Raw genomic sequence first — 50,248 nt, 5'->3', positions numbered from 1 at the left:
CTCACGCGTTACTCACCCGTCCGCCACTAAATCCCTAAAGATTCCGTTCGACTTGCATGTGTTAAGCATACCGCCAGCGTTCATCCTGAGCCAGGATCAAACTCTCCGTTTTGTTGTTTTTTGAGTTTGTTATCTGAAAAAACTTGCTTTTCAGATTCCTTGCTATAATTTTTTAAGTTTCTGGGTTAGCCCCAAAACCAATTTGTTTGACGAGGATTGGTTTAAATTTAAGCTTTCAAAGTATTGTTTTTTCTCGGTTCAGTCGTCTTGGCTCTTGCCTTGACACTTATCTAGATTAACAACTGGTTATAGGAACGTCAAGGGGTTAGCAAAATTTTTTTTGAATTTAATTGAAAAGAAAGTAAAAACCAATATACAGTAGGTAAATAAGCATAATATTGAGTAATAATCTATTTTTGGCTATATAAGGCTAATTTCAGCTTAAATATAATAGAAGCAATTGGCAATGAACTTGTCCGAGTTTGTGAAAAAATCAAAAAATTCCTGAAAATTATTTACGGAGTGTTCTTGAGAAGTTGCTTCAAAAATATGGACGATCGCACTACACAACACCATTCCGGCAAAAAATACATTAATCTGGTGCATCTTTGTGTTTTCTGCTCGGTGGATTATTCTGAATCTGTAGCAATCTTCGCAATTACAGACAATGAAAAAGCTGATTAATCAGCCAGAAGACTTCGTAAGAGAAAGTCTAGCTGGGATGGCGGTGGCTCATTCAGATTTAATCAAAGTCAACTATGATCCCATTTTTGTCTATCGAGCTAATGCACCCAAACCAGGAAAAGTGGCAATTATTTCTGGTGGAGGTAGTGGACACGAACCGATGCACGCAGGGTTTGTGGGTGCAGGAATGCTAGATGCAGCTTGTCCGGGAGAGGTGTTTACATCACCTACACCTGACCAGATGCTGGCTGCTGCTCAAAAAGTTGATGGTGGAGCAGGTATTCTTTATATTGTCAAAAATTATAGTGGCGATGTGATGAACTTTGAGATGGCAACGGAATTAGCTAGAAGTGAAGGTATCCGTGCGCTCAATATTTTGATTGATGACGATGTGGCCGTGAAGGATAGTTTATATACCCAAGGTCGTCGCGGTGTGGGAACAACAGTGTTAGCAGAGAAAATTTGTGGTGCGGCGGCTGAACAAGGTTATAACTTGCAACAAGTAGCAGATTTGTGTCGTCGAGTAAATCTGAATGGGCGGAGTATGGGAATTGCTTTAACATCTTGTACTGTACCCGCTAGGGGTACTCCAACATTTAGATTAAGCGATCGCGAAATGGAAATTGGCATTGGGATTCACGGCGAACCGGGAAGGGAAAGAATTGATGTAAAATCAGCAGATGAGATTGCAGAGATATTAACCCAAACAATTATTGATGATGTTGGCTACAGTCGGGTTGTGCGAGAGTGGGATGAGAATCAAGGCGAATGGGTTGATGTGGAACTAATTGATCCACCTTTGCAAAGAGGCGATCGCTTGTTAGCCTTTGTTAATAGTATGGGTGGTACACCTATCTCTGAACTTTATCTGATTTATCGTAAGTTAGCAGAAATCTGCGAAAAACAGGGAATGATCATTGTCCGCAACTTCATCGGCCCTTACGTCACATCTTTAGAAATGCAAGGTTGCTCAATCACGTTGCTAAAGTTAGACGATGAACTCTTGCAGTTGTGGGATGCACCAGTACACACAGCAAGTCTGCGGTGGGGTATTTAATATGGTCACTCAAGCTCAAATTCTCAAGTGGTTACAAATATTTGGAACTGAGATTGATCAGAATAAAGAATATTTAACTGAATTAGACGCAGCAATTGGTGATGCTGACCACGGTATTAATATGGATCGTGGTTTTAGAAAGGTGATCAGTCAGTTACCAACTGTCACTCAGCAAGATATTGGCAGTATCTTGAAAACTGTGAGTATGACTTTAATTTCTAGTGTTGGGGGTGCTAGTGGCCCTTTATACGGGACATTTTTTTTAAAAGCCAGCACTATCGCAGCTGGTAAACAAGAACTAACTACTCAAGAACTATTGGCATTGTTGCAAGCTGGTTTAGATGGAGTTTTGCAACGTGCTAAAGCCCAACTAGAAGACAAAACAATGGTTGATGTGCTGTCTCCGGCTGTAGTGGCTTTTAGACAAGCAGTTGAGGAAGGTAAAAATACTGTGGCTGCGCTGCAAAAATCTGTAGCTGTTGCAGAACAGGCGCTACAAAACACCAAACCGATGTTAGCGAAAAAAGGACGCGCTAGTTATTTAGGAGAGCGGAGTATTGGACACCAAGATCCTGGTGCAACTTCATCTTATTTAATGTTGAGGAGTTTAATGGTAAGTCTTGAGGATGGTGAGTAAAGTCTGAAGCAGACAATTTCACACTTCAGACTTCACACTGGATACTTTAGCCAAACACTCGGTGTTGTAAAGAGGGCATTTGGCGACGCACTTGTTCTAAACGTGAGGGATTGATTTCTGCGATCGCAATTCCGGGTTTTTCCCCAGCATCAGCTAGAATGACTCCCCAAGGATCAATAATTACAGCATGGCCGTGGGTTTGGCGACGAGCGTAGTTTGTCCCAGTTTGGGCTGGTGCAATCACATAACAAGTATTTTCAATTGCCCTTGCTTGTAATAGTACTTGCCAGTGGTCTTTGCCAGTAAAAGCAGTAAACGCCGCAGGAATAAACATTACATCGGCTCCCTTACTGGATAGATGGCGATACAATTCTGGAAAGCGCACATCATAACACACAGAAAGACCAATACCGCCCAGTTCTGGGGAAAAATATACTGAGGGTAGTTGTGTACCAGCTACTACAGTGCTAGATTCACGATAAGTATTACCATCAGGAACATTCACATCAAATAAATGTACCTTTTGGTAACGGACAACTTCTAAACCACTTTGGTCAATTAGGGTGGAAGTATTATAAACTTTGCCTGTCTCTTCTACCAAAACAGGAAAGCTGCCGCCTAAAATTGTGACTTGGAAGCGTTGAGCCATTTTTTTGAGAAACTGTTCTGTTTCGCGGGTGATGTTTGCGGCTTGGGCGAGTTTATCTTTTTCTTCTCCCATAAAAGAAAAGTTTTCTGGTAGCCCAACTAGTTCAGCACCTCGACGCACAGCAAGCTCAATCAATTCTTCTGCCTGTGCCAAATTTTTGTATAAATCAGGCACACTTGTCATTTGAATAGCGGCGGCTAAATAAGACTTCATAGATTTAACAACAAAAAGTAGATGTGTGCGGGACAGATACTCAAATATATCGTTACTTCAAGAACTTCGGAACTTGAGCAGCTATGAGGAAATATTGCTTTTCTTTAAGGAGCTTGCTATCCCTAATGTTTAGCTCTGTTAATTGTCACCGGATTTTAACACTTTGAGGAATTACGCAGTCAGAGGCACAATCAGAGGTTTGGACAACGGAAGAAAGAACCACAGAGGAGCCAGTGCGTTGCTTTGGTTCCCGAAGTTGTAGCAACTGGCGTAGCGCAGAGTTCACGGAGACATGGGAGTTTGAGAGGTGTTTTGCTTAAGTCCTAGATTTATGTGGCGGACTACTACTTTTGTGTCGCTAAAATTTTGTGATTGTTAGGTTTGGTTCTAAAATTTTAAGTTTGTGTTAGGCAGCGTTAAACACGGTTGGCTGTGGCAGTGGATCTCCCGCAGCTTCATAAGCAATAATCAAAGACTCCAATGCTTCAATGCCATTGGCAACAGCTGACTCGTAAGTATCCCCATGAGTGCGCCAACGTTGTCCAGGGAAATCAGGAAATCCTACCAAGAAGCAATCATCTTCTTCTGACCACTGAATCACCATTTGGTACTTGAGTTTACTCATCTTGTTTACTACTCTCTACTGCCTCAATTGCCTGTTTAACTTCCTTTTCTTGGTAACGTTTAGCATCTGCTCCATCTTTACCCGAAACTGTAATTTTTCCAGCATACAAAGGATGTATCCAGTTAGTGTGACTACCTTTGCCGGGTAATTCTGTAAAACCAACTTGGCGAAGCATTTGCTTAAGCTCTCGAATTTTCTTAGGCATTTCTTTAAATTTAAATTAACTTACTAAATGCCAATCTATCTAAATCTGGAAAAATTCAAAAACTACCAAGTTGGGTCGCTAAATAAATGTATTCTCAACTCATCATCGGTTGGCGGGACTGCGGAAAGACAAGCGCGAATGACATCGCCATCTTCAAGTTCTACTGTACAAGCATGACATGAACCCATGAGACAGCCTGTGGGAATGAACACTCCAGCGCGTTGTGCTACATCTAAGAGTGCTTCTCCCACTTCGGCATTGATGGCGACATCATCTGGTAAAAATCGAACGCTGACACTCATGCAATTTTGGGCTAACTACGACAAAAATGGTGTTAAGTCTAAATGGCGTTCTACTTCTGTAGCCAGCGAGTCTAAGATTTGTTCTCGCTGTTCGCGGTAGTTGGCGACACCTGTGGGTAAGGATTTTAAGCCGCGCTGTTGACGCAGGCGATTTAACCAAGCACGTCGCCAAGGGCCATTGTCAAACAGTCCGTGTAAGTATGTACCCCAAACTGATTGACAGCTATCCACCAAACCTAGATTAACATCATCAAATAGGGGTTGATACGCTTGACTATCGGGTGGTTGTTCAATACGCGATCGCCCTTGATGAATTTCAAAGCCATTGACTGGCAATCCCATCTGCGGGAAATTAGAGCTAACTTGCCGTTGACGAGCAATTTTTTGTCCGGTAATGACGGTTCTAATTGGTAATAAATTCAAGCCTTGGAATCTACCTGCTTGACCTTCTATACCTTCGGGATCAGCAATAATTTGTCCTAGCATTTGGTAGCCGCCACAAATCCCCAAAACTGTGCCACCAGAAGCGGCATAATTTTGGATGGCTTCTGCCATACCGCTTTTCTGCAATAAGATTAAGTCGGCAATGGTGGTTTTTGTGCCAGGGATGATTACCGCGTCTGGATGTCCTAAATCTTGTTTTGGACTGAGATATCTCACGGAAACAGATGGTTCTGATTCTAAGGGGTCAAAATCGGTAAAGTTAGCAATTCTGGGTAAGCGAATCACTACGATATTCAAGTCAGCTTGAGCTTTGTGAGCTTTTCGCTCTAGTAAGTCGAGGGAATCTTCGGCGGGGAATAGTTCTTGGAAATAAGGCAGTACACCAATTACAGGTTTTTTGGTGCGTTCTTCTAGCCATTGGATACCTGAATCTAAGAGCGATCGCTGTCCACGGAACTTGTTAATTACAATACCTTTAATTAAGTCCCGTTCATCGGGGTCAAGTAACTCTAAAGTCCCGACAACATGGGCAAAAGCACCACCACGGTCAATATCAACTACCAGGATTGTCGGTGCATTTAAATACTTTGCTATCCGCATATTGGTCAAATCGCGGTGCTTGAGGTTAATTTCTGCGGGGCTACCTGCACCTTCGCAAACCAACATATCAAATTCTGTGGATAAATGTTGTAGAGATTCTTCTATGGCTCGCCAACCAAGGTCGAAAAATTGCTCGTAGTAATCTGCTGCTTTGACTCTCCCGACTGGTCTACCCTTAACAATTACCTGGGAAGTCATATCACCTTGGGGTTTGAGTAAAATGGGATTCATTTCTACCCAAGGAACCACCCCAGAAGCCCAAGCTTGTACCGCCTGTGCATAACCGATTTCACCCCCATTGGCAGTGACATAAGCATTTAAAGCCATATTTTGACCTTTAAAGGGAGCCACTCGCCAACCACGCCGCGATAGCAAACGGCAAATAGCCGTAGTTAAAAGTGATTTCCCTGCGTGGGATGTAGTTCCCACTACCATAATTGCTTTCATACTTAATGTGTAATTTTCAATAAGAGGGTGAAATACTTAGTTATGAACGGGTAATGATATCACATCCGTTCATCAACAGTTATAGCAGCAGGCAGAAGAATTGGAGATTTTAGATTGAGATTAATCAAAAATTGTGAGATTCCAGCTTGCACAAAATTTTCATCTACCTAGCTACTGCTATCAATCCAGAAGCAAACAAAACTTGAGGGCAGATAAATATCCATACCCAAATTCTTGAACCCTGTGATTTATACAACTTTCATCAAAATCTGAGCAAAGTTGTCAGGTGTTGATGAAGAATTTATCTTGGGCTTGATGCTTCCGTAAGTATATTGTTCCCTTTTGTAACCTAATCTTAACTTTAAGATTTTTAATTCTACAGAACTTACGCACAAAGATTGTTGGAGGAGACTGGGTGTGAGGGTGAAAGGGTTTTGAATAAGTACACCCCTACACCCTTACACCCTTTCCACAACCGTGAATTTTTCGGATCGCTGCGTAAGTCATATTCTAGAAAGGCAGTCTCAACCAACGAATGGAGGCGTTGTAGAGGGAATCTCGCCAGGAAGGTGCAGGAAAATTTTGTCCCTGATATTTTTCGATTAATTGATGACCTAAAGGTGTGAGGCGAAAACTATCGGTAATTCCCTGGCCATCAACTTCGCGCCGCAGTACACCAACTTGAATTAACCAGTCTAAAGCGTTGTAACAAGCCAATTCTGATAAGGGATGCTGGGTATAGCCATTTTTGATGCCATTTTCTTGGGCGATCGCATTTAATGGTACACTCTGGCTACGCATAGCTGTGAATAAACCAACTCTGAAAGGAGAACAAATGAGCGATCGCTCGGCTCTTTCTACTGTGCTAACAGTGTAAGAGAAAGATTTTGGGGTTAGGGAATCAAGTCTATTCATGGAAATATTTATTTATCTCAACACAAATTAATTTACAACTCATAAACAGAAGTCAGGAGTCAGAATTCAGAATTCAGAACTGGTGAATACTCCACCCAATAAAGTCTGGAGTTTAAATGAAGAAAAAAGTTTTATTTTGATTTCGCCCAGGTTCGTGGTAGCGTCCCGCAGGGAGAGAAGAGGTTTTCAACCAATATTCATCACCCAGCGATGCACTCTCGCTTGCCAAAGTGTCATACAGAATAAAGGATTAATTTTGAATCCTTTATTCTGACTTCTGAATTCTTCTTTAATCATTGTAAATTATTGTAAAATTTCAGAGTCATCAACAAACACCAAACAGGAAAGGTTCATTATGCCTCTAGCAGTTGGTACAAATGCACCTGCATTTACCGTCAAAGATACTAATGGCAACACTGTCTCATTGTCTGATTTTGCTGGTAAGACAGTTGTTTTGTATTTTTATCCCAAAGATGACACTCCCGGCTGCACTAAACAAGCGTGTAGCTTCCGCGATGCTCAAGAACAATATCAAGGTAAAGATATAGTTGTTTTGGGTGTAAGTGCCGATGATGAAGTGTCGCATCAAGCCTTTACCCAAAAATTTAATTTGAACTTTCCCCTACTGGCGGATACCAAAAAAACTCTGATTACAGCTTACGATGTTGATGGTGGTGGTTATGCCAAGCGCGTTACCTACGTCATCGACCCCAATGGCAAAATTGTTCATGTTGATGCCAACGTGAATACATCCAACCACGCCAGCGATATTTTATCGGCACTAGGGCTGTAATTTTTGTGAATTGAATTTTAGCTTTGAGCTTGATTGCCTGTTTGGGACTTCCAGATAAAAATATCCTGTTCTTATGGGATGAATATCCAAGGAAGATGTTCACCCCACAAGATGGATAATTGATGATTTCTGGAAATCCCATCAGGTTTACAGACACGATGCGGTTTTTGAATTAGATTCAGTTTTGGGGTGGAACAATCTGCACGGGAGAAACCACACTAGGAGATGTGATGGCGGGTAAACCAGGAACTGCTTGTCCAGCAGTGTTATTTACGGGTTGATTGGCATTTTGTTTGAGTACAGCCCGCTTTCTGTTTAATTCAGCTACTGCTGAGTTTAATTCATCGTTTTTTTGTTCAGCGTTCCAGTTCAAACTACCAAATTGAGCGCGGTGAATTAAATCAAGGGGATTTAAATTACCGGAATTAGGCGAAAAGGGGTTGGTATTATCTTGAGAATTATCGCCAGGATAGGCATCGATTGTGTTTAGCTGCGCCAAACTCGGTTGGGCGGCGAGGAAAGAGGCAAAGCCAATTCCTGCTAATGTAGCAACACAGAAGCTTTTAACTGATAAAAATGATTTTTGCATGAGATTCTCCAATACGCTCCAACGACACCATGCTTTTATCTTAAGCAAGAGTTTTGCGTAGTTGGGGTTGAATGCTGAGTAAAGCCACAACAGCAAAGCCCAACAAAATTAACAAAGCACTGCCAAAGGTAATATCACCCCAAGGTGCTTGCATCACAACGCTACTCAATCCCCAGTGTTGATGCAAATAAAGATAACGGATAGGTTCAATAGCGTAGCTGAGAGGGTTGAGAGTGGCGACAACTTGTAACCACTGGGGCATGAAAGATAAGGGTGCTAAAGCGGTGCTGGCAAATAATAAAGGCAGGTTAGTAACGAATATTACAGCAATTAATTCAATATGTCCGGGTAGGGCAAAAGCCAAACCAAGGGAAATTGCAGTTACGCCCAAAGCTAAGAGGAAGACGATGAGAGCGATCGCACCCAAGCCTGCGGCATCTGGTATCCCCGCACCTAAAAAGGCTGCTGCACCGACAATTACGGCTGCTTGCAGTAAGCTTTGGCTAATAATAAAGATGGCGGAAGCAAAGACAATGGAAAAGCGTGATGCTAGAGGCGCGACTAATAAACGATTCAAAAAGCCAAATTCGCGGTCAAACATCACAGGTAATCCGGCATTCAAAGCCCCGGCAAAAGCTGTAAAAACAATTACACCTGCTGCCAAAAATTGACCGTAATTTGTCGTACTACCAAATAAACCCTTCGGTGCATTTTGGAATAAAGCGCCAAATAACACCAACCACATCACAGGCTGAATAATTCCCGCCAATAAAGTGGAGGGACGGCGTTGTAATTGAATAAACAAGCGACGAGTTAAAGCCAGCGTCTCTTGGACTAATTCACCAAAAAAATTAGGTGCAGCATCCGCCGGTGAAGCTAGTTGCTGCCAATTTACATCAGATTTAGGAGTTACACTCATAACAATTAGGGAGTAGGGAGTAGTGAGTGGGGAGTAGGTTAAGGGTGTAGGGGTGTAAGGGTGAAGGAAAGGAAAATTCTGGCGTTGATTTTACAGTCATTACTCATTCCTTTATGAAAAACCTACACTATACCTAGTAGGGAGTAGGGAATAAGGAGTATGTTTTTCCCACTCCCTACTCCCTATTCCCCATTCCCTCTATCTCATATTTTGCTTCTTTTCGGCTTTCGGATCACGGTTAGCGACGGCGGCTAGTTCTGCGTCCATTAAGGTGCGTCCGGTGGCGGCGAGATAGACATCATCTAAGCTGGGGCGTGATTGAGCGATGCCGAAAATTGGTAAGCTGGCATGATTTAGGGTTTGTTGGATGGTAATTAAGGCATCACTTTGGGGTGTGACTACCAAGTTAAGGGAATTACCTTGGGCGCTGTTGATGATGATTTCTTGGACAAAAGACAAAGCTTGTAAGAGGTTTTTGGCTTTTTCGGCTTCTTCCAGGGGTGAAAATTCCCGGATGCGTAGGGTAATGCGATCGCCTCCTACCCTATCCTTTAATTGTGAGGGTGTACCTGTGGCAATAACAATCCCACGGTCAATAATAGCGACGCGATCGGCTAATGCGTCAATCTCTTCTAAATAATGGCTGGTAATTAAAACTGTAGTGCCTGATGCTCGTAACTTCCGTAAAAACTCCCAGACAACAAATCGGCTTTCGATGTCCAATCCAACTGTAGGTTCGTCTAAAACCAAGACATCCGGCGCATGAAGCAGCCCAGCAGCTAAATCTAGCCGTTTACGTAAACCACCAGAATAAGTCCCTGTCTTTTTATCGGCGTATTCTTGCAAACTCAGTAAATCTAAAACTGTTTGAATTCGCTGTTTTGCTACCACGCCAGGGAGGTGATAAAGCGCCGCTTGCAATTGCAGCAGTTCTTTTCCAGTTAGAACTTTATCAATAGCGACTTCCTGCGCTACATAACCGAGTTTTTGTCTAGCTACTCTGGGGTTATCCAGCACAGACACACCCGATACTTCGATTTTGCCTGCATCAGGAGTTGTGAGGGTACACAAAGCACGCAGAGTTGTAGTTTTACCTGCACCGTTGGGGCCAAGCAAACCAAAGATTTCTCCTGGTTCTACCTCAAAAGAAACGTCTTTGACGGCTTCAACGGTACCGTAACGCTTTTGCAGATTTTGAATTAAAACGGCGGGAGCCATGACAGCCAATCCCTAACTATACAATTCGCAACAAAGTCTATATATATTGTAGTTGAGTAAGGGGAGGTGAAGCGATCGCTGGGATACGTCTCCTAATATATTTAGGGCAAAGTGGTATGAATGTACTTAGTCCCCTTAAGACTCTATCTGTGGTCTTTCTATCAGGATGATAAAATAAAAATACTCACACACCCAACCCTGGAGTTCTGGCAGTGGGCTTATTTGATGATTTGAGTCGGTTTTTAGAAAACCGTTTAGAAGAATTCTTGCGTAATAATCCACATTTGGAGTTAGATGCCCTGTTAGAGCAACTACGTCAGCAAGAAGATGATACTTTAAAGCTAATAGCAGATTTACAAGTCCAAGAAAAGCGATCGCAAGACGACATTCTTTCCACCGCCCAAGAAATTCAGCGTTGGCACATCCGCGTACAAAAAGCCAAAGATGCGGGTAGACAAGATTTAGCCGCCGCCGCCCAAGAACGAGAAGCCGCCTTACTGCGAGAAGGAAACCAAAAATGGGGACACATGCAAGGGCTGAAAGAACGCCTGAATCAATCTCAAGAATTATTACGCAAAATTCAAGTCCGAAGACAGGAAGTACAAGCAAAAGCCGCAGAAGCCCAAACAGCACGCGCTAAATCCCAAGCCCAACAACAACGTATAGACACTAACGGTTGGTGGAATTCTTCTACAAATACTTCCAGAACTGTTGATGACTTAGAAGAAAAATTCCGCCGTTGGGAAACAGAAGACGAATTAGAAGAAATGAAGCGGAATTTAGGCAAGAAGTGAAAATATCAGGGGTGTAAGGGTGTATGGGCTGTGGGAATTTGGAGATGTCTATTATGTCAGCTTAAGGTGTAGGCGAGTTGTAGGTTGGGTGGAGGAACGGAACCCAACATTCACGCATACTTTGTTGGGTTACGCTATCGCTACACCCAACCTAATATTCTCTTAACTTGTGTTTGTATCAAGATTTGGCATTGCATAAATGCGGTATGAATTAAGATGTCGAAGCAAAATGAAAGACAGATTTTTCGCGCCTTTGCGCGAAACAAAATTCATCCCCTTAATCAGCAAAGCTAAGATTTTACTGAATTAATCTCCAGAAAGGGAAATTTTTTCCCAAATCCCAACTACCCATATCTGATTGTCAAAAATGTCTGCTAAACCTCAAGATAAAAGCCGAAGTTTCTTTCAATCTGGTGACTGGCCGATTGAACAATTACCGGGATTAAGTCAAGAAGAGCGATCGCAACTACAAGTTTGCGGTATTAAAACTACACGCAGCTTATTTAACCAAGGTAAAACTCTAGAAGCTAAATTAGCGTTAGCTAGTAAATTACAAGTTCATCTTCAGTATGTCAATAAATGGGTAGCACTAGCTGATTTATCGCGCATTCCCAGTGTTGGCACACAATATTGTGGCTTATTGCTTCATGCAGGAATCGGTTCTGTCGCCCAATTAGCCCAAACACCCAGCCATAGATTACACAGACAAATTATGCGTTTGCAAGTAGCCACCTTGCAACGACGAGACTTGTGTCCATCAGTTGAGTTAGTTCAGCAATGGAGTCAACAAGCTAAGGGAGTGCTGAGTGCTGAGTGCTGAGTGCTGAGTGCTGAGTGCTGAATAAATATGTCTCCCTTGTCTCCCTTGTCTCCCCTGCTCCCCTGCTCCCTTGTCTCCCTGCTCCCTGCCTCTTACTCCTTCACCAGTACGCCATTGAGAAAAATATCCGCGAGTCCTTCAGCCATCTGCTGCATTTCTTGGGGAGAAGCGTCGGGTTCCATGAGGGTGTTATTAGAAAAACCTGCGATCGCAAACATGCCTAAAAATACTTTAGCAACAAGTTTGGCATCGATTTGACGATAAATGCCTTTATCCATTGCCGTTTGAAAAAAGGCTTCAGCCACATCTGTCATTTTATTGATAACTTCGATTTGAATGCGATCGCGTAAATCAGGGTGAAACTGCACTTCCATAAAACACACCCGCATCAAATCAGCATTTTTCTGGAAATTCCACATCCTCCGGCGCATCACCTGGGCTACAGCCTTATAACTGCCCATTTCACTCAATTCTGTTAGCAAATCCGTTAATATCTCCACCCAGCCACCCGTCGCCACTTCCACCAAAATGGCTTTTTTATTCGGAAAATGCCGAAATAACGTACCCTCAGCCACACCCGCAGCTTGGGCTAAATCGCGGGTAGTTGTACCATCAAATCCTTGCGAGGCAAATAGTCGCCGCGCCGCTTGTAAAATGCGGTTGCGTGTTTGTGCTTCTGAAGGTGGGGGAGAATTAAAAACTCGCATAACAGTTACGGTGTGATTTCCGGGACGAGATAGGTAGCATTATTGTCTAACATCGATTACAAAAATCACGGAAAGCTTAATACAAGATTAACGCCCTGCCCAAATATTGACCTGTTTCTCAGGTAGTGAAACTTTACAAAAGAAGTTGGATTCTCCAAATTGAGCAATCTAAAAATTCTGAGTTATTGGCAAAGCAGCTAACTGGCTCTTCACCATACACTAATGTTGGATGCTACTAATAAAATGATTATCTTACTCGTAAAGTTCATGGTTGCTTATGAATCAGATTAGTAGCCGACAAGTAGTTGTAAATGGTGTAAATCAAGTGTTGAGCAGATTATCTCGTCTGTTAATTGCTTTTTTGGCATTAACGATATTCTCGTGGGGAACAATCCCAGAAATGGCGGTGGCGCAAACTCAAACTGCACCACCGCCACCACGCACCGTCCAACCCAGCAAACCACCAGAGAAAAGCTCGATTCAGCCTTATTTAGATCGGGTAGTCAAGCAATTGACGAAGTTTCAACTGGACAATGGGATGAAGTTCATTGTTTTAGAACGCCATCAAGCGCCTGTGGTTTCTTTTTTAACCTACGCTGATGTTGGTGGTGTGGATGAGCCGGATGGGAAAACAGGCGTGGCGCACTTTCTAGAACATTTAGCTTTTAAGGGTACGCAACGGATTGGTACTACAGATTACAAAGCTGAAAAGCCGCTTTTAGAACGCCTAGAACAGTTAGATAGCCAAATTAGAACAGCTAAGGCAGAGAATAAAAAAGCCGATTTGGCGCGGTTACAAGCAGAATTTAAGCAAGTAGAAGCCCAAGCCGTCAAGCTAGTCAAGCAAAACGAGATGGGGCAAATTGTGGAACAAGCGGGAGGTGTAGGCTTAAATGCGAATACTTCCACCGAAGCCACTCGTTATTTTTACAGCTTTCCATCTAATAAATTAGAACTTTGGATGTCCCTGGAGTCGGAGCGATTTTTAGAACCTGTACTCAGTCGGGAGTTTTATAAAGAAAAAGATGTAATTTTGGAAGAACGGCGCTTACGGGTGGAAAACTCACCTATCGGGCTGATGGTGGAGAAATTCATCGATGCGGCGTATAAAGTTCATCCATACAGACGGCCTGTAATTGGTTATGACGAAGATATCCGCAACCTCACACCCACAGATGTAAAGCAGTTTTTTGATACTTACTATGCACCAAATAATCTAGCGATCGCAATTGTTGGTGATGTTAACCCCAACGAAGTCAAACGACTCGCACAAATTTACTTTGGGCGTTTTCCTAGCAAACCCAAACCCAAATCAGAAATTCCGGTAGAACCCAAGCAAACCGAAACACGTCAAGTCACTTTAGAACTACCTTCCCAACCTTGGTATTTAGAAGGTTATCACCGTCCGGCAGTTACCCATCCCGATAACGCTGTGTATGAAATTATCAGCCGACTGTTGAGTGAAGGGCGCACTTCCAGATTGTATAAATCTTTGGTGGAAAAACAACAACTCGCCCTGACAGCCCAAGGTTATAGCGGTTTTCCTGGCGATAAATATCCCAATTTGCTGTTATTTTATGCCCTGACGGCTCCCGGTCACACTGTGGATGAGTTAGCCACGGGTTTACGTCAAGAAATTGATAACTTAAAAACTCAACCAGTCACAGCCACCGAATTACAGCGTGTGAAAACTCAAGCCAGAGCCGATTTACTCCGCAGCCTTGATTCTAATACAGGGATGGCGCAGTTGTTGTTGGAATATGAAGTAAAAACCGGTGATTGGCAAAACTTGTTCAAGCAATTGGATGAAATTGCGGCGGTAACTCCGGCGGATATTCAACGAGTCGCCAAAGCAGCGTTTACCCCCGAAAATCGCACTATTGGTAAGTTGTTGTCGAAACAAGGATGAAAACGAACCGCAAAGAACGCATAGACACGAAGTGGCTTCCCGAAGGGTAGGGCGCGAAGGGAGAGAAGAAATATGCACAGATATAAACATCAGGTGAAGGGTAAGAGGTCGATGAAATTCAAACTATTGCATGGTAAAAGGTTGATTTATGTTGTCATGTTTGCCTTTGCCTTTTTACTTTTGACTTTTGACTTTTCTTTAGCAGCGACAACAACAGCCAAACATTACACAGAGTTAAAATTACCAGCTTTACCTGCGGTCAAATTACCCAAATATGAACGCTTTGCTTTACAAAATGGCTTAGTTGTGTATTTAGTAGAAGATCATGAACTGCCGTTAGTGAGTGGTTCGGCTTTGGTGCGGACTGGTAGCCGTTGGGAACCAGGTGATAAAGTTGGGTTAGCTGGTTTAACAGGTGCAGTCATGCGGACTGGGGGAACTAAGCAGCATTCACCCGATGAACTCAATGAAATCTTAGAACAACGGGCTGCATCGGTAGAAACAAGTATTGGTGAGGGTTCGGGGAGTGCAAGTTTTGAGGCGCTAACTGAAGATGTGGACACTGTGTTTGGTTTATTTGCGGAAGTACTGCGGGAACCAGTATTTGCCCAAGATAAACTGGATTTAGCCAAGAACCAAACTAAAGGGGGAATTGCCCGCCGCAATGATGATCCTAATAGTATTGCCAGCCGAGAATTTAGAAAATTGGTTTATGGCAAAGAAAGTCCATATTCGCGGACTGTGGAATATGCCACATTGGATAAAATTCGCCGGGAAGATTTAGTTCAGTTTTACCAGCAATACTTTCACCCCAATAATATAATTTTGGGGATTGTGGGCGATTTTGATAGTAAAAAAATGCGATCGCTCATTCAAGCTAAATTAGGTGATTGGCAACGTAACCCCAAAATCACTAAACCCCAGTTACCAGAAGTTTCCCCAGCCAACAAAGGCGGAGTATTTTTTGTCAATCAGCCCCAGTTAACTCAAAGTAGTGTACTGTTAGGGCATTTAGGTGGACAATTCGACAGCCCCGACTATGCCGCACTGGATGTATTAAATGGGGTGTTAAATGGTTTTGGTGGACGCTTATTTAATGAAGTGCGATCGCGCCAAGGTTTAGCTTACTCTGTATATGGTTACTGGAGTCCCCGGTTTGATTATCCCGGTATTTTCTTGGCTGGTGGACAAACCCGTTCTGAGGCTACTGTCCAGTTTGTGAAATCCTTACAAACCGAAATTAAACGTATTCAAGCACAACCAGTAACAGCCCAAGAACTGGCTTTTGCTAAAGAATCAACTCTCAATTCTTTCGTGTTTAACTTTCAAGACCCCGGTCAAACCTTATCACGGCTGATGCGGTATGAATATTATGGCTATCCATCAGACTTTTTATTCCGTTATCAAAAAGCCGTCGCCGCCACCACCGCCGCCGATGTGCAACGGGTAGCCAAGCAATATCTCAAACCAGAAAACCTGATAACCTTAGTTGTGGGAAATCAAACCGCAATTAAACCACCATTAACAGGTTTAGCCAAACAAGTCACAACCATCGATGTGACAATTCCTGGTTCACCATCACAAGCTAAGAATTAATCATCTAGAAGTTATGCACAAAGATTGGCTGTGAAAATGGGTGTAAGGGTGTAAAAGGGTTTTGAACATCTACACCCTCACAAAGAAGTCAAAATTCAAAAGTCCGAGAATTTTTGACTTTTGACTTGATTTTTCCCCTTCACCCATTCTCAACAAATAACCTTTGTGCATAAGCTACAACCAAACAAAATTCTTCTCGATGCGCGGATGGGTAGGTGTACAAAATCTCGCTTTTGACAAAATAGCTAGATTCCTTGAAGTGCAAGCTTTTGCAGAAAAAATTCCTAAAAATCATCCGCGCACCTTACCCAGTCTAGGTTTCAGCCATTTTAGTTAACTCAACTGATATTTCCCCATGTTAAAATCAACCCATCCGCGAAACCGCACCTTGAAAACTAAATACAGACTGCCTTTCCAGTCCCCGCAGTTTAAACTTCAACTAATCCCTATTAGGGATTGAAACCAGAGTTAGCAGAGAAGTATAAATGTAATTTAAAGTTTAAACTTCAACTAATCCCTATTAGGGATTGAAACTCAAGTACTAAAAGTACTTTATTCATTGCATACAATTGTTTAAACTTCAACTAATCCCTATTAGGGATTGAAACTGTAAATAACCCATATACATTAATTGAACAAGAATCTGTTTAAACTTCAACTAATCCCTATTAGGGATTGAAACTTTCTTTAAATTCTTCCGACCGTTTAATTCCTCTACGTTTAAACTTCAACTAATCCCTATTAGGGATTGAAACAAAACTTAAATCTATTTCGGAAGCTGGATCAAAACTGTTTAAACTTCAACTAATCCCTATTAGGGATTGAAACCTTTGCCTATAAATATCAATGAAGTACCAGAACGTTTAAACTTCAACTAATCCCTATTAGGGATTGAAACCTGCCTGGAATAAATCTAGTTGATACATAGCTTGCCAGTAATGTTTAAACTTCAACTAATCCCTATTAGGGATTGAAACAGATTCTACGGTGCTAATTACGACAAATGTGACCCTGGTTTAAACTTCAACTAATCCCTATTAGGGATTGAAACTTAGGCCCCAAGCTTCAAAAATTAATACAGGGTCATGAGTTTAAACTTCAACTAATCCCTATTAGGGATTGAAACGAGTATTAAAAACTGATTTCTCAAATTTTAAAAAAGAAGTTTAAACTTCAACTAATCCCTATTAGGGATTGAAACTCAGCCATTGCATCTTTTTGCAAGGATTGAGCGTTTCGTTTAAACTTCAACTAATCCCTATTAGGGATTGAAACTGCTGAGGTGTTTGAGTAATGAATAACTACTTTGGTTTAAACTTCAACTAATCCCTATTAGGGATTGAAACTACGGTAACCGCCCAAGGACAATCTACTGATTCGAGTTTAAACTTCAACTAATCCCTATTAGGGATTGAAACGGTGCTGTTGTGTGTTGTGTTGCGGCGCTTTAGGTTTAAACTTCAACTAATCCCTATTAGGGATTGAAACTGGTCATTGTTGTTGATTCCATATTATGGTTTACATTTCCTTGTGTTTAAACTTCAACTAATCCCTATTAGGGATTGAAACTCGCAGACTATTTGTCTCAATATCACTCTGCTGGAGAGTTTAAACTTCAACTAATCCCTATTAGGGATTGAAACCTTTGGGGATGGCGCAACTTCCTCCTGTTTAAACGTTTAAACTTCAACTAATCCCTATTAGGGATTGAAACGTGGATTATCGTTACACCGATATTTACAGGGAATGTTTAAACTTCAACTAATCCCTATTAGGGATTGAAACATATTAATAAGCTTGTTGTTGTTTAAGCTTAGTAATGCTTGAAGTTTAAACTTCAACTAATCCCTATTAGGGATTGAAACACAAAGCTTAGACGCTCTTAAAAGACTTCTTGTGGTTTAAACTTCAACTAATCCCTATTAGGGATTGAAACTGATACCAGGGTTGGCAATAAACTTAGTTGGTAAGTTTAAACTTCAACTAATCCCTATTAGGGATTGAAACTGGTAATTCGCTGGCGCTGATGGATTTATTTCTTTTGAGTTTAAACTTCAACTAATCCCTATTAGTGGTTCAAATTTGATGTAAAAGGGTATTTAGGGGGGATCTAAAATGTCTTGCTACCAAAGAGAGGACTTTTAAAACATCCTCTCAAATATCAATAAATCCCCCGCTAGAAAAGATAGATTATTTTAAACTTAAAGAATCATGTTGTGATAGTAATTTTTCCACCTTTGCCTCATCAATTCTTGCTGTTAATCTTTTAGCTTCGTGCAAATCTCTGGTTGTTTTTGCCAAGGTAAAAGTCGAACCAACAGAAAAAGCTAAACCCATACCCATAAAACCTTTTACCCAGTTATCTACAGGCAAATTCACAATCCCAAAGCTAGTCATAGAAACAGAAAGCATAAAAGCAGCCCATGTTTGAATAATCCAAGCTGTACTATCTTTTTGTGAACTTAGTTGCTGCATATTTCCGCCCGATAAATTCAAAATTTTCTAGCAATAGCAAAGGTAATTAGGATATTTGGAAATGAGACAAACTCGACAGAAAATAACTTTTAATTCTGTCACCTGTAACCTGTCTCCTGTCCCCTGCTATAGTAGCGATATTATTAATTTGTGTAGTCAATTACAACAATTAAATTACCACTTTGATAACTGGACTGTAATCAGTTAACTAAAAAGTACCTAAATAAAAGAATAACTGGTACATAGTTTTGTACCAGTTAAATAAATGGCATAAAGTTGGGAAATTTAATTATTCAGATTCTGAAAATGTTTGTACTTTACCATCAGGACTGAAAACAACTCGAATCCTGATATTTTGACCAGATTTATTACCAGAAACAAAAGGCTTACCAATTGCAGGTATACCTGTATTATCAATAAACTCTCTTGCTGGTTTATTCAAAGGTAAAATCCGTGCCAGAGAACCATCCACATCCACAGTCAAGCTGTATTCTAATGTTTGTGTTAATCCCGCAGGTGGTTGCCAACGCTTCTGAAAGAAACTTCTAGCTTCTGCTATTTGGGTTGTGTCAAATATTGTGCTGTTGGTAGCCACATTAGGAGGTGCAGCAGTTTGCGGAGTATCACCCAATCTATCAACAAATGGATTATTTTCTGCGGCTGAAGGTGGTAGAGACGAACTGATTTTGTCTCCTAGTTGTTGATTAGTTGGTGAGTACTCTGGCGAAAGATTATTGCCACGGTTGTTATTGGGTATAGTTGCCAATGGTGGCGGAACAATTGACGGGATATTACTAGATGATAAATTATCCGCCCCAGAAGACAGACGTGGAGGTAAACTCCGCCTTTGAGGTAAGCTAATTTCACCCTGAGTAATGGACGGTGCAGGGTTTAGGGCAATTTGTTGACCAGAAATTGTTGTTGATGTGGTACTTGGGAGATTATTCTTGGTGCTAATGCTTGCTTGGGGTATATTCAGCCCAGTTTTGGAAGATGTTGACGGTACACCGAGGGAGGTGGCGGAGTTAGCGGAAGAAATACCCGCCCCAGGAGGAATGACTGGTTGTGCCGGCAAACGAGAAGTTGGCAGAGGCAGAGTAGAGTCGATGGGTGGCAGTGATGGTAAATTATCTGGAGATATCAGTCCAGGTAGTGGTGTACTCAAGTTAGCTGGTGGTGTAGGTGCTAAAGCCACATCAGACTCTTGAGCAGTAGTTTTATTTGCCGTTGTCGGCTGATTTTGTCGATAATAATTGGCGTATTGTAAAGTGATTGGCAATAAACCTACACTTAAAACCAAAACTGCGGCTATAGGAGCCCAAGTCGGGAAACGGAGAACAGAATTATTGTTATTCAGAGATGGTAAAGCCATCACATCAGCTGAGTATTCATCCAAAGCTGAGGCTAAATCATAAAGTTGTAATAAACTGAGTTGCACCAATGAGCTAGAGGCTTGACCAGACAAAGAACCAAGATGTAATTTGTGAGTTAAAGAACTGCCCGGTTCTAAATAGATTTTGCTTCTGGGAATGTCGGCGGCGAAAGATTTTAAAGTCTGTGTGGATAAAGCCGATGGGGCTGAATCATCAGATGTTGTAATTGCATCGCCAAAGCCAGAAAAACCCAGCGAAAAACTTTCTGGCGACTGTTGGAGGAATTGCTGCACATAGCTGGTGACGGCATCACATAAAGCTTCGAGTTGGTCGCGATCGCCCCGAATTACAACCCTGCGTTCTTCTGGTAGTCGTGGATCGTCAATGCGTAACTCAAAGCTGAGTTGCTTAATTACAGTTTTCCCCATCCAACGGGACAAAGGCGAACTTTGTGCCAATACTTCGAGTGTGCAAGTGGGGGGTGTGTAGCGACGAATGACAGAATTTAATACAGGCATGGCAGAAACTGCAAAGGAGACGTTTTCAATATTTTGCGGAATGGTCGATGAGTGCGAGCCAGAGACGGCGGTGTCCACCAGGGGCGCTGTAAAACAACAAGTTTACGAGCAATTTAAGTGCCAGGTGGGTGAGTAATTCCGTTGAGATTTGGTCATCCTCTTCCATTCGCTCTTGGTAGGTGTTGCAAAAAGCATCAATGTAATCTCCAAGTAAAGCAGCCTGATGAGGTTCCCGGTTATTTTCCGCCATTTGCTCTAGTAACCCAACAGCACGACGAATTAATTCTTGGTGCTGTTTGGCGAGATAGCAGATGATTAAAACAAGCGATCGCGCTTCTTCTACATCTAGCTTTTTTCGCCCTCCTTGACCTTTGCGTAGGGGATTTGACTGCCGTAGCCGCCATAAAGCTACGCGGTCTGGCACTCTTGACTCTAAATTTAGGTTAACTGCCGCCGAAAGCATAGCCTCAGAACCAATCCCAGTTAAGGTTTCTAGCGCCAACAGTACCAAGTCCAACTGAGTTTTGATATTGTCCCATTGAACTGTGTCTGGGGTTGGAAGCTTAATTAACTCCTCCCACTGAGAATTGGGTGTGGCTGAGTCGGCGGCCGAGTGCATAACTTTTAGCATAGGTGATCGGGCTGGTAGGGGCTGGTGCTGTTACCTATTTTGAAACCAGACTCTTTAGGATTTAAGTTGGTTTCCCATACATAAATTTTGGCAGGAACTAGCTTTTAGCTGGTTGAACTTTGGTAAACAGCAGTTGTCACTGTCTTACTCTACAAGATGAAAATTTATTTTCCATACACTTAGCAGAGGAGAAAATGATCTACCTCAGTAAAAATTTTCCTAGCCTCTACCACTGCTTCCGTATGAAGTATAAATCAATATCAACAATAAATAATTGATGGCTCTGTGATGAATAATTACAACTGAAAAGATGCTGTTAAAGCTACTGCTAAAGCATCTGCGGCATCGTCTGGTCTTGGGATTGTATCTAAATTCAACTCTCGCGCCACTGCGGCTTGCACATCAGATTTATCTGCATTGCCATAGCCGGTTAAAGCTTGTTTAATTTGTGCCGGGGTAAATTCTACATAAGGTAAGCGATGTTGTCCCAAAACTAACATGACAACGCCACGAGCTTGTGCTACAAGAATAGTGCTTGACATACGATAGAAGAACAGCTTTTCGATCGCAACCAAGTCTGGTTGCAATTCACTAATCAGGGTGTGTAAATCATCAAACAAGGTACACAGGCGCTGTGCCATTTCTGCATCTGCCGAGGTACGAATTACCCCAAAGTCAAGCATATCTACCGTTGTGTCTTGTACCTTGCTAGAGCCTTGTTTGCAAGTAATTACGCCAAATCCTAAAATGGCTAATCCAGGATCTAAACCTAAAATTCGTTTTTCCATTAAACTAACTTTGACCAAGCCAGGGTATTGTTTTACTGGGAAGACTGGCAACTTTGATGACTGGTTTTCTAGCTGTAGTCACAGAAGTTAGGACACTCGGAAAGCAGAATGTTAGGCATAGTAATACTATTACCTCCTGCTTACATTTGGTCTCTATCTCCTGTCTTCTGCTATCAGTCTCAAAGCACTGAAATACTTAATAATGACACACTTGGTGTTAAAACCAGGGAGTGTAAATTTTCCTTTATTCATTAGTTTGTAGCACTGCTTTCAATCAGGTATGTCAATTGGTTTTCTCAGACAAGCCCTCCACGCCCTGCAACAGCAGTCGCGCAGCCGCACATCTTATCGGGTTAACCAGTGGTTTAAGTGGTTATCTCCAGGACTATCAGTAAAACGCTGGTTACTTATTAGCGTTGGCGGTGTATTTTTGGCGAGTTTGGGGTTAGCTATATGGGTGAAGTTGACCCCGATTTTTTGGCTGTTGGAGTTGTTGAGGAATTTTCTGGGAGTAATTACCAACATCCTACCCAACTATATCAGTGGCCCTTTGGTGCTACTGTGCGGCTTACTGTTGCTGCTTTGGGGACAAACTCGCACTGTGGGTTCCATTACTGCGGCTTTCAAACAACAAGGTGAAACAGAACTCATTGATGTTTTGTTAGCCCATCGCCGCTTGTATCGCGGGCCGAAAATTGTAGTCATTGGCGGTGGTACCGGACTTTCGACTTTGTTGCGGGGACTGAAAACTTATAGTGCTAATATTAGTGCGATCGTCACGGTTGCTGATGATGGTGGTTCTTCTGGGCGGTTGCGTCAAGAATTTGGTGTGCTACCACCGGGAGATATTCGCAATTGTTTAGCAGCCTTAGCAGATGAAGAAAAGCTGTTAACAGAATTGTTTCAATACCGCTTTCGGGCAGGCGATGGCTTGACGGGGCATAGTTTTGGTAACTTATTCTTAACTGCTATGAGTGAGATTACTGGTGATTTAGAACGTGCTGTGGCGGCAAGTTCTAAAGTCTTGGCGGTGCGGGGACAAGTTTTGCCAGCAACCCTCACCGATGTGCGTCTGTGGGCAGAATTAGCCGATGGCCGCCGCATTGAAGGAGAATCGAATATTCCTAAAGCTGGTGGTAAAATTGTCAAAATTGGTTGCACACCTGCTAATCCACCAGCCTTACCCGCAGCGATTAAAGCAATTAAAGAAGCTGACTATATTATTATTGGGCCGGGTAGCCTGTATACCAGCTTGATTCCTAATTTACTAGTACCAGAAATTGCCAATGCGATCGCCTCCTCCAAAGCCCCTCGCATCTACATCTGCAATATTATGACCCAACCAGGAGAAACTGAGGGCTATACTGTTGCTGACCATATCAAAGCTATTGATGCAGCCTGTGGTCAAAGGAGATTATTTGATGCTGTTATGGTACACAAAAAATCTCCTTCTCCCCAATCTCTCATCCGTTATGCCCAACAAAATTCTCATCCAGTTTTCCTCGACAGAGAAGATGTATCGTTACTAGGGCGACGAGTTGTTTTAGCGAATGTATTGTATGAAGATGAAACTGGTGTTGTCCGTCATAATCCCCAAAAACTCGCAAAAGTCTTGTTACGCTGGTACAGTGGCGCTCATCATGGCAAGTAAGAATTAGTCATTAGTCATGTGTATACACTAATGACTAATGACCAATGATCAATGACCAACAATGAAAATTTCTCTTGCAGATGTCCAAGCAACTCTGAATTTAGGTATCAAACTAGGTCAAACTTTAACTCCTGGTACTGTCATTTTACTAGAAGGCGACTTAGGTGCAGGTAAAACTACCTTGGTGCAAGGCATTGGTCAAGGTTTAGGAATTACCGAATCTATTGTCAGCCCCACTTTTACTTTGATTAATGAATACACTCAAGGGCGTATACCCCTTTATCACCTCGACTTATATCGCTTAGAACCATCAGAGGTGACAGGTTTAAACTTAGAAAGCTATTGGGAAGGAATCGAAATAGAACCTGGAATTGTAGCGATAGAGTGGGCTGAGAGAATGCCTTACCAGCCAGAGAGTTATCTGTGTGTGCGTTTAAGCTACGGCGACAATGGTACTCGTCAAGCTGATATTACAGGATTACATTGCAACATCAGCGAGTTAATTGCTAAAATCTAGATAAATTATTTAGATTTGTGGATTAGACTATACAATTATCCGTGATTATGCACCATCAAAGCAAAAAAAATTGGGTAGGCAAAAGTTGTGTAGAGAATCCCACCCAAAAGAAGTTTGAGCGGCAAATTTTGCCGCTCAGAATTCATAATTCATTGCTGTAGGTTGTGAGAAAATTTTCTGGATGCGGTTCTACATAAATGAACTACAAGGACAACTGTCCCATCCAAAATTAGCCTCACATCATGATGAGATGATAAAAATGTATCGATAGTCGAGGGGGGATTGTACACTCGTTCTATCTACCACTACCGCGTTCATCGAAGAAATTGACTAACATTACTGCCTTCATTATTCAAAAATCAATGGAATACTGTACAATAGGGGTTTGGCCTTGATTGACATTTACTAGCGACTGCATTTAGCTAATTTTTGGTCTATGCTCGCAGACAGTATTGCCGTAAGTGTCGATAAATCTTGAGTCAAAGCTTTTGAATGAAACAATCCTTTGGAGAGTGATATCTAGCAAGCTGCCAGATTTTTGAGTGCGGACACTCAAGGGTAATTACATTCAAATAAGAAGTGACTTTAATTTGTTGTTTAGGGAATCATCTTGGTGAGAAGGCTCATTTACAGATGAATTTTAGTTAGCCAGTCAGTACTGGGATGTATTACTTGTATTCTGTTTTTCTTTGTACCTGCCTTTGATTAACTAAGTAAATTGTTTCTTTTAGTGTGTTTAATTGGGATGCTAGTGTTTTGAGACTAACTTTGTTTTCTTTGCTAATGCTGGCTTTTAGAACACCAATTGCTGAGAAAACAATCAATCAGAAGTGTAAAAAATAGGTTTTAAGGTCGTCCAAATTAAGTGCATATAAAATTTATATATGTATAAAACTGAGTTTTCACAGAAATTTGCCCGTTTACTTAACCCTATTAATTCTCTTCTTTTTTTAGCGGAAAAATCCGGATAGTTGAACACAAAAGACTAGTTGAGAAAGGTTAAAAGATTTACGATCGCAGTAGCCATCCTGTCATCTATCCACTGACCTAGTATTCCCAAGTTAAAAACAGAATCTGTAATCAAAAAGTAACTAATGATTAAGTTATGAGATAAATTAATTTTAAAAAGTCTTGGTTAAAAGAAAATCTTATATTCATACTGATATATCTTCCAAAAGCCCAAACATTTTTAACCAAGTAGCATAGTATTTATACGAGTTAAAATCGTATAAACACTCAACTTTTCGCCTCCAAATTTGGAAGCTAGTGTTTATACGTAGTTGAAAGGAGGCAGGGGGCAGGGAGGAGGGGTAGAATCTTTAACTGAGAACTGAGAACTGAGAACTGAGAACTGAGAACTGAGAACTGAGAACTCAGCACTCAGCACTCAGCACTACTAAATATTTATGAAGAGAAAGTTAAAGCTTGACCGCGCACGTCAGTATTAACGCGATTTTGTTCATAGACAATTTGTCCACCCACAATTGTGATGACAGGCCAGCCTGTGAGGTTCCAACCTTCAAAGGGACTCCAACCACATTTGGTTAACAAATCTTCCCGGCGGACGGGACTGTAATTATCCAAGTCTACCAAGACTAAATCGGCATCGTAACCAGGTGCGATCGCTCCTTTATGCGGAATTTTATAAGCTTGCGCCACCGCATTAGACATCCAGTTGGCAACTTGCGCCACAGTACATTTTCCTTGCATTGCCGCAGTTAACATCAATGGTAAAGAAGTCTCGACACCGGGCATTCCCGAAGGTGTATTGGGGTATTCTTGGGCTTTTTCTGCCAAGGTGTGGGGGGCATGGTCGGTGGCGATAAAATCAATCACACCATCCCGTAACGCTTGCCAGAGAACTTCGTTATCGTGGGGCGATCGCAATGGCGGATTCATCTGCGCTAAAGTGCCAATATCTTGATAAGCACTGCTATTCAATAACAAATGTTGTGGTGTGACCTCCGCAGTCACCCAACGCGGTTTGTCGTGACGTAATAACTCAGCTTCTTCGCCTGTGGACAGATGTAATATATGTAGCCGACGCTGATATTTTTTAGAAAGATTTAAGGCTTTTTGGGTGGCTAACAGCGCCGCTTGATTATCTTGAATTTGGGAGTGAATTGCTGGGTCATGAATACCAGCAAACTCTTGTCGTCGTTGATTAATGCGTTCTTGGTCTTCAGCGTGAACCGCAATTAAGCGATCGCCTTGGGCGAAAATGGCTTCCAGCACAGTATCTTGGTCAACCAGTAACTGACCGTGCATCGAACCCATGAAAACTTTAATTCCTGGTGTTGGTTGGGCTGTGAGTAAATCTGGCAAAACTTCTGCGGTTGCACCAATAAAAAAGCCATAATTCACTACACACTTACTAGCTGCCCGTTGGAGTTTATCATCTAATGCCGCTTGAGTAGTAGTCAGGGGGCGGGTATTAGGCATTTCTAAAAACGAAGTCACACCGCCCTTAGCACAGGCACAACTAGCGGTAAATAAATCTTCTTTATGTTCTAGTCCTGGTTCCCGAAAATGCACTTGCGGGTCGATAACTCCTGGCAACAAAGTTAACCCTTGTGCGTCAACCTCTCTGGTGACAATGGTACCAGCAATCTCCGGTGCCACTTCTTGGATGAGGCGATCGCGCACAAGTACATCCCCAACCATGAATTCACCATTGGGTAGGACAATGCGAGCGCGGCGAATTAGTAAACTTTCTGAAGATGACATGGAGCTAAAAAATTTGAAGGAAAGGAGTTATGTATGACGGCAAGCTTTAATCTTAGATGAAACTTGCTTGCTCTTTCTATGATCAATTTTTGCAGCTGATTCAAAAAAAGTTTATTTTTAACTTATACATCTGTCTGTAAAGATGCTAAAACTCACCTAGAGAACCTAATTTTCTCGTTAAAATTAACAGATAGACTTTCCCTAAGCTAGTTAATTACTACACTTTTCCTTACTTCAGTACTTTCATGCAAAATCAAGTGTCTGATCAAAATTCTAATCAAAAACCCGATAATTCCTGGATTGCCGAGCTAGGTAGAACAGTTGTATTAAGTATCGTTCTTGCCCTGGGCATTCGTACTTTTGTTGCTGAAGCTCGCTGGATTCCTTCTGGTTCTATGGAACCAACTTTGCATGGGACTCAAAACCAGTGGGAAGCAGACAAGATTATTGTTGATAAGTTGAAGTATAAGTTTGCCAGCCCCCAACGGGGAGATATTGTGGTTTTTTCACCCACTGACGAACTCAAGCGTGAACAATATCAAGATGCGTTTATTAAACGTGTGATTGGCTTACCAGGAGAAACAGTAGAACTGCGTGATGGTAAAGTCTACATTAATAACAAACCCCTGGAAGAAGAAGCTTATTTAGGTTCTAGCCAGCGCACAGTGGTTGATGTTTGCACCTCTGGACAGCAACCAGCTTTCCTAGCTAAAGCGCAGACAATACCGCCAAATGCTTACCTAGTTTTAGGTGACAACCGTAACAGCAGTTACGATAGCCGTTGTTGGGGTGTTGTACCCCGCGAGAATATTATCGGTCGGGCTGTATTGCGCTTTTGGCCGTTAAATCATGTTGGCGGTATTGATAAATCACCCTTGTATCCCTAACCAAGTTATCTGAAAATGCCGTACCTAGCCAAAATCGTAATTTACCCAATTAAGTCACTAGATGGGGTAGAAGTGGCACAAGCCGAGGTTTTGTCTAGTGGCGCATTAAAAGGCGATCGCGAGTTCGCCCTTTTTGATGTACAAAGTAAATTTGTCAATGGTAAGCGTCATCCCAAAATTCATTTACTGCGGGCGGATTATCAAAACACCTCTGGCGATCAAACCATCTCTCTGAAAATTCCTCACCAGGATTCACCATTAGTTTTTAATTTAAATACAGAGAGAGAAAAATTAACCGCCGCTTTAAGTGATTTTTTTGGGTTTTCCCTTACCATCGCTCAAAACTCACTAATGGGTTTTCCTGATGATACCGATTCTCCTGGCCCAACTGTAATTAGTACAGCAACTTTAACAGAAGTTGCTTCGTGGTTTCCTGGTGTCACTGTCGATGAAATGCGTCGTCGGATACGTGCCAACATTGAAATCGCAGGTGTACCAGCTTTTTGGGAAGATCATTTATTTAGTGAACCAGATCAATTAGTCGCCTTGCGAGTGGGAAATGTGCAGTTTTTTGGAGTCAACCCATGCCAGCGTTGTGTAGTCCCAACCAGGAATCCTGACTCAGCCGCAGTTTACCCAAGTTTCCAAAAAATATTTATCCAACAGCGACAAGCAACATTACCAGACTCAGTAAATCTATCACACTTTAATCATTTTTACCGCTTGAGTGTGAATACTAGAGTACACATATCAGAATCTGGCAAAATATTACAAATTGGTGATGAAATCGAAATAATTCCAGATATTAATTAATAAATTTTATTAATATCAATAATTGGATGACTGTTAAGCTATTATGCAATTGTGCTTACAAGATTTGAATATTTATTATCAGGTTTTTAGCTGCAAGTGCGAGACTTGTAAACTATTTACTAAAAATCTCTAAGTTCAAATTTGCTCCCAAAGACTTGAGTAAACAAGTGTTCATCTATTTTTGATTTTGGCTAAACAGTAACCTTGAGATATCACTAAGCTAGATTACAGTAAGGCCAAATTGACAAATGATTGCAATAGATGAATCCCCGAAAAACTTACCAGTCAATCATAAGAAAATCCAACATCTCAAACTCCACAATAGTCTAAATTCTGCTGCCATACAAAAGTTTCAGGACTTAGTGTAATTATAAAATTGCCTCTGCTATGTATGCGTAGAGCTTGGCAAAAGTAAATCTTTATACTAAAAATAGTAATATCCTTTGTAGCTTTGAACGTATCACACAGTAATAACCCGGAGCAAATTATGTATCTAAAGTTGCCTGAGTTATCCACAACGGGAGCTAGGGAAAAATCCAACAACCATGATATTTAAACTTCCGCTTACTCAATCGTTTCATCTCCTCATTACCAATGTTTATGCCAAAATACCCATGATATTAGTTATAATTAAGACCTTTGTCTTGTAATTGAGAGTCGTTGTGAGGCTATTGGTTTATCTTGCATTGCAAAATAAAGTACAGCAACACTAAAGCTGCTAGACCAATTAGAAAACTCAGTATTACTGAATTCCCGATTTTTGTGGAACAGGTAAGGTATCTGGTATCTATTTTGATCACAGCAGCTAAGTCATCTCACAAATGCCAAGCAGAAAATCAAATCTGCGATCCCAAAGAAAAATATTTTCAGAATAAGATTACAATCAAATGTGCCGGGTTTTCAACAATTTAGCTAATAAGTATCAGTTTGAGAAAACTATGGAATTGACGAGAAGCAAGATGTAATGAACCACCAGCAGTTAGACCCGGATAAAAAAGATATTTTAATAATTGACGACAAGGCAGATAACTTGAGAGTTTTATCCTCTCTACTGGCTAGAAAAGGATACAACGTCCGTAAAGCGTTAAACTGGCAAATGGCTTTAACTGCTTGTCAAACTGTTTTACCGGATCTAATTTTACTTGATATTATGATGCCAGAAGTTGACGGCTATGAAGTTTGTCGGCGGTTTAAGAGTTGGGATTTAACCGCAGATATTCCCGTAATTTTTATTAGTGCTTTAGATGATGTCTTCGATAAAATTAAAGGTTTTAGATTAGGGGGAGTAGACTATATTACTAAACCCTTTGAGTTTGAAGAAGTTGTAGTGCGCGTTCAAAATCAACTAGAACTGAGACAAGCAAGATTAGAAATTTTAAGACTCAATACAGAACTAGAGCAAAGAGTCAAATCTCGAACTTGGGAATTAGAAAATGCTCTACAAAAACTGCAACGAGAAATAATTTCTCGGCAACAATTACAAGATAAATTACTAGATATAGTTCTCCATGACGCACTCACAGGATTACCAAATCGGGTTTTGTTTTTAAGACAGTTAGGCAAAGCTCTTAACCTAGCGAGAGAAGATAAAAACTATCATTTTGCTGTCCTATATTTAGATTGCGATCGCTTCAAAGTTGTCAATGATTCTCTCGGTCATCTTGTGGGAGATGAATTACTGATTGCGATTGCGCGTCGTCTGCAATCATGCTTGAATCCTGGTGATACCCTAGCAAGACTCGGTGGTGATGAATTTGGTATTCTTCTCGAAAATATTTCCGATATTAATTCCGCAATTCAAGTTGCCGAACTCATGCTCCAAGAACTATCTATGACATTTAAATTGTCTAGATATGAAGTATTTATGAATGCTAGTATTGGGATTAATTGGGGTTGTAAAGATTACGAAAAACCAGAGTATTTATTACGGGATGCCGACACAGCTATGTATCGTGCTAAAGCGCAAGGTAAAGCCAGTTATAAAGTCTTTGACCCGGCAATGTACCAAGAAGCTATTCAACTGTTAGAAATTGAAAATGATTTGCGGCGAGCCATTGAAAGAAGAGAGTTGATTATTTATTATCAGCCGATTATTACCTTAAGTACTGGTCAAATTACTGGCTTTGAAGCATTAGTCCGTTGGCAACATCCTGTGCGGGGTTTAATGGCTCCCACAGAGTTTATCCCCATAGCCGAAGAAACAGGTTTAATTAATGAAATTGATATCTGGGTTTTACAATCAGCTTGTCAACAATTACGCCTTTGGCAAGAGCATCCAAATATTCCTAAAAATTTAACGATGAGTGTTAATTTAAGTGCGCGTCTGTTTACCCAAGCTAACTTAATTAACCAAATTGATCAAATTATTCATGACACCAAAGTTAATCCCAAAAATCTAGAATTAGAAATTACCGAAAGTGTGATTATGGAAAATACTCATGCGGTGAGAAGCATGATTGAGGAAATCAAACAACGCAACGTCAAGTTAGTAATGGATGATTTTGGTACTGGTTACTCTTCTCTCAGCTATATCCATAGTTTGCCTTTAGATTCTTTAAAAATTGATAAGTCTTTTATTACTAGAATGCAGTTTTATCAAGATAATCTAGGACTAGTACCAACAATAATTAGTATTGCTAAATCTATGAATATGACTGTGATTGCTGAAGGCGTAGAAACTCAAGAACAATTAGTAAAATTAAGAAGTTTGAACTGTGACTTTGCTCAAGGGTTTCTGTTTTCTCAACCTTTAAAACCAGAAACAGTGATTGACTTTATTGCATCTATGCCCCAGTGGTGAGGATAGGATTTTATACCGGATAGCAAGTAGATTGGTATATACTGAGCAATAAAATTTACATAATTTAAAATCAAAAATATATTGATTTGTTCTCGGTAGCAAGAGAATTTATAGCAATAGTTGATTGACATTAGCTGTCAAAAGTGAGAGTCTGGTTACTCAGAAAGTCAAAATAGTGTCAAAAAATTTTTATTGATTAAAGACTACTATTTTCAGTTACATAAAAGCATAATAGAGATGTGACTGATTTGTTTGCCCCTTTACATTCCCTGGAAAACGGTTGCTGGTTCAAGCTCATTTGTGGAGCCAGCTACCAACATTTGCCAGCAGTCAGAAGTTTAACTTTAGCCTACACTTTGGCGGGTGCTGACTGTATAGATGTCGCTGCTGACCCGGCGGTGATAGCAGCAGCCAAAGCCGGACTGCAAGCAGCTAAAAACCTGACTAAAGCCGCCCAAGAACGAGGCTTCGACTATCAAGGTGGTTCGCCTTTGTTAATGGTGAGTTTGAATGATGGTGAAGACCCCCATTTTCGTAAAGCCGAGTTTGATGCCGTTCATTGTCCCTCTGACTGTCTTAGACCATGTGAGCGAGTTTGTCCGGCACAGGCGATCGCATTTAACCGGAAACCAGATAATTTTTCTGGGGTAGAATCTCAGAAATGTTACGGTTGTGGTCGTTGCATCCCATTATGCCCTTACGATATAATTTATACTAGATCATATATATCAACACCAGAGGCGATCGCGCCAATGGTAATTTCCACAGGAGTAAATGCCGTAGAAATTCATACACAAGTCGGCAGATTAGTAGAATTTCAAAAATTATGGCAAGCAATTTCACCTTGGGCTGAACAACTTCAGTTATTGGCTATCAGTTGTCCTGATGGCGATGGCATGATTGATTACTTAAAAGCAATTTATGAACTAATTACCCCACGTCCTCGTACTTTAATTTGGCAAACCGATGGTCGTCCGATGAGTGGTGATATTGGAGATGGTACCACTACGGCGGCAGTCAAATTAGGACAAAAAGTTTTGGCAGCGAACCTACCCGGATATGTGCAGTTAGCAGGTGGCACAAATAGCTACACCGTTGCTAAGTTAAAGGCAATGGGACTACTGAAGAGAGCAGGGGTGCAGGAGTGCAAGGGTACAGGGGTGAAAGAAAACTCTTCTCCCTTGTCTTCCCCCTCTCCCTTGTCTTCCTCTGCCTCAATAGCAGGAGTCGCCTACGGAAGCTATGCCCGTGTATTGCTGTCGCCAATTCTCGAACAGTTGGAGAATAAGGAGGTGAATTACGCCAGTGTTCAAGGGAATGTCCACCTGGAATCAGAACCGGACTTATTGTGGGAAGCTGTAGGGCTTGCCTATTCTCTCGTTTCCCAGATCAAGTCACAGCAAGAGCGATAATCGCTCGTTCGTTATCTCTCAAAACGTCACCATAGAAAGCATGACGATTAAAGACGATCTCCAAAAGTTATTAGACATCTTGCCCCAAGACTTGCGACAAGTACTAGAAAATCATCCTCAGCGAGATAGTTTAGTTGAAGTAGTCTTGGATTTGGGTCGTCGCCCAGAAGCTCGCTTTCCTAATCAAGCTGAGTATCTGAGTGAAACACCCGTAACTCAAGCACAAATTGATGATTGTATTCAGCGAGTCGGAACCTTTGGCGGAGATAATCGAGCAGGAATTGAGCAAACTTTGCATCGGATCAGTGCTATCCGCAATCGGAATGGTAAGATAATTGGCTTAACCTGTCGTGTTGGTCGTGCGGTATTCGGTACTATCGGTATGATCCGCGATTTGGTAGAAACAGGTAAATCCATTCTCATGCTAGGTCGTCCAGGTGTGGGTAAAACTACTGCCCTGCGGGAAATTGCCCGTGTGTTGGCAGATGAGCTAAACAAACGAGTAGTAATTATCGACACCTCCAACGAAATTGCCGGAGATGGCGATATTGCTCACCCTGCCATTGGTCGTGCGAGAAGGATGCAAGTAGCTCATCCAGAACTTCAGCATCAAGTCATGATTGAGGCAGTGGAAAACCACATGCCGGAAGTAATTGTGATTGATGAAATCGGCACCGAACTGGAAGCTTTAGCAGCACGTACCATTGCCGAACGTGGTGTGCAGTTAGTAGGCACTGCTCATGGGAACCAAATTGAAAACCTGATCAAAAACCCCACACTTTCTGATTTGGTTGGTGGTATTCAGGCTGTGACACTGGGAGACGACGAAGCCAGAAGGCGTGGTTCGCAAAAAACGGTGTTAGAGCGTAAAGCTCCGCCTACCTTTGAAATTGCTGTAGAGATGTTAGAACGACAGCGTTGGGTAGTTCACGAAAGTGTTGCTGACACAGTAGATACTTTATTGCGTGGACGGCAACCAAGCCCACAAACCCGCACTGTGGATGATAATGGTAAAGTTGTCATGACTCGACAGCTATCGGTGGTGAATGGTCGTGGCGGTCATTTAGCGAGTGGGGAAGACACTTTCTCCTCTGGGCGACAGTCTAGTGGCTGGCGGGCATCGGGACAGATGGTGGCACTTCCGCCATTGAGTCTAGAGCGGGAAAAAACAACTGGACAGAGCGAGTTTGACCGCTTGCTAGAGGAATCCTTTAACTACTCCGACACCATTGATTTCGCCGCCACGAAGAATGCTGGCCCCAACGGGGAAGATTTGCCACTGCATGTTTATCCTTATGGGGTGAGTCGCCACCAATTAGAACAGGTAGTTAGTGTGCTGACTTTGCCTGTGGTATTGACAAAAGACATCGATAGTGCTGATGCAATTTTGGCATTGCGATCGCATGTCAAAAACCACGCTAAACTACGGCAAATGGCTAAAGCCCGTCATGTGCCTATCCACATGATTAAAGCCAGCACCATTCCGCAAATTACCCGTGGACTGCGGCGGTTATTGAACATCGATGAACCAGAAATTGCTGATGACCGCGAATTGCAACTTTTTCTGCACAGTGGTAGCGATGACGAAATTGATGCCCTAGAAGAAGCTAGACTTGCAGTCGAGCAAATTGTCATTCCTAAAGGACAGCCAGTGGAGTTACTGCCCCGTTCTCCCCAAGTCCGCAAAATGCAGCATGAGTTGGTAGAACATTATCGCCTCAAATCCCATAGTTTTGGCGAAGAACCTAATCGTCGCTTAAGGATTTATCCGGCGTAATTTTCGCACAAAGGTTAGTTGTTGAAGTTGGGTGTAAGGGTGTGGGGGTGTAAGGGTTTTGAATACCTAAGACTCCTACACCCTTCTTCAAACTCTTGATTTTTCCTCTCATTGCGTAAGATTTTACTGAATATGAATCAGATTTCGCCATCCCAAGATAATTGGAATGCTTTGCTTTATGAAGATAAACACGCTTTTGTGTGGCAATATGGCGAAGATTTATTGCAATGGCTGAACCCCAAACCGGGAGAATTGATTTTAGATTTAGGTTGTGGCACTGGTCAACTTGCTGCCAAAATTGCCGAGTCTGGTGCTGAGGTGATGGGAATTGATAGCGCCGCCACAATGATTGAAAAGGCGCGACAAAATTATCCTGATTTACGGTTTGAAATTGCTGATGCTCGTAACTTGCAAATAGACAAACTATTTGATGCTGTATTTTCTAATGCTACCTTGCATTGGATTAAAGAACCAGATACTGCGATCGCCTCCATATATCAAGCACTCAAACCAGGAGGGCGTTTTGTTGCTGAATTTGGTGGTAAAGGTAACGTAGAATCTATAGTTCAAGCCTTGTATATGGCTTTGGCAAAAATTGGTCTATCTCACCCCCAAACTTTCAATCCTTGGTATTTTCCTAGTATTAGTGAGTATAGTAATTTACTGGAAAAACAAGGCTTTGAAGTTACTCATGCTATTTTGTTTCCCCGTCCCACCGTCTTAGCAGATGAGACAGCAGGTATCAAAAACTGGCTAGAAATGTTTGCTAGTAATTTTTTCACCAACCTTTCGGCTGTGGAACAAGTAGAAGTGATTCGTAATGTTGAAGACTACCTCAAGCCTACACTTTACAAAAATCATGTTTGGCTGGCAGACTATCGCAGAATTCGCATTATCGCTATCAAAGTGTAGTAGCGTGTCCGTAATCAAATTAACCGCAGATAAACGCGGATAGAATTGCTGCTATTGGATAAATTTATCTGTGTCAGTTTGGTAGCTTGTTTGTGGTGTGGGACGAAAAGCCTACAATAGATCAGCTAGAAACCCATTCCACAATCAAATTTCAATCAAAATTTAAAAAACAATTAATTGTCAAGAAAACATCAATTATGAGAGAACTAGATAAAAATAAAAATATAAGCATAAATGATACTTAATATTTCTGAAAAAAACAGTAAACCCACAAAACACTTTTTCTTACTCCCGACTCCCCAAGCCTTACTCTCAGGCTGTATAGATAATTTCTAAAATAAATCAGACTACTGTAGCTTTTATTGTTTTAGTTATTCGTAAATAGGTTTTTGTTTTTTAATATTTCAAATTTTTCTCAAAATAAGTTAGTCCAAATTTACATTTTTTAACATTGGTGATGGCATTGACTTCCAGATTTTTTTGAGAAAGATTGATAATTAATGACTTAGGTATATCATTTCGACAAATTATTTGAATAATTAAATAATTCATAAGTATGTTTAACATTGCCAGTAAATTGAATAACATGGAGGAAATATACTGACGAGGGTATTAGATGGAGCCATTACAAAACCAGATTCTAACTTTGAGCCATAAACTGGATGCCCTCTACCAGGTAATTGAGCAGCTAGATTTTAAAGTTGCTCAGGCTTTCACAGAGTGTTCCTTGGCTAAAACATCTGTAAAAGATAACTATCAAGAAAATAGCGAGACTTTTCCCTATCATTTAAGAGGACAAATTAGTTTTAATCAAGAACTAGAACACAAGGATGTTCTGACAGATGGCGCTTATATTGATATGAATCGTCAAGGTGGGGATAAAGTTTTAACACCAGAAATTCAGATACAAAGACTAACAGCGCAACTAACCGCAGCTTACAATCGGATTGCGGCTTTAGAAGAACAATTACTCCGCGAAAGAATTCATTAATGGCTCATTAGTAGATATTCCCAAGGATTTTACCGGAACTTGTTAAGTCCGGTATTTTTGTTTTTATTAAGATTAATCCTTTCCTTTCCTGGCTGAGGAAAATTTGCACTGGGAAAAATTATTTTTGCGTTCTTTAAGTAATGTCCTACCCTGCGGGTTCACTGTTAGACGTTCTGGTCAGAGTAGCCTAAGAGTGCGTCTAGGTTTTTTCATAATTTTGCCTAAGTCCTGATAAGTCATAAGTATTTACTCCTTACTCATTTAGGAAACATAAGCTCCTGATGGACATTCATGGTACACGTAAGATTTAATTATTCTAAGCGGCCAGGAATTTTAGAGGAGACCAATGAATAAAATTATACTGAGTTTACTTTCCACTCCGATGCTGATTAGTTCTATTCTGTCGATGACAGCGATGGTTAATCAAGTACAAGCAGCAGAACCAGTAGTTAAAAATACTGAAGACCGTTTATCTTGTATCCGCAATAAGCATAAGGTTGGCTTAGTATGTGCTAGAGCGTCTGTGTTAGCACAAATCCCGACTGAACAGGCTGAAGTAGAATTTTCTAACGATAATGTGCCGATGTTAGAGTTTAGTGACCAAGAAAGCGAAATGGCAGTGACTTTGTTTGGTTGTGACTGTCCAGCCTGCATCAATTCGTTGCGTCAAATGAGTGGTGCTAGACCTTTGGTTTATTAAAGTTTCAACAGCGATCGCTTTCATTTTATCTTTTGTTAATCAAGATTTTAGCGATGCGATCGCTATTTTTTTATTTGCTTATTTGCCATTTGGCTTCAGATAAATTATTTTTTAAACTTGAGTAAACTATATATATACTGCCATCTCCAAAGTTATAAGTGCTATGGGTAAACTTAATAGATATTTCTTTTAAATTTGTACTTAAAATTACCTTGCCATTTCTTGATAAACCTTTATATTTATCTGGCAATTCTATCTCTTCTATACATTTTTCTAGTTCAACCTCATTTTGGAGACACCGAATTTGTCCATGTAATTTTCCTAATTTAATTAAATTGACTATATACTCTCTTGGCTGACGATAAAGATTCAAGTTGTTCGCAGGAATAGCTTGATAAGCATTGTGAGCAATTCCGATTACAAAACACAAAATTCCTAAAGTTAAGATAAACAATGTAAAGTATTCAGTTTTACGGCTTTTATTTTTAACAATTATGCTACTTGCTCTGGCTAATGCGAATCCATTCAAAATAGCTATGGGTAAACCAATAAATAAAAATATAAAACTCAGGGATATACCCGTTTGTGGTGAGTAAATTTTCCAAAAAGGAAAGCTAATATTAGTTGCTAAGATTGTGATACAGAATATGAAAATTGAAACTATCCTAAATATCATCAGCATTTGGTGATAGCGAATGTTGGTCATTAATAGCTTGCTCATTAGTTTGCCACACCAAAAATCAAAAGTCACTGAAAGTAGAGATTTGGGTGAATTGACAGCAGAACTATCAAAAATATCTATTCTGCCAAATCTAAAAATTAAATTAAATTAAATTTAAAATAATAAATCTGTTTTATGATTTTCAAAATCATTGGAGTTGTGATGAAAACTGTTAATTAAGTTTTGAAATCAAAATCTGCTGAATCAACAACTTTTGTAACAAACAAAACGAAGTGTAAAGTGATATTACAAACATTGCAAAAATATTTAGAAATTGTTTTATAGCCAAACATGGCTCTAACGTAGAACCTATAGGAAAGACTTGAGGCAAGTGTCATGAACATTAGTGATATAAAAAACTATCGATTTGTCTGTACACTCACTTTTGGCGATATTTACGGTCAAATTATTGTTTGGCTGATTACAATTGCAGTTAGTCTGGCATCTGCCTTAGCCTTGATGGGTGCGAGACGACCAGTATATGCTTTAGCAACTGTAGGTTTAATTGTGCTGCTTTCGTTGCCTTTCTTGCTATTTGCTTTTGTAACTACATTGTTAAATCATATTGAACTAGTTGCTGTAGAGCCAGGAACCAAAACTGTACCTATCCCTGGTAATATTTCTCAGCAAAAACCTGTACAAGCTACTACCTGAAAAGTGGGGAGTAGTAAATTTTATTAATTGTTGGTGTTGAATTCTGAACTAATGATTAATTTCCCTGTCAGCAGATGGGGAATTTTTTTGTACAGATCACAAACCACTAAGTGAATCCCGTCTCTACAATAGAACAGCAGCTTTTTGCGATCGGGGGCTAGTTATGCTGGAACATGATGTCATTATTGTTGGGGGAGGATTGGCAGGTTGTCGGGCGGCGGTGGAAATTGCCCGTACTGACCCCAGTTTAAATGTTGCTGTCATTGCCAAAACTCACCCTATCCGTTCTCATTCGGTTGCAGCCCAAGGCGGAATGGCTGCATCGTTAAAAAATGTTGATACTGAAGATTCTTGGGAAGCACATGCTTTTGATACTGTCAAAGGTTCTGATTACTTAGCAGACCAAGATGCAGTTGCAATTCTCACCCAAGAAGCGCCAGATGTGGTAATTGACTTAGAACATTTGGGTGTTTTATTCTCGCGCTTACCTGATGGACGCATCGCCCAACGGGCTTTCGGGGGACATTCTCACAATCGCACCTGTTACGCGGCTGATAAAACTGGTCACGCAATTTTGCATGAATTAGTCAATAATCTGCGGCGTTACGGTGTGCAGATTTATCAAGAGTGGTACGTAATGCGCCTGATTTTAGAAGAAGGACAGGCGAAGGGTTTGGTGATGTATCACTTATTGGATGGGCATATTGAGGTGGTCAGGGCAAAGGCGGTGATGTTTGCCACTGGTGGTTATGGTCGCGTTTATAACACTACTTCCAATGATTATGCTTCTACAGGTGATGGTTTGGCGATGACTGCACTTGCAGGTTTACCCCTGGAAGATATGGAGTTTGTGCAGTTCCATCCCACAGGCTTGTATCCAGTGGGGGTGTTGATTTCCGAGGCTGTGCGGGGAGAAGGGGCATATTTAATCAACAGTGAAGGCGATCGCTTTATGGCGAACTATGCACCCAGCCGGATGGAACTAGCACCCCGCGATATTACCTCACGGGCGATCGCTTACGAAATTCGGGCGGGACGTGGTGTGCATTCTGATGGTAGTGCTGGCGGCCCCTTTGTCTATCTCGACTTGCGCCATTTGGGCAAAGAAAAAATCATGAGTCGCGTTCCCTTCTGTTGGGAAGAAGCCCACCGCTTAGTCGGCGTTGATGCAGTGACTCAACCAATGCCAGTCCGCCCGACAATTCATTATTGTATGGGTGGTATACCTGTGAACACAGATGGGCAAGTTCGTAGTAGTGGTGATGCTTTAGTGGAAGCCTTCTTTGCGGCGGGTGAAACGGCTTGTGTATCTGTTCATGGGGCAAATCGTTTAGGTAGTAACTCGCTATTAGAATGTGTAGTTTATGGCAAACGCACTGGGGCGGCGATCGCTCAATATGTACAGCAACGTAAATTACCTTCCATAGATGAACAGCGTTACATCACAGAAGCCCAACAAGAAATTCAAGCCTTACTAGAACAACCAGGAGAGTATCGAATTAACCAAGTCCGCCAAGCCTTTCAAGATACTATGACCGAGTTCTGCGGCGTTTTCCGCACTCAAGAATTAATGAGTCAAGGTTGGGAAAAAATAACGCAATTACAACAAAAATATTCTCAAGTTTTCTTAGACGACAAAGGTAGCTGCTGGAATACCGAACTAGTAGAAGCTTTAGAACTGCGAAGCTTAATGGTAGTCGGACAAACAATTCTCGCCTCAGCCTTAAATCGGCAAGAAAGTCGCGGCGCACACTTCCGCGAAGACTTTCCCCAGCGCGATGATGTCAATTTCCTGCAACATACAATGGCTTACTATTCACCCGCCGGAATTGATATTCAATATCGCCCCGTAGTGATTAATATGTTTCAGCCACAGGAGAGAAAGTATTAGCTAGATGTAGGAGATAGGGTGATGTGGCAATCATAGTCAGTTTACCGATATAGCCAAACGCGCAGTAAAGACAGTAATTGTTCAATATCTACGGGTTTGGTGATGTAATCGGATGCGCCGGACTCGATGCACTTTTCGCGATCGCCTTGCATGGCTTTGGCGGTGAGGGCAATAATTGGTAAGGTGATGAATCGGTTATTTTGGCGAATTAAGCGCGTAGTTTCGTAACCGTCCATTTCTGGCATCATCACATCCATTAAGATCACATCAATATCGGGTGTAGTTTCTAACATGGTGATGCCATCTCTGCCATTTTCAGCATACAGCACCTGCATGTGATAGCGTTCTAACATACTGGTCAAGGCAAAGATATTACGGACATCATCATCAATAATTAATACATTTTTGTTTGCCAGGATGTAATCACGGGCGTGGAGTTGTTCAAGAATTTGGCGTTTGGGTTCTGGTAAATTTGCTTGGACTCGATGTAAAAATAATGTCGTTTCATCAAGAAGGCGTTCGGGCGATCGCACATCTTTGACGATGATAGTCTCGGTAATGCGTCGTAGTTCAATTTCTTGGGCTTTGGTTAATTCAATCCCCGTGTAAATAATGATGGGTAATGATTCGCCGTTTGGCTGCTGTTTGATTTGCTGAAGCAGTTCAAACCCATTCATGTCGGGTAGCCCTAAATCGAGGACGAGACAATCAAAGGGTTGGGCGTTAATTGCTTCTAAGGCGGCTGTACCTGTGGCGACGGCGGTTGTGGCGACATCGCTGTTACCAATTAACTCAACAATGCTATGGCGTTGGGTGTCGTCATCTTCTACTACCAGTAAATTCTTCACCCGTCGTTCGACAAAACCTTTGATTTTATTTAAAGCTTCCGAGATACTTTCGCTGCTGGCTGGTTTTTGCAAATAAGCTAATGCACCTAATTGTAAACTCCGGCGTTTACCTTCTTCGACGGTCATGATGTGAACCGGAATGTGACGGGTATTTGCGTCATGCTTTAACCTGTCGAGGACAGTCCAACCATCCATATCAGGTAAGCGGATATCGAGTAAAATCCCGGCGGGTTGGAATTGTTGGGCGAGGGCTAAACCATTAGTACCACTTTGGGCGGCGATGACTTTAAAACCTTGCTGCTGCGCCATATCCAAGAGAATGCGAGCAAAATGAATGTCATCTTCGACAATTAATAATACGCGATCGCTGTTTTGGATATCAATGCGATCGTCTTCTAGAAGGGGGGAGGGGGGAGTTGGGAGTGGGGAGTTGGGAGGGGGGGGTTGGGGAGTGAGAACTAGTTGAGATGTGGGTTCTGGCAGAATGAAGGTGGAGTCAGAATCAAATTGGGGTAAGTAGAAGGTAAATGTACTACCTTGACTGACGTTACTTACCAAGGTGATTTCGCCACCAAATAAACGGGCGATTTCGCGGCTGATGGATAAACCTAAACCTGTACCGCCGTATTTGCGGCTGGTAGTACCGTCCGCTTGTTGGAAGGCTTCAAAAATCACTTTTTGTTTTTCCGGGGCGATACCAATTCCTGTATCGATTACGGAAAAGGCGACTACCATTGGGGCGCGGTTCAAGCTTTCTTGATTCATACTCCACCCCTGCTTGGCGACTTCAATGCGTAAGCGTACCTCTCCCCGTTCGGTAAATTTAAAGGCGTTGGAAAGGAGATTTTTCAGGACTTGTAACAAGCGTTTTGGGTCAGTATAAACGGCTTTTGGTAAATCAGCACCGGTTTCAATGCTGAAACTGAGTCCTTTATCTTGGGCGATTTGGCGGAAGGTGCGTTCTGTTTGATCTCGCAAATCTGTCACTAACATCTGCGACATATCAATGGACATGGTTCCCGACTCAATTTTTGCTAAATCTAAAATGTCGTTAATTAACGCCAACAAGTCATTCCCCGCCGAGTAAATTGTGCGGCTGTATTCCACTTGTTTGGTGCTGAGGTTCCCATCGATGTTATCGGTTAACAACTTCGCTAAAATCAACAAGCTATTTAATGGTGTCCGCAGTTCATGGGACATATTCGCCAGAAATTCGGATTTATATTTGGATGACAGCGCCAATTGTTCGGCTTTTTCTTCCAAAGAACGTCTCGCTTGTTCAATTTCTAAGTTTTTGCGTTCAACTTCTTTCTTTTGCAACGCCAGTAATTCGGCTTTTTCTTCGAGTTCGGCGTTGGTTTGTTGTAACTCTTCTTGTTGTTTCTTGAGTAAATCTTCGGAAGTTTTGAGAGACTGGGCTTGTTGTTCGAGGCGTTTGTTGGTTTCTTTGAGTTCGTTTTGCTGAGTTTGCAGTTCTTCGGCTAAAGATTGGGATTGTTTGAGTAATTCTTCGGTACGCATGGAAGCGGCGATAGTATTGAGAACGATCGCAATACTTTCGGTGAGTTGGTCGAAGAAGGTTAAATGAATCTCACTAAAGCGCCGGAAGGAAGCTAACTCAATCACGGCGGTGACTTGTCCTTCAAACAACACAGGTAAAACTACAGCGTTGAGTGGAGAAGCTTCACCCAAACCAGAACTAATCTTGACATAATCGCTGGGGATTTCCGTTAACAAAATTCGCTCTTTTTCTAAAGCGCATTGTCCCACCAAACCTTCACCCAAATGGAAACGGTTGGCTAGATGTTTGCGTTCGCGGTAGGCGTAGCTGCTGAGTAATTTTAGATATGCTTGTTGTTGTTCGCCTGCATCCATTAAGTAAAATACGCCATGTTGTGCGCCTACAAGGGGTGCAAGTTCCGAGAGAATTAATTTGGAGACTGTTTCTAAGTCGCGCTGACCTTGCAACATCCGGGTAAACTTGGCGAGGTTGGTCTTTAACCAGTCTTGTTCGGTGTTCTTTTGGGTTGTCTCGCGCAAATTGGCAATCATCTGGTTGATGTTGTCTTTTAAGATTGCCACTTCCCCTAGTGCTTCCACGGAAATTGACCGGGTTAAGTCGCCTTTTGTTACCGCCGTCGCCACTTCTGCGATCGCCCGTAGCTGTGTTGTCAAAGTCGCGGCTAGTTCATTGACGTTATCTGTCAGGTCTTTCCAGGTTCCCGCCGCCCCTGGTACCCTGGCTTGACCACCAAGTTTACCCTCAATTCCCACTTCTCGCGCTACGGTTGTGACCTGATTGGCAAAGGTCGCTAGGGTATCAATCATTTCATTGATGGTTTCCGCTAAGGTTTCAATTTCACCCTTCGCATCTAACATCAATTTCCGCTTCAAATCTCCATTCGCCACGGCGGTGACAACTCGCGCAATTCCTCGCACTTGGGCGGTTAAGTTACCCGCCATTGAGTTCACATTATCGGTGAGGTCTTTCCAGGTTCCCGCCACACCTTGTACTAAAGCTTGACCGCCTAATTTTCCTTCCGTTCCCACCTCCCGCGCCACCCGCGTTACCTCACTGGCGAAGGAACTGAGTTGATCCACCATTGTATTAATCGTGTTCTTCAAGTCGAGAATTTCACCCTTCACATCCACGGTGATTTTCTTCGACAAGTCCCCATTCGCTACCGCTTTAGTTACTTCCGCGATGTTCCTTACCTGGGCTGTCAGATTCCCCGCCATTGAGTTGACGTTATCGGTGAGGTCTTTCCACGTCCCACCAACGCCACGCACATAAGCTTGGACACCGAGTTTACCTTCTGTACCCACCTCACGCGCCACCCGCGTTACTTCACTAGCGAAGGAGTTCAACTGATCCACCATTGTATTGATAGTGTTCTTCAACTCCAAAATTTCACCCTTCACATCCACGGTGATTTTCTTGGATAAGTCACCATTCGCCACCGCCGTTGTCACTTCCGCGATGTTTCTTACCTGGGCTGTCAAACTTCCCGCCATGAAATTCACAGAGTCGGTGAGGTCTTTCCATGTTCCCGCCACACCTTTGACTTCGGCTTGAACACCAAGTTTTCCTTCCGTTCCCACCTCCCGCGCTACTCTCGTTACTTCCGACGCAAAGGAATTAAGTTGATCCACCATTGTATTGACGGTGTTTTTCAACTCCAAAATTTCACCCTTCACATCCACAGAGATTTTCTTGGATAAGTCGCCATTCGCCACCGCCGTTGTGACTGCTGCGATGTTTCTTACCTGGGCTGTCAAACTTCCCGCCATGAAATTCACGCTGTCGGTGAGGTCTTTCCATGTCCCCGCCACACCTTTAACATCTGCTTGGACACCTAACTTACCTTCACTTCCTACCTCACGCGCCACCCGCGTTACTTCACTGGCGAAGGAGTTGAGTTGATCCACCATGATATTGATAGTGTTTTTCAACTCCAGAATTTCGCCTTTAACTTGGACAGTGATTTTTTTCGATAAATCCCCGTTGGCGATCGCGGTTGCAACTTCCGCTATACTACGTACTTGGTCGGTGAGGTTCCCCGCCATCATATTCACCGCACCTGTTAAGTCTTTCCAAGTTCCCGCCACACCGCGCACTTCCGCTTGAACACCCAGTTTTCCTTCTGTTCCCACCTCACGCGCCACTCTAGTTACTTCCGATGCAAAGGAACTGAGTTGATCCACCATTGTATTGATCGTGTTCTTCAACTCCAGAATTTCACCCTTCACATCCACGGTGATTTTCTTCGACAAGTCCCCATTCGCCACCGCCGTTGTGACATCCGCAATATTTCTTACCTGGGCTGTCAAACTTCCCGCCATGAAGTTTACAGAGTCAGTCAAATCCTTCCAAGTCCCCGCCACCCCGCGCACTTCCGCTTGGACACCTAATTTACCTTCACTTCCTACCTCTCGCGCCACCCGCGTTACTTCACTGGCGAAGGAGTTGAGTTGATCCACCATTGTATTAATCGTGTTCTTCAACTCCAGAATTTCACCCTTTACATCCACGGTGATTTTTTTGGACAAGTCACCATTCGCCACCGCCGTTGTCACTTCCGCGATGTTTCTTACCTGGGCTGTCAAACTTCCCGCCATGAAATTCACGCTGTCGGTTAAGTCTTTCCATGTCCCCGCCACACCCCGCACATCAGCTTGGACACCCAACTTACCCTCACTTCCGACCTCCCGCGCCACCCTGGTGACTTCTGATGCAAAGGAACTGAGTTGATCCACCATGATATTGATTGTGTTTTTCAACTCTAGAATTTCGCCCTTCACATCCACAGTGATTTTCTTCGATAAATCACCATTTGCGATCGCTGTTGCCACTTCCGCAATATTACGTACCTGTCCTGTTAAATTGCCCGCCATCAAATTCACATTATCAGTGAGGTCTTTCCAAGTTCCCGCCACACCCCGCACTTCGGCTTGGACACCCAGTTTTCCTTCTGTTCCCACCTCCCGCGCTACTCTTGTAACTTCCGACGCGAAGGAGTTCAACTGATCCACCATTGTATTAATAGTGTTCTTCAACTCCAAGATTTCACCCTTCACATCCACAGTGATTTTCTTGGATAAATCCCCATTTGCCACCGCCGTTGTCACTTCCGCGATGTTCCGTACCTGGGCTGTCAAACTCCCCGCCATGAAATTCACGCTGTCAGTCAAATCTTTCCACGTCCCCGCCACACCTTTAACATCAGCTTGGACACCTAACTTACCTTCGCTTCCGACTTCCCGCGCCACCCTTGTTACTTCTGACACAAATGAACTGAGTTGATCCACCATGATATTGATAGTGTTCTTCAACTCCAGAATTTCGCCCTTCACATCCACAGTGATTTTCTTCGATAAATCACCATTGGCGATCGCCGTCGCAACTTCCGCAATATTACGTACCTGCCCAGTAAGATTTCCCGCCATCAAATTCACGTTATCGGTGAGGTCTTTCCAGGTTCCTGCCACACCCCGCACTTCGGCTTGGACACCGAGTTTACCTTCCGTCCCCACTTCCCGCGCTACCCTTGTTACTTCCGATGCAAAGGAGTTCAACTGATCTACCATTGTATTAACGGTGTTTTTCAGTTCCAGAATTTCCCCTTTGACATTGACGGTGATTTTTTTGGACAAGTCACCATTGGCGATCGCTGTGGCAACTTCCGCAATATTACGCACCTGCCCCGTCAAATTTCCTGCCATCAAATTCACATTATCGGTAAGGTCTTTCCAAGTTCCCGCCACACCCCGCACTTCGGCTTGGACACCGAGTTTACCTTCCGTCCCCACTTCCCGCGCTACCCTGGTAACTTCACTCGCAAAAGAACCCAGCCGCTCTACCATTGTGTTAACAATATTGGCTGTTTGCAGAAACTCGCCTTTGAGGGGTTTACCATCTATTTCTGTGGCGATAGTTTGAGACAAATCCCCATTTGCCACCGCGCGAATCACCCTTGTAGTTTCGGCTGTCGGTTGGACTAAATCTGTAATTAGAGTATTGACAGAATTCACACAATCTGACCAAGACCCCCGCACAGTTCCTAAAGAGGCGCGTTCTGTAATTTTCCCTTCTTTCCCAACCACATTCCCAATGCGCTGGAGTTCTAACGCCATCCGTTCATTTTGCTCAATAATATCGTTGAGCGTGTCAGCAATTTTACCTGCCAAACCAGTATTTTCCACGGACATCCGCACCGAAAAGTCACCTTTTTTCACAGCAGTGAGTGTTTTCAGCAATTGTTTTAAATCAAGATTGTCGCTTTCTCTGGTTAACTGTTCGGTTGCCATTGCTATATCCTGGGGAAACTGGGGAGTGATTTTAGGGCGATGAGATTAATACTGCACACTCATAATGTTGCAGAGCGTTATTATCCAAGAATCATCATTAAGCAACACATCTACATACCAAAATTGATATGTCTTGGATAAGTAAATTGATGCTTAAGTATAAATGCTTTTCAGAAGAGAATTTTTTTGCTGATTGTTAACTAAACTCTTGCTGAAGATAGTTAAAAGTCATTTTTAATATAACAGACTCATTATTAATAAATATCAATGATTTTAACTCTAGAATTTATCTAACTTTAGGAGGAATAATAGATTATTTCTATCTAACATAAGGTAGAAGACAGTATGAAATAAATTTGTTATTTGGAGGTGGGAACAATTCTATTTGAGGCTGCATTTAATCTTTTATCTCTTCTTTCTTTGTGTACTTTGCACCCTACCCTGCGGGTTCGCCGTCAGGCGTTCTCGTAAGAGTAGCCGAAGAGTGTGTCTATGTGGTTCGTTATCTAATTCAGTGCATCTTCATACAGAATTGGTATGACAGGAAAAGAATTTGCAGATAAACTTTATACACAAAGATGTATTGACAAAATTCGCTCTCTTTTAACTTATTTGCGCGAAACAAAAAATATCTATAGGAATCCGGAATGGGGGGTCGGGAGTAGGAAAGAAGCCTGATCTGAATGTACTGATTTCTGAAAAAAATCAGTACACCTACAAAATGCTCTTTTCTACTCCCTACTCCCAGCCTTTACAGATAATTTCAACAATCAAAGCGGATTCCTATATGAGAAGTAAATCTATGACTACAACAAAGGGGTGAGTAAACGAGAGATTCTCACAGCTAACTTGAACCACAAAGGTTTTTGCTCATATTCGGCAAAATCTACGGTTACAGAAGCAGCTAAATCGGTTTTTAGCATTTTCTCAACGCTGTTGACAAATTGACCATCGATAATAAAACTCATAACTTCAAAGTTGAGAAAAAATGAGCGATTATCCAGGTTGACTGTGCCTACTCCTGCTAAATCATTATCGATGAGGATGATTTTTTGGTGCATGAACCCATGTTTGTAGCGATAAAACTTGATATTGATGGGTTTCATTTCATTGTAATAAGAAAAGGAACAAAGATAAACAAATAAGTGATCTGGTCGGTTTGGTAAAATAATCCGAACATCTACACCGCGCATTGCTGCTAATTTTAAAGCTGTCAGAGTTGAATCATCTGGAACAAAATAGGGAGTCGCTATCCACAGGCGAGTTTGGGCTTGATTGATAGCATTCACGAAAAAAAGTTGACAAGCTTTGTGTTTGTCGGCGGGGCCTGTGGGTAAAATTAATGCTGTTTGGTTAGCTTCCCAGTTGGGTTGCACTTGCCAGTTAACATCGATAACTTGACGATTTGCCCAATACCAATCTTGTAAAAAAGAACTTTGTAGACTTTGAACAGTCGGCCCTTGCAATTTTATATGAGTGTCGCGCCAAGGACTGAGACGGCGATTTTTCCCGACGTAATCATTGCCAATATTTAAACCACCAGTAAATGCAATTTCACCATCGACTACTAAAATTTTGCGATGGTTGCGAAAGTTAAGCTGAAAACGATTACCTCTACCTTTGGTGGTATGAAATGCGCTGACTTGAATAAAATTTTGGCGTAGAGAGTTGATATAAGTGCGAGGTAATTTGTTAGAACCAATTTCATCGTAGAGAAAATAAATCCGAATGCCTTGCTGTGCTTTCGCAATTAAAGCGGCTTGAAATTTATGACCTGATTCATCATCATCAACGATGTAAGATTGCAGCAAAATATAGTTTTTCGCAGAAGCGATCGCCCTTAACATTGCTGGATATGTTTGCTGTCCATCAATGAGTAATTCTGCCGCATTACCTGATGTAAAAGCAACGCCTGTAAATGTTTCTGCTAATGGTGCTAGTGATTTTAATTTTTCGGGGATGACAACTTGAAATTTAGTGATTTCTCTATACGCTTTGTGAACTAATTTTTGATGTTCAGAAAAGACTGAACGTAAGGCTTCAGCATAGCCATGAAATTTAGTTCTGCCTAAAATCCAGTATAAAGGTAAAGCCAGCCAGGGAAATGTAACTAACGAAATACTCCAGGCGATCGCACCACGGGAAGAACGTACAGTCATGACTGCATGGGCAGCATGGGCAATTCCCAAGGCATGAACGACAACGGTAGCTGCACTCAAAAAAGTGAGGATGCTAATGTCTACAAGCATCTTTATTTCTTACATATCGACATAACTAAATTCTGCCAGCAATGGCTTGTGATCGGATGAATTAATTTCGTCTAAAACTTTGGCACTGGCGGATTTTTCAGTTAATCCTCGATAAAAAATATAATCTAGGGGTGGTGACAAAAGGAACCTTTTAATCTTCTTGCTTTCATGAGGGGCAAATTCTACTGACTTTAACCCTAATTTAGTGACAGCTTTATCTAAAAGTATGGCTCGTTGACGATTCCAAGTATTGAAATCACCAGCAAAAATAATCGGCCCGTGATGTGTAGATAAGGCCAAGTCTATTTCTTGTAATTGAGTTTTAAATTTGGTTAAATCAACAAAATTAATTAAGTGACTATTAATAGTTAATAGGGTTGTTTGCTGGTGAGATAAAGCATATTCTGTAATTAATGAAACCTTGGGCGTGTTTACTAAAGGTTCATAGTGTTTAGTAACTATCGCTTTCTTGCTGAGAGGACTAATATTAGCTGCTGTTAAAATCCCTGAATAAGTTTGATGATGGGTATCAATAAAATTCGGTGCATAAGCCCAACTCAATTTGTTAAACCCAATAATTTGTTCCACGCCTACACTCATACGGACTTCTTGACAGAAGATTAAATCAGGTTGGTACTGTCGCAGAATGCTGTAAAAATCTTTAAACCAACTTTTGTCAAAGTTATTTTTAGCAATATTCCAGTTTAAAACCTTAATTGAGTGAGGCTTTAGTTCTGTTTGCAGTTCATGACTGTTACCGAGTGTAGATTCATGGGTTCGGATGAATCGATAAGAGGGAACAAACTGTCTGGCGAAAGAGGCAATGTTTTCTTTGAACTCAGACATGACTCAAATTTACTAAACTTTATGGCTCTCCCAGAGTAGCTATGCTAGAATAGCAGAAATAAATCCAGTATAATTTATATAGAATTAGCAGTAATTGGTGGCAAAAGTCCAAGCTGTAAAAGAGTTATACAAGTAA

The 50,248-nt window shown here is 41.8% G+C and carries 39 protein-coding genes, 1 rRNA gene and 1 CRISPR repeat array; of the genes, 19 read left to right on the top strand and 21 right to left on the bottom strand.

Going from position 1 to position 50,248, the window contains the following annotated elements:
* Both H6G79_RS29665 and H6G79_RS36535 read right to left on the bottom strand, forming a co-directional pair.
* Nucleotides 1-112 (bottom strand): 16S ribosomal RNA (locus tag H6G79_RS29665); the annotation flags it as partial.
* Between the two features lie 329 nt (nt 113-441).
* Nucleotides 442-606, bottom strand: a complete 165-nt coding sequence (locus H6G79_RS36535; RefSeq protein WP_190593725.1) for a hypothetical protein — start codon at nt 604-606, stop codon at nt 442-444.
* A 61-nt stretch (nt 607-667) separates the two neighbouring features.
* Here H6G79_RS36535 and dhaK point away from each other — a divergent pair, with 61 nt between their 5' ends.
* Nucleotides 668-1,741, top strand: coding sequence for a dihydroxyacetone kinase subunit DhaK (gene dhaK, locus H6G79_RS29660; RefSeq protein ID WP_190593727.1), 1,074 nt, complete (start codon nt 668-670; stop codon nt 1,739-1,741).
* A gap of 1 nt (nt 1,742) precedes the next feature.
* A complete protein-coding gene (gene dhaL, locus H6G79_RS29655) occupies nt 1,743-2,378 on the top strand; it encodes a dihydroxyacetone kinase subunit DhaL (RefSeq protein WP_190593729.1) in 636 nt (211 codons plus the stop codon).
* A gap of 46 nt (nt 2,379-2,424) precedes the next feature.
* Here the strand turns inward: dhaL and H6G79_RS29650 are convergent, their stop codons facing one another.
* The 6 genes from H6G79_RS29650 to H6G79_RS29625 form a co-directional block, all read right to left on the bottom strand.
* Nucleotides 2,425-3,240, bottom strand: a complete 816-nt coding sequence (locus H6G79_RS29650; protein ID WP_190593731.1) for a carbon-nitrogen hydrolase family protein — start codon at nt 3,238-3,240, stop codon at nt 2,425-2,427.
* 406 nt (nt 3,241-3,646) lie between these two features.
* The gene (locus tag H6G79_RS29645; RefSeq protein WP_190593732.1) at nt 3,647-3,865 is read right to left on the bottom strand and encodes a type II toxin-antitoxin system HicB family antitoxin; all 219 of its coding nucleotides are present in this window, start codon (nt 3,863-3,865) and stop codon (nt 3,647-3,649) included.
* The gene (locus tag H6G79_RS29640; RefSeq protein ID WP_190593734.1) at nt 3,858-4,070 is read right to left on the bottom strand and encodes a type II toxin-antitoxin system HicA family toxin; all 213 of its coding nucleotides are present in this window, start codon (nt 4,068-4,070) and stop codon (nt 3,858-3,860) included. The genes H6G79_RS29645 and H6G79_RS29640 overlap by 8 nt, the downstream gene beginning before the upstream one ends.
* Nucleotides 4,071-4,132: 62 nt before the next feature.
* Nucleotides 4,133-4,372 carry a 2Fe-2S iron-sulfur cluster-binding protein gene (locus tag H6G79_RS29635; protein WP_190593736.1) on the bottom strand — a complete coding sequence of 80 codons (240 nt, stop codon included), beginning with the start codon at nt 4,370-4,372 and terminating at the stop codon, nt 4,133-4,135.
* A 15-nt stretch (nt 4,373-4,387) separates the two neighbouring features.
* Nucleotides 4,388-5,863 (bottom strand): cobyric acid synthase CobQ, encoded by a 1,476-nt coding sequence (cobQ, locus tag H6G79_RS29630; RefSeq protein ID WP_190593738.1) that lies wholly within the window; start codon nt 5,861-5,863, stop codon nt 4,388-4,390.
* A gap of 510 nt (nt 5,864-6,373) precedes the next feature.
* Nucleotides 6,374-6,778 carry an Npun_F0494 family protein gene (locus tag H6G79_RS29625; RefSeq protein WP_190593740.1) on the bottom strand — a complete coding sequence of 135 codons (405 nt, stop codon included), beginning with the start codon at nt 6,776-6,778 and terminating at the stop codon, nt 6,374-6,376.
* Between the two features lie 355 nt (nt 6,779-7,133).
* Between H6G79_RS29625 and H6G79_RS29620 the strand changes: the two genes are divergently transcribed.
* Entirely contained in the window at nt 7,134-7,571 is a 438-nt protein-coding gene (locus tag H6G79_RS29620; RefSeq protein WP_190593742.1) for a peroxiredoxin, read from the top strand.
* Nucleotides 7,572-7,749: 178 nt separating this feature from the next.
* Here H6G79_RS29620 and H6G79_RS29615 read toward each other — a convergent pair whose 3' ends face one another.
* The 3 genes from H6G79_RS29615 to H6G79_RS29605 all read right to left on the bottom strand — a co-directional run bounded on the left by H6G79_RS29615 (nt 7,750) and on the right by H6G79_RS29605 (nt 10,297).
* The gene (locus tag H6G79_RS29615; RefSeq protein ID WP_190593744.1) at nt 7,750-8,160 is read right to left on the bottom strand and encodes a hypothetical protein; all 411 of its coding nucleotides are present in this window, start codon (nt 8,158-8,160) and stop codon (nt 7,750-7,752) included.
* A gap of 40 nt (nt 8,161-8,200) precedes the next feature.
* Nucleotides 8,201-9,079: an ABC transporter permease gene (locus H6G79_RS29610; RefSeq protein ID WP_190593746.1), complete on the bottom strand. Its 879-nt coding sequence runs from the start codon at nt 9,077-9,079 to the stop codon at nt 8,201-8,203.
* Between the two features lie 198 nt (nt 9,080-9,277).
* The gene (locus H6G79_RS29605; RefSeq protein ID WP_190593748.1) at nt 9,278-10,297 is read right to left on the bottom strand and encodes an ABC transporter ATP-binding protein; all 1,020 of its coding nucleotides are present in this window, start codon (nt 10,295-10,297) and stop codon (nt 9,278-9,280) included.
* Between the two features lie 212 nt (nt 10,298-10,509).
* On the opposite strand from H6G79_RS29605, the gene H6G79_RS29600 reads away from it, so the two are divergent.
* Entirely contained in the window at nt 10,510-11,091 is a 582-nt protein-coding gene (locus H6G79_RS29600; protein WP_190593749.1) for a TIGR04376 family protein, read from the top strand.
* Nucleotides 11,092-11,458: 367 nt separating this feature from the next.
* The gene (locus tag H6G79_RS29595; protein ID WP_190593751.1) at nt 11,459-11,911 is read left to right on the top strand and encodes a DUF4332 domain-containing protein; all 453 of its coding nucleotides are present in this window, start codon (nt 11,459-11,461) and stop codon (nt 11,909-11,911) included.
* Between the two features lie 92 nt (nt 11,912-12,003).
* On the opposite strand, the gene H6G79_RS29590 is transcribed toward H6G79_RS29595, so the two are convergent.
* Nucleotides 12,004-12,618 (bottom strand): TetR/AcrR family transcriptional regulator, encoded by a 615-nt coding sequence (locus H6G79_RS29590; RefSeq protein WP_190593753.1) that lies wholly within the window; start codon nt 12,616-12,618, stop codon nt 12,004-12,006.
* A 277-nt stretch (nt 12,619-12,895) separates the two neighbouring features.
* On the opposite strand from H6G79_RS29590, the gene H6G79_RS29585 reads away from it, so the two are divergent.
* Nucleotides 12,896-14,527 carry a pitrilysin family protein gene (locus H6G79_RS29585; RefSeq protein WP_190593754.1) on the top strand — a complete coding sequence of 544 codons (1,632 nt, stop codon included), beginning with the start codon at nt 12,896-12,898 and terminating at the stop codon, nt 14,525-14,527.
* Nucleotides 14,528-14,638: 111 nt separating this feature from the next.
* A complete protein-coding gene (locus tag H6G79_RS29580) occupies nt 14,639-16,123 on the top strand; it encodes a pitrilysin family protein (protein ID WP_190593756.1) in 1,485 nt (494 codons plus the stop codon).
* A 426-nt stretch (nt 16,124-16,549) separates the two neighbouring features.
* A CRISPR array of direct repeats spans nt 16,550-18,205; the repeat unit is 37 nt; unit sequence GTTTAAACTTCAACTAATCCCTATTAGGGATTGAAAC.
* A 108-nt stretch (nt 18,206-18,313) separates the two neighbouring features.
* Here H6G79_RS29580 and H6G79_RS29575 read toward each other — a convergent pair.
* The 4 genes from H6G79_RS29575 to ruvC form a co-directional block, all read right to left on the bottom strand.
* Complete coding sequence (locus tag H6G79_RS29575) at nt 18,314-18,598, bottom strand: YiaA/YiaB family inner membrane protein (protein WP_190593757.1); 285 nt, start codon at nt 18,596-18,598, stop codon at nt 18,314-18,316.
* Nucleotides 18,599-18,887: 289 nt separating this feature from the next.
* Nucleotides 18,888-20,567, bottom strand: coding sequence for a DUF4335 domain-containing protein (locus H6G79_RS29570; RefSeq protein WP_313934702.1), 1,680 nt, complete (start codon nt 20,565-20,567; stop codon nt 18,888-18,890).
* Nucleotides 20,515-21,120: a DUF3038 domain-containing protein gene (locus H6G79_RS29565; RefSeq protein ID WP_062296578.1), complete on the bottom strand. Its 606-nt coding sequence runs from the start codon at nt 21,118-21,120 to the stop codon at nt 20,515-20,517. Before H6G79_RS29565 ends, H6G79_RS29570 begins: the two co-directional genes overlap by 53 nt.
* Before the next feature lie 296 nt (nt 21,121-21,416).
* On the bottom strand, nt 21,417-21,908 hold the full coding sequence (gene ruvC / locus H6G79_RS29560; protein WP_190593758.1) for a crossover junction endodeoxyribonuclease RuvC: 492 nt from the start codon (nt 21,906-21,908) through the stop codon (nt 21,417-21,419).
* A gap of 280 nt (nt 21,909-22,188) precedes the next feature.
* Between ruvC and yvcK the strand changes: the two genes are divergently transcribed.
* Nucleotides 22,189-23,559, top strand: coding sequence for a gluconeogenesis factor YvcK family protein (gene yvcK / locus H6G79_RS29555; protein ID WP_190593759.1), 1,371 nt, complete (start codon nt 22,189-22,191; stop codon nt 23,557-23,559).
* Nucleotides 23,560-23,620: 61 nt separating this feature from the next.
* On the top strand, nt 23,621-24,076 hold the full coding sequence (gene tsaE / locus H6G79_RS29550; protein WP_190593766.1) for a tRNA (adenosine(37)-N6)-threonylcarbamoyltransferase complex ATPase subunit type 1 TsaE: 456 nt from the start codon (nt 23,621-23,623) through the stop codon (nt 24,074-24,076).
* Between the two features lie 1,404 nt (nt 24,077-25,480).
* Here tsaE and H6G79_RS29545 read toward each other — a convergent pair.
* Nucleotides 25,481-26,803 (bottom strand): dihydroorotase, encoded by a 1,323-nt coding sequence (locus tag H6G79_RS29545; protein ID WP_190593768.1) that lies wholly within the window; start codon nt 26,801-26,803, stop codon nt 25,481-25,483.
* Nucleotides 26,804-27,048: 245 nt separating this feature from the next.
* Between H6G79_RS29545 and lepB the strand changes: the two genes are divergently transcribed.
* From lepB to H6G79_RS29505, 8 genes are all read left to right on the top strand, one after another.
* The gene (gene lepB, locus H6G79_RS29540; RefSeq protein WP_190593770.1) at nt 27,049-27,690 is read left to right on the top strand and encodes a signal peptidase I; all 642 of its coding nucleotides are present in this window, start codon (nt 27,049-27,051) and stop codon (nt 27,688-27,690) included.
* Nucleotides 27,691-27,705: 15 nt separating this feature from the next.
* Complete coding sequence (locus H6G79_RS29535) at nt 27,706-28,503, top strand: MOSC domain-containing protein (RefSeq protein WP_190593772.1); 798 nt, start codon at nt 27,706-27,708, stop codon at nt 28,501-28,503.
* A gap of 964 nt (nt 28,504-29,467) precedes the next feature.
* Nucleotides 29,468-31,303: a GGDEF domain-containing response regulator gene (locus H6G79_RS29530; protein ID WP_190593774.1), complete on the top strand. Its 1,836-nt coding sequence runs from the start codon at nt 29,468-29,470 to the stop codon at nt 31,301-31,303.
* A 239-nt stretch (nt 31,304-31,542) separates the two neighbouring features.
* Nucleotides 31,543-32,715, top strand: a complete 1,173-nt coding sequence (gene ldpA / locus H6G79_RS29525) for a circadian clock protein LdpA (RefSeq protein ID WP_190593776.1) — start codon at nt 31,543-31,545, stop codon at nt 32,713-32,715.
* Between the two features lie 40 nt (nt 32,716-32,755).
* Nucleotides 32,756-34,492 carry a R3H domain-containing nucleic acid-binding protein gene (locus H6G79_RS29520; protein ID WP_190593777.1) on the top strand — a complete coding sequence of 579 codons (1,737 nt, stop codon included), beginning with the start codon at nt 32,756-32,758 and terminating at the stop codon, nt 34,490-34,492.
* A gap of 132 nt (nt 34,493-34,624) precedes the next feature.
* Nucleotides 34,625-35,404 (top strand): class I SAM-dependent methyltransferase, encoded by a 780-nt coding sequence (locus H6G79_RS29515; RefSeq protein ID WP_190593778.1) that lies wholly within the window; start codon nt 34,625-34,627, stop codon nt 35,402-35,404.
* 616 nt (nt 35,405-36,020) lie between these two features.
* A complete protein-coding gene (locus H6G79_RS29510) occupies nt 36,021-36,395 on the top strand; it encodes a hypothetical protein (RefSeq protein ID WP_190593780.1) in 375 nt (124 codons plus the stop codon).
* Nucleotides 36,396-36,741: 346 nt separating this feature from the next.
* Nucleotides 36,742-37,095 carry a hypothetical protein gene (locus H6G79_RS29505; RefSeq protein WP_190593783.1) on the top strand — a complete coding sequence of 118 codons (354 nt, stop codon included), beginning with the start codon at nt 36,742-36,744 and terminating at the stop codon, nt 37,093-37,095.
* A gap of 70 nt (nt 37,096-37,165) precedes the next feature.
* On the opposite strand, the gene H6G79_RS29500 is transcribed toward H6G79_RS29505, so the two are convergent.
* Nucleotides 37,166-37,816 (bottom strand): hypothetical protein, encoded by a 651-nt coding sequence (locus tag H6G79_RS29500; RefSeq protein WP_190593785.1) that lies wholly within the window; start codon nt 37,814-37,816, stop codon nt 37,166-37,168.
* Between the two features lie 336 nt (nt 37,817-38,152).
* On the opposite strand from H6G79_RS29500, the gene H6G79_RS29495 reads away from it, so the two are divergent.
* Together H6G79_RS29495 and H6G79_RS29490 are read left to right on the top strand one after the other, a co-directional pair.
* Nucleotides 38,153-38,470, top strand: a complete 318-nt coding sequence (locus H6G79_RS29495; protein WP_190593787.1) for a hypothetical protein — start codon at nt 38,153-38,155, stop codon at nt 38,468-38,470.
* 163 nt (nt 38,471-38,633) lie between these two features.
* Nucleotides 38,634-40,361 (top strand): succinate dehydrogenase/fumarate reductase flavoprotein subunit, encoded by a 1,728-nt coding sequence (locus tag H6G79_RS29490; protein ID WP_190593789.1) that lies wholly within the window; start codon nt 38,634-38,636, stop codon nt 40,359-40,361.
* A 41-nt stretch (nt 40,362-40,402) separates the two neighbouring features.
* Here the strand turns inward: H6G79_RS29490 and H6G79_RS29485 are convergent, their stop codons facing one another.
* The 3 genes from H6G79_RS29485 to H6G79_RS29475 all read right to left on the bottom strand — a co-directional run bounded on the left by H6G79_RS29485 (nt 40,403) and on the right by H6G79_RS29475 (nt 50,112).
* Nucleotides 40,403-47,017, bottom strand: a complete 6,615-nt coding sequence (locus H6G79_RS29485) for a HAMP domain-containing protein (RefSeq protein ID WP_191049382.1) — start codon at nt 47,015-47,017, stop codon at nt 40,403-40,405.
* A gap of 806 nt (nt 47,018-47,823) precedes the next feature.
* A complete protein-coding gene (gene cls, locus H6G79_RS29480; RefSeq protein WP_190593792.1) occupies nt 47,824-49,266 on the bottom strand; it encodes a cardiolipin synthase in 1,443 nt (480 codons plus the stop codon).
* A gap of 9 nt (nt 49,267-49,275) precedes the next feature.
* Nucleotides 49,276-50,112 (bottom strand): endonuclease/exonuclease/phosphatase family protein, encoded by an 837-nt coding sequence (locus H6G79_RS29475; protein ID WP_190593794.1) that lies wholly within the window; start codon nt 50,110-50,112, stop codon nt 49,276-49,278.
* Between the last annotated feature and the right edge of the window lie 136 nt (nt 50,113-50,248).

Source organism: Anabaena sp. FACHB-83 (assembly GCF_014697485.1).
In the GTDB taxonomy this organism is placed as follows: Bacteria; Cyanobacteriota; Cyanobacteriia; order Cyanobacteriales; family Nostocaceae; genus Nostoc_B.
Note: the sequence above shows the minus strand (reverse complement) of the source record. Positions and strands in the feature narration are given on the sequence as shown.

What these genes read in the sequence shown, in the direction of transcription:
- H6G79_RS36535 (WP_190593725.1), bottom strand. Translation starts at nt 606, where the DNA reads ATGCACCAGATTAATGTATTTTTTGCCGGAATGGTGTTGTGTAGTGCG.
- dhaK (WP_190593727.1), top strand. Translation starts at nt 668, where the DNA reads ATGAAAAAGCTGATTAATCAGCCAGAAGACTTCGTAAGAGAAAGTCTA.
- dhaL (WP_190593729.1), top strand. Translation starts at nt 1,743, where the DNA reads ATGGTCACTCAAGCTCAAATTCTCAAGTGGTTACAAATATTTGGAACT.
- H6G79_RS29650 (WP_190593731.1), bottom strand. Translation starts at nt 3,240, where the DNA reads ATGAAGTCTTATTTAGCCGCCGCTATTCAAATGACAAGTGTGCCTGAT.
- H6G79_RS29645 (WP_190593732.1), bottom strand. Translation starts at nt 3,865, where the DNA reads ATGAGTAAACTCAAGTACCAAATGGTGATTCAGTGGTCAGAAGAAGAT.
- H6G79_RS29640 (WP_190593734.1), bottom strand. Translation starts at nt 4,070, where the DNA reads ATGCCTAAGAAAATTCGAGAGCTTAAGCAAATGCTTCGCCAAGTTGGT.
- H6G79_RS29635 (WP_190593736.1), bottom strand. Translation starts at nt 4,372, where the DNA reads ATGAGTGTCAGCGTTCGATTTTTACCAGATGATGTCGCCATCAATGCC.
- cobQ (WP_190593738.1), bottom strand. Translation starts at nt 5,863, where the DNA reads ATGAAAGCAATTATGGTAGTGGGAACTACATCCCACGCAGGGAAATCA.
- H6G79_RS29625 (WP_190593740.1), bottom strand. Translation starts at nt 6,778, where the DNA reads ATGAATAGACTTGATTCCCTAACCCCAAAATCTTTCTCTTACACTGTT.
- H6G79_RS29620 (WP_190593742.1), top strand. Translation starts at nt 7,134, where the DNA reads ATGCCTCTAGCAGTTGGTACAAATGCACCTGCATTTACCGTCAAAGAT.
- H6G79_RS29615 (WP_190593744.1), bottom strand. Translation starts at nt 8,160, where the DNA reads ATGCAAAAATCATTTTTATCAGTTAAAAGCTTCTGTGTTGCTACATTA.
- H6G79_RS29610 (WP_190593746.1), bottom strand. Translation starts at nt 9,079, where the DNA reads ATGAGTGTAACTCCTAAATCTGATGTAAATTGGCAGCAACTAGCTTCA.
- H6G79_RS29605 (WP_190593748.1), bottom strand. Translation starts at nt 10,297, where the DNA reads ATGGCTCCCGCCGTTTTAATTCAAAATCTGCAAAAGCGTTACGGTACC.
- H6G79_RS29595 (WP_190593751.1), top strand. Translation starts at nt 11,459, where the DNA reads ATGTCTGCTAAACCTCAAGATAAAAGCCGAAGTTTCTTTCAATCTGGT.
- H6G79_RS29590 (WP_190593753.1), bottom strand. Translation starts at nt 12,618, where the DNA reads ATGCGAGTTTTTAATTCTCCCCCACCTTCAGAAGCACAAACACGCAAC.
- H6G79_RS29585 (WP_190593754.1), top strand. Translation starts at nt 12,896, where the DNA reads ATGAATCAGATTAGTAGCCGACAAGTAGTTGTAAATGGTGTAAATCAA.
- H6G79_RS29580 (WP_190593756.1), top strand. Translation starts at nt 14,639, where the DNA reads ATGAAATTCAAACTATTGCATGGTAAAAGGTTGATTTATGTTGTCATG.
- H6G79_RS29575 (WP_190593757.1), bottom strand. Translation starts at nt 18,598, where the DNA reads ATGCAGCAACTAAGTTCACAAAAAGATAGTACAGCTTGGATTATTCAA.
- H6G79_RS29565 (WP_062296578.1), bottom strand. Translation starts at nt 21,120, where the DNA reads ATGCTAAAAGTTATGCACTCGGCCGCCGACTCAGCCACACCCAATTCT.
- ruvC (WP_190593758.1), bottom strand. Translation starts at nt 21,908, where the DNA reads ATGGAAAAACGAATTTTAGGTTTAGATCCTGGATTAGCCATTTTAGGA.
- yvcK (WP_190593759.1), top strand. Translation starts at nt 22,189, where the DNA reads ATGTCAATTGGTTTTCTCAGACAAGCCCTCCACGCCCTGCAACAGCAG.
- tsaE (WP_190593766.1), top strand. Translation starts at nt 23,621, where the DNA reads ATGAAAATTTCTCTTGCAGATGTCCAAGCAACTCTGAATTTAGGTATC.
- H6G79_RS29545 (WP_190593768.1), bottom strand. Translation starts at nt 26,803, where the DNA reads ATGTCATCTTCAGAAAGTTTACTAATTCGCCGCGCTCGCATTGTCCTA.
- lepB (WP_190593770.1), top strand. Translation starts at nt 27,049, where the DNA reads ATGCAAAATCAAGTGTCTGATCAAAATTCTAATCAAAAACCCGATAAT.
- H6G79_RS29535 (WP_190593772.1), top strand. Translation starts at nt 27,706, where the DNA reads ATGCCGTACCTAGCCAAAATCGTAATTTACCCAATTAAGTCACTAGAT.
- H6G79_RS29530 (WP_190593774.1), top strand. Translation starts at nt 29,468, where the DNA reads ATGAACCACCAGCAGTTAGACCCGGATAAAAAAGATATTTTAATAATT.
- H6G79_RS29520 (WP_190593777.1), top strand. Translation starts at nt 32,756, where the DNA reads ATGACGATTAAAGACGATCTCCAAAAGTTATTAGACATCTTGCCCCAA.
- H6G79_RS29515 (WP_190593778.1), top strand. Translation starts at nt 34,625, where the DNA reads ATGAATCAGATTTCGCCATCCCAAGATAATTGGAATGCTTTGCTTTAT.
- H6G79_RS29510 (WP_190593780.1), top strand. Translation starts at nt 36,021, where the DNA reads ATGGAGCCATTACAAAACCAGATTCTAACTTTGAGCCATAAACTGGAT.
- H6G79_RS29505 (WP_190593783.1), top strand. Translation starts at nt 36,742, where the DNA reads ATGAATAAAATTATACTGAGTTTACTTTCCACTCCGATGCTGATTAGT.
- H6G79_RS29500 (WP_190593785.1), bottom strand. Translation starts at nt 37,816, where the DNA reads ATGAGCAAGCTATTAATGACCAACATTCGCTATCACCAAATGCTGATG.
- H6G79_RS29495 (WP_190593787.1), top strand. Translation starts at nt 38,153, where the DNA reads ATGAACATTAGTGATATAAAAAACTATCGATTTGTCTGTACACTCACT.
- H6G79_RS29490 (WP_190593789.1), top strand. Translation starts at nt 38,634, where the DNA reads ATGCTGGAACATGATGTCATTATTGTTGGGGGAGGATTGGCAGGTTGT.
- H6G79_RS29485 (WP_191049382.1), bottom strand. Translation starts at nt 47,017, where the DNA reads ATGGCAACCGAACAGTTAACCAGAGAAAGCGACAATCTTGATTTAAAA.
- cls (WP_190593792.1), bottom strand. Translation starts at nt 49,266, where the DNA reads ATGCTTGTAGACATTAGCATCCTCACTTTTTTGAGTGCAGCTACCGTT.
- H6G79_RS29475 (WP_190593794.1), bottom strand. Translation starts at nt 50,112, where the DNA reads ATGTCTGAGTTCAAAGAAAACATTGCCTCTTTCGCCAGACAGTTTGTT.